Origin of the sequence: Derxia lacustris (assembly GCF_002105195.1) — a bacterium.
In the GTDB taxonomy this organism is placed as follows: domain Bacteria; phylum Pseudomonadota; class Gammaproteobacteria; order Burkholderiales; family Burkholderiaceae_E; genus Derxia; species Derxia lacustris.
The window spans coordinates 1-56,180 of record NZ_MUHU01000029.1; the positions used below are offsets into that span (position 1 = coordinate 1).

50 protein-coding genes (1 of these 50 running past the window's edge) are annotated in these 56,180 nt (G+C 70.2%); 22 read left to right on the forward strand and 28 right to left on the reverse strand.

The window, feature by feature from the left end:
- Positions 1–110 precede the first annotated feature (110 nt).
- From B9P64_RS19185 to B9P64_RS19230, 10 genes are all read right to left on the reverse strand, one after another.
- Positions 111–1,337 carry an MFS transporter gene (locus tag B9P64_RS19185; protein ID WP_085317786.1) on the reverse strand — a complete coding sequence of 409 codons (1,227 nt, stop codon included), beginning with the start codon at positions 1,335–1,337 and terminating at the stop codon, positions 111–113.
- Between the two features lie 53 nt (positions 1,338–1,390).
- Positions 1,391–1,780 (reverse strand): VOC family protein, encoded by a 390-nt coding sequence (locus tag B9P64_RS19190; protein ID WP_085317787.1) that lies wholly within the window; start codon positions 1,778–1,780, stop codon positions 1,391–1,393.
- 24 nt (positions 1,781–1,804) lie between these two features.
- Positions 1,805–4,966 (reverse strand): C40 family peptidase, encoded by a 3,162-nt coding sequence (locus B9P64_RS19195; protein ID WP_085317788.1) that lies wholly within the window; start codon positions 4,964–4,966, stop codon positions 1,805–1,807.
- Positions 4,967–4,972: 6 nt separating this feature from the next.
- Positions 4,973–6,439 (reverse strand): cell wall hydrolase, encoded by a 1,467-nt coding sequence (locus tag B9P64_RS27090; RefSeq protein WP_217808718.1) that lies wholly within the window; start codon positions 6,437–6,439, stop codon positions 4,973–4,975.
- Entirely contained in the window at positions 6,436–7,806 is a 1,371-nt protein-coding gene (locus tag B9P64_RS19205) for a hypothetical protein (protein WP_085317789.1), read from the reverse strand. Before B9P64_RS19205 ends, B9P64_RS27090 begins: the two co-directional genes overlap by 4 nt.
- 117 nt (positions 7,807–7,923) lie before the next feature.
- Positions 7,924–9,057, reverse strand: a complete 1,134-nt coding sequence (locus B9P64_RS19210) for an AbrB family transcriptional regulator (RefSeq protein WP_139826413.1) — start codon at positions 9,055–9,057, stop codon at positions 7,924–7,926.
- Positions 8,940–10,058: an ABC transporter ATP-binding protein gene (locus B9P64_RS19215; RefSeq protein ID WP_235840052.1), complete on the reverse strand. Its 1,119-nt coding sequence runs from the start codon at positions 10,056–10,058 to the stop codon at positions 8,940–8,942. The genes B9P64_RS19210 and B9P64_RS19215 overlap by 118 nt, the downstream gene beginning before the upstream one ends.
- Positions 10,059–10,065: 7 nt before the next feature.
- Positions 10,066–11,817, reverse strand: a complete 1,752-nt coding sequence (locus tag B9P64_RS19220; protein ID WP_085317791.1) for an ABC transporter permease — start codon at positions 11,815–11,817, stop codon at positions 10,066–10,068.
- A complete protein-coding gene (locus tag B9P64_RS19225) occupies positions 11,814–12,893 on the reverse strand; it encodes an ABC transporter substrate-binding protein (RefSeq protein WP_085317792.1) in 1,080 nt (359 codons plus the stop codon). The genes B9P64_RS19220 and B9P64_RS19225 overlap by 4 nt, the downstream gene beginning before the upstream one ends.
- A gap of 18 nt (positions 12,894–12,911) precedes the next feature.
- A complete protein-coding gene (locus B9P64_RS19230) occupies positions 12,912–14,000 on the reverse strand; it encodes a porin (RefSeq protein ID WP_139826411.1) in 1,089 nt (362 codons plus the stop codon).
- Positions 14,001–14,367: 367 nt separating this feature from the next.
- Between B9P64_RS19230 and modA the strand changes: the two genes are divergently transcribed.
- On the forward strand, positions 14,368–15,174 hold the full coding sequence (gene modA, locus B9P64_RS19235; protein ID WP_085317794.1) for a molybdate ABC transporter substrate-binding protein: 807 nt from the start codon (positions 14,368–14,370) through the stop codon (positions 15,172–15,174).
- A 10-nt stretch (positions 15,175–15,184) separates the two neighbouring features.
- On the opposite strand, the gene tcuC is transcribed toward modA, so the two are convergent.
- The 4 genes from tcuC to B9P64_RS19255 form a co-directional block, all read right to left on the reverse strand.
- On the reverse strand, positions 15,185–16,504 hold the full coding sequence (gene tcuC, locus B9P64_RS19240) for an MFS transporter (protein WP_085317795.1): 1,320 nt from the start codon (positions 16,502–16,504) through the stop codon (positions 15,185–15,187).
- Between the two features lie 174 nt (positions 16,505–16,678).
- Entirely contained in the window at positions 16,679–17,896 is a 1,218-nt protein-coding gene (gene tcuB, locus B9P64_RS19245; protein WP_085317796.1) for a tricarballylate utilization 4Fe-4S protein TcuB, read from the reverse strand.
- Positions 17,883–19,316: an FAD-dependent tricarballylate dehydrogenase TcuA gene (tcuA, locus tag B9P64_RS19250; RefSeq protein WP_085317797.1), complete on the reverse strand. Its 1,434-nt coding sequence runs from the start codon at positions 19,314–19,316 to the stop codon at positions 17,883–17,885. The genes tcuB and tcuA overlap by 14 nt, the downstream gene beginning before the upstream one ends.
- 75 nt (positions 19,317–19,391) lie before the next feature.
- On the reverse strand, positions 19,392–20,318 hold the full coding sequence (locus B9P64_RS19255) for a LysR family transcriptional regulator (protein WP_085317798.1): 927 nt from the start codon (positions 20,316–20,318) through the stop codon (positions 19,392–19,394).
- Between the two features lie 104 nt (positions 20,319–20,422).
- On the opposite strand from B9P64_RS19255, the gene B9P64_RS19260 reads away from it, so the two are divergent.
- The 6 genes from B9P64_RS19260 (at position 20,423) to B9P64_RS19285 (ending at position 26,909) form a co-directional block, all read left to right on the forward strand.
- Positions 20,423–21,088, forward strand: coding sequence for a response regulator (locus B9P64_RS19260; RefSeq protein ID WP_085317799.1), 666 nt, complete (start codon positions 20,423–20,425; stop codon positions 21,086–21,088).
- Entirely contained in the window at positions 21,085–22,608 is a 1,524-nt protein-coding gene (locus B9P64_RS19265; RefSeq protein WP_085317800.1) for a sensor histidine kinase, read from the forward strand. Before B9P64_RS19260 ends, B9P64_RS19265 begins: the two co-directional genes overlap by 4 nt.
- A gap of 94 nt (positions 22,609–22,702) precedes the next feature.
- On the forward strand, positions 22,703–23,791 hold the full coding sequence (locus B9P64_RS19270) for a S1C family serine protease (protein ID WP_085317801.1): 1,089 nt from the start codon (positions 22,703–22,705) through the stop codon (positions 23,789–23,791).
- A gap of 84 nt (positions 23,792–23,875) precedes the next feature.
- Positions 23,876–24,865, forward strand: a complete 990-nt coding sequence (locus B9P64_RS19275) for an AAA family ATPase (RefSeq protein WP_085317802.1) — start codon at positions 23,876–23,878, stop codon at positions 24,863–24,865.
- Positions 24,862–25,875 (forward strand): DUF58 domain-containing protein, encoded by a 1,014-nt coding sequence (locus B9P64_RS19280; RefSeq protein ID WP_085317803.1) that lies wholly within the window; start codon positions 24,862–24,864, stop codon positions 25,873–25,875. Before B9P64_RS19275 ends, B9P64_RS19280 begins: the two co-directional genes overlap by 4 nt.
- Positions 25,875–26,909 (forward strand): VWA domain-containing protein, encoded by a 1,035-nt coding sequence (locus tag B9P64_RS19285; protein WP_085317834.1) that lies wholly within the window; start codon positions 25,875–25,877, stop codon positions 26,907–26,909. The genes B9P64_RS19280 and B9P64_RS19285 overlap by 1 nt, the downstream gene beginning before the upstream one ends.
- A gap of 12 nt (positions 26,910–26,921) precedes the next feature.
- Here B9P64_RS19285 and B9P64_RS19290 read toward each other — a convergent pair whose 3' ends face one another.
- Complete coding sequence (locus tag B9P64_RS19290; protein WP_085317804.1) at positions 26,922–27,122, reverse strand: hypothetical protein; 201 nt, start codon at positions 27,120–27,122, stop codon at positions 26,922–26,924.
- Between the two features lie 206 nt (positions 27,123–27,328).
- Between B9P64_RS19290 and B9P64_RS19295 the strand changes: the two genes are divergently transcribed.
- Positions 27,329–30,697, forward strand: a complete 3,369-nt coding sequence (locus B9P64_RS19295) for a PAS domain-containing hybrid sensor histidine kinase/response regulator (protein WP_176256899.1) — start codon at positions 27,329–27,331, stop codon at positions 30,695–30,697.
- A gap of 15 nt (positions 30,698–30,712) precedes the next feature.
- Here the strand turns inward: B9P64_RS19295 and B9P64_RS19300 are convergent, their stop codons facing one another.
- Positions 30,713–31,045, reverse strand: a complete 333-nt coding sequence (locus tag B9P64_RS19300; RefSeq protein WP_085317806.1) for a hypothetical protein — start codon at positions 31,043–31,045, stop codon at positions 30,713–30,715.
- Between the two features lie 393 nt (positions 31,046–31,438).
- Here B9P64_RS19300 and B9P64_RS19305 point away from each other — a divergent pair, with 393 nt between their 5' ends.
- The gene (locus B9P64_RS19305; RefSeq protein ID WP_235840053.1) at positions 31,439–32,725 is read left to right on the forward strand and encodes an ATP-binding protein; all 1,287 of its coding nucleotides are present in this window, start codon (positions 31,439–31,441) and stop codon (positions 32,723–32,725) included.
- Between the two features lie 49 nt (positions 32,726–32,774).
- Here the strand turns inward: B9P64_RS19305 and B9P64_RS24635 are convergent, their stop codons facing one another.
- Entirely contained in the window at positions 32,775–33,623 is an 849-nt protein-coding gene (locus B9P64_RS24635) for a hypothetical protein (protein WP_139826412.1), read from the reverse strand.
- 48 nt (positions 33,624–33,671) lie between these two features.
- Positions 33,672–34,073 (reverse strand): acyl-CoA thioesterase, encoded by a 402-nt coding sequence (locus B9P64_RS19310; protein ID WP_085317808.1) that lies wholly within the window; start codon positions 34,071–34,073, stop codon positions 33,672–33,674.
- Between the two features lie 172 nt (positions 34,074–34,245).
- On the opposite strand from B9P64_RS19310, the gene B9P64_RS19315 reads away from it, so the two are divergent.
- Positions 34,246–36,087, forward strand: a complete 1,842-nt coding sequence (locus B9P64_RS19315) for an ABCB family ABC transporter ATP-binding protein/permease (protein WP_085317835.1) — start codon at positions 34,246–34,248, stop codon at positions 36,085–36,087.
- A 1-nt stretch (position 36,088) separates the two neighbouring features.
- On the opposite strand, the gene B9P64_RS19320 is transcribed toward B9P64_RS19315, so the two are convergent.
- The 4 genes from B9P64_RS19320 to B9P64_RS19335 all read right to left on the reverse strand — a co-directional run bounded on the left by B9P64_RS19320 (position 36,089) and on the right by B9P64_RS19335 (position 37,913).
- Positions 36,089–36,511, reverse strand: coding sequence for a type II toxin-antitoxin system VapC family toxin (locus B9P64_RS19320; RefSeq protein WP_217808720.1), 423 nt, complete (start codon positions 36,509–36,511; stop codon positions 36,089–36,091).
- Positions 36,508–36,762 carry a type II toxin-antitoxin system Phd/YefM family antitoxin gene (locus B9P64_RS19325; RefSeq protein ID WP_085317810.1) on the reverse strand — a complete coding sequence of 85 codons (255 nt, stop codon included), beginning with the start codon at positions 36,760–36,762 and terminating at the stop codon, positions 36,508–36,510. Before B9P64_RS19325 ends, B9P64_RS19320 begins: the two co-directional genes overlap by 4 nt.
- 123 nt (positions 36,763–36,885) lie before the next feature.
- Positions 36,886–37,482: a glutathione S-transferase family protein gene (locus tag B9P64_RS19330; RefSeq protein ID WP_085317811.1), complete on the reverse strand. Its 597-nt coding sequence runs from the start codon at positions 37,480–37,482 to the stop codon at positions 36,886–36,888.
- Positions 37,479–37,913, reverse strand: coding sequence for a VOC family protein (locus B9P64_RS19335; RefSeq protein WP_085317836.1), 435 nt, complete (start codon positions 37,911–37,913; stop codon positions 37,479–37,481). Before B9P64_RS19335 ends, B9P64_RS19330 begins: the two co-directional genes overlap by 4 nt.
- An 81-nt stretch (positions 37,914–37,994) precedes the next feature.
- On the opposite strand from B9P64_RS19335, the gene B9P64_RS19340 reads away from it, so the two are divergent.
- Both B9P64_RS19340 and B9P64_RS19345 read left to right on the forward strand, forming a co-directional pair.
- On the forward strand, positions 37,995–38,840 hold the full coding sequence (locus tag B9P64_RS19340) for a LysR family transcriptional regulator (RefSeq protein WP_176256900.1): 846 nt from the start codon (positions 37,995–37,997) through the stop codon (positions 38,838–38,840).
- A 54-nt stretch (positions 38,841–38,894) separates the two neighbouring features.
- Positions 38,895–39,962, forward strand: a complete 1,068-nt coding sequence (locus tag B9P64_RS19345) for an asparaginase (RefSeq protein ID WP_085317813.1) — start codon at positions 38,895–38,897, stop codon at positions 39,960–39,962.
- Between the two features lie 77 nt (positions 39,963–40,039).
- Here B9P64_RS19345 and B9P64_RS19350 read toward each other — a convergent pair whose 3' ends face one another.
- Complete coding sequence (locus B9P64_RS19350) at positions 40,040–40,786, reverse strand: PEP-CTERM sorting domain-containing protein (protein ID WP_235840054.1); 747 nt, start codon at positions 40,784–40,786, stop codon at positions 40,040–40,042.
- Between the two features lie 301 nt (positions 40,787–41,087).
- On the opposite strand from B9P64_RS19350, the gene B9P64_RS19355 reads away from it, so the two are divergent.
- On the forward strand, positions 41,088–43,826 hold the full coding sequence (locus B9P64_RS19355; protein WP_176256901.1) for a protein kinase domain-containing protein: 2,739 nt from the start codon (positions 41,088–41,090) through the stop codon (positions 43,824–43,826).
- A 13-nt stretch (positions 43,827–43,839) separates the two neighbouring features.
- Here B9P64_RS19355 and B9P64_RS19360 read toward each other — a convergent pair whose 3' ends face one another.
- From B9P64_RS19360 to B9P64_RS19370, 3 genes are all read right to left on the reverse strand, one after another.
- A complete protein-coding gene (locus B9P64_RS19360) occupies positions 43,840–45,102 on the reverse strand; it encodes an MFS transporter (RefSeq protein ID WP_085317816.1) in 1,263 nt (420 codons plus the stop codon).
- A gap of 80 nt (positions 45,103–45,182) precedes the next feature.
- Entirely contained in the window at positions 45,183–45,761 is a 579-nt protein-coding gene (locus tag B9P64_RS19365; RefSeq protein WP_176256902.1) for a glycine zipper family protein, read from the reverse strand.
- Complete coding sequence (locus tag B9P64_RS19370) at positions 45,758–46,327, reverse strand: hypothetical protein (protein WP_085317817.1); 570 nt, start codon at positions 46,325–46,327, stop codon at positions 45,758–45,760. The genes B9P64_RS19365 and B9P64_RS19370 overlap by 4 nt, the downstream gene beginning before the upstream one ends.
- A gap of 335 nt (positions 46,328–46,662) precedes the next feature.
- Between B9P64_RS19370 and B9P64_RS19375 the strand changes: the two genes are divergently transcribed.
- The 5 genes from B9P64_RS19375 (at position 46,663) to B9P64_RS25810 (ending at position 50,052) form a co-directional block, all read left to right on the forward strand.
- The gene (locus B9P64_RS19375; protein ID WP_085317818.1) at positions 46,663–47,583 is read left to right on the forward strand and encodes an amino acid ABC transporter substrate-binding protein; all 921 of its coding nucleotides are present in this window, start codon (positions 46,663–46,665) and stop codon (positions 47,581–47,583) included.
- Positions 47,584–47,684: 101 nt separating this feature from the next.
- Complete coding sequence (locus B9P64_RS19380) at positions 47,685–48,401, forward strand: amino acid ABC transporter permease (RefSeq protein WP_085317819.1); 717 nt, start codon at positions 47,685–47,687, stop codon at positions 48,399–48,401.
- Between the two features lies 1 nt (position 48,402).
- Positions 48,403–49,071: an amino acid ABC transporter permease gene (locus B9P64_RS19385; RefSeq protein WP_085317820.1), complete on the forward strand. Its 669-nt coding sequence runs from the start codon at positions 48,403–48,405 to the stop codon at positions 49,069–49,071.
- 44 nt (positions 49,072–49,115) lie between these two features.
- Positions 49,116–49,850, forward strand: a complete 735-nt coding sequence (locus B9P64_RS19390; RefSeq protein ID WP_085317838.1) for an amino acid ABC transporter ATP-binding protein — start codon at positions 49,116–49,118, stop codon at positions 49,848–49,850.
- A 31-nt stretch (positions 49,851–49,881) separates the two neighbouring features.
- Positions 49,882–50,052 (forward strand): hypothetical protein, encoded by a 171-nt coding sequence (locus tag B9P64_RS25810; RefSeq protein WP_176256903.1) that lies wholly within the window; start codon positions 49,882–49,884, stop codon positions 50,050–50,052.
- Between the two features lie 77 nt (positions 50,053–50,129).
- On the opposite strand, the gene B9P64_RS19395 is transcribed toward B9P64_RS25810, so the two are convergent.
- Positions 50,130–50,669, reverse strand: coding sequence for a hypothetical protein (locus B9P64_RS19395; protein ID WP_085317821.1), 540 nt, complete (start codon positions 50,667–50,669; stop codon positions 50,130–50,132).
- Positions 50,670–50,834: 165 nt separating this feature from the next.
- Between B9P64_RS19395 and B9P64_RS19400 the strand changes: the two genes are divergently transcribed.
- Together B9P64_RS19400 and B9P64_RS19405 are read left to right on the forward strand one after the other, a co-directional pair.
- Positions 50,835–52,163, forward strand: a complete 1,329-nt coding sequence (locus tag B9P64_RS19400; protein ID WP_235840055.1) for a carbohydrate porin — start codon at positions 50,835–50,837, stop codon at positions 52,161–52,163.
- A gap of 165 nt (positions 52,164–52,328) precedes the next feature.
- Positions 52,329–52,565 carry an FmdB family zinc ribbon protein gene (locus B9P64_RS19405; RefSeq protein WP_085317822.1) on the forward strand — a complete coding sequence of 79 codons (237 nt, stop codon included), beginning with the start codon at positions 52,329–52,331 and terminating at the stop codon, positions 52,563–52,565.
- 91 nt (positions 52,566–52,656) lie between these two features.
- Here B9P64_RS19405 and B9P64_RS19410 read toward each other — a convergent pair whose 3' ends face one another.
- Positions 52,657–54,063: a (Fe-S)-binding protein gene (locus B9P64_RS19410; protein WP_217808719.1), complete on the reverse strand. Its 1,407-nt coding sequence runs from the start codon at positions 54,061–54,063 to the stop codon at positions 52,657–52,659.
- A 165-nt stretch (positions 54,064–54,228) separates the two neighbouring features.
- Here B9P64_RS19410 and B9P64_RS19415 point away from each other — a divergent pair, with 165 nt between their 5' ends.
- Both B9P64_RS19415 and pyrC read left to right on the forward strand, forming a co-directional pair.
- A complete protein-coding gene (locus tag B9P64_RS19415; protein ID WP_085317824.1) occupies positions 54,229–55,218 on the forward strand; it encodes an LLM class flavin-dependent oxidoreductase in 990 nt (329 codons plus the stop codon).
- 58 nt (positions 55,219–55,276) lie between these two features.
- Positions 55,277–56,180, forward strand: partial view of a dihydroorotase gene (gene pyrC, locus B9P64_RS19420; RefSeq protein ID WP_085317825.1) — the 5' portion only. It continues 158 nt past the right edge of the window; 904 of the gene's 1,062 nt are visible here — the first part of the coding sequence; its start codon is at positions 55,277–55,279; the stop codon falls past the right edge of the window.

Sequence of the window (56,180 nt, forward strand, 5' to 3'; positions counted from 1 at the left end):
GGCGTGGGGTGCGTCGACGGCGGGGTCGAAGGTGGATAAGCGGCGGTCTGTGCAGGCTTCAGGTCGGGCATCGCTCGCTGGCAAGCGTGGCGACCGATGCAGGTCGGGCCTCATTGCCCGGCGCTGTGGCCGTCAACCCTGGCGCCTGCGCCCAAGCGCTTCACCGCCCGCATCGCCGCCAGCGAGAACACCGCCGCCAGCCCGCCGAACATCAGCATCAAGCCTTCCCCGCCGAGCCGCCCCACCGCCACCCCCCCCGCCCCCGGCCCCAGCAGATTCCCCGCGCCCCACAGCAACCCCAGCGCCGCATTCGCCGCGACCAGCCGCCCGCCGCCGTAATGGCTGCCGGTCAGCACCATCGCCAAGGTGTACGTGCCGCCGGCCGCCGCGCCCATCACGCAGAGCAGCGGCCAAAGCAGCCAGTCGGCGCCGCTGCCGGCGGCCAGCGGCAGCGCGAAGGCGGCGAGCGTCATCGCCGCGCCGCAGCCGGCATGCACGCGGGCGCGGCCGATGCGGTCGGACAGCCAGCCGAGCGGAATCTGCATCGCGGCGTCGCTCCAGAACACCGCGCTAATCATCAGCGCCGAGCGCGCCTCGCCAAAGCCGTGCGCGAGGCCGTAGACCGGCATCAGTGCCAGCACTGTGCCGTCGAACACGGCAAACAGCAGCACGCCGGCGGCGATGGACGGCGTGGCGCGCAGCAGCATGGCCAGCCCGGCGAGGCCGCCGCCGGCTTCCTCGGCGTCGTGCTCGAAGTCGCCGCGCGTGGCCAGCACGAAGCCGCAGGCGACCAGATGCAGCGCCGTCACCAGCCCGAGCGCGGCCCAGCCGTCGGCACCCAGCCCCGCGAGCAGCCCCGGTCCGGCGGCCTGGCACAGCGTGTAGATGGTCGCGTACAGCGCCACGAGGCGGCCGCGCCGGCGCTCGTCGGCCAGATGGTTGAGCCAGGCTTCGCCGAGCACCACGCCCACGCCGTCGCAGCAGCCCATGAGCAGGCGCGCGGCGATCCACACCGGCAGGCTGGCGCTGGCGCCGAGCGCAAAGGTGGCGAGCATCGAGCCGAGCGTGGCGAGCAGCATCAGCCGCTTGACCGTGCCGAGCCGCGTGAGCAGCGGCGACGCCAGCGCGCCGAGCGTCAGCCCCACGGCCGGCAGCGCCGCCATCAGGCCGATGGCTTCGGCGGAATGGCCGGCGGCGGTCATGCGCACGGTGACCAGCGGCGCGGTCAGGCCGGTGGCGATGCCGACGATGGCGATGCTGGAGATGACGGCGGCCAGATCGGCGTGGCGCGTGGCCGTGGCTGGCGCGGCGGGGAGGGCGTGTTGCTGGAGGGACATCGCGGGCGGTCACGGAAGCGGGGCGCGGATTGTGCCCGCGCGCCGCTGCCGTCCTAGCCCGGCGCGATCTCGTTCGAGACCTCGATGAGATTGCCGTCCGGGTCGCGGAAGTAGACCGACAGGATCGGCCCGCGCGCGCCGGTGCGCCGCACCGGTCCGTCTTCGATGGCGACGCCGGCGCGGCCGAGTTCGGCGATCACCGCGTCGAGCGGCGTGACGGCGATGAAGCACAGGTCGGCCGAGCCGCGCGTGGGCGCGGCGGCCTTGGGCTCGAACTCGCGGCCGGCCTGATGCAGGTTGATCTTCTGCCGGCCAAAGGCGAGCGCCTTGCGGCCGGCACCGAAGCTGACGACCTCGAAGCCCAGCACCCGGGCGTAGAAGTCGCAGCTCGCGTCGATGCTGGCGACGGTGAGCACGAGATGGTCGAGACGGTCGATCTGCATGGCGGGCTCCGGTGGCGGCGGCAGTCAGGACTGGCGCCAGAGCGGATTGTTCACGCACTCGATCGCGCCGGCCGGGAAGGCCGACAGCTTGACCCGGTCGTCGCCCTGATTGCCGCCGAGCAGCACCACGCGGCCACCGTTGTCGCCGACGTAAAAGCCGACGTGATGCCGGTTCTCGCCCACGCTCACCACGACGATGTCGCCGCGCTTGCGGTCGGTGGCGTTGGTGCGCCTGGCCAGTTCCGGCGGGCTTCCGGCGTCCTGCCATTGGGCCCAGCTGTTGGCCAGTCCGGGGCTGGCGGGCGGGGCCGGCAGGGCGGCAAATGCCCGGCTCGCACCGGCAAGCATCAGGCTGCCGCCGGCGGCGGCCACCTCGGCGTTGAAGCGCGTGAGCACCCAGGTGACGAAGGCGCCGCACCAGGCGGTGGCATCGCCGTGGTCGCCGAAACCGGGCGCCACCGCATCGAGGTATTCGCAGATGCGCGGATTGCTGGCGTCGCGGGTATGGCGGTTGCGCTCGACCTGTCCGAGCTCGCCATAGGCCCAGTCGAGCCAGGGCGCCTCGTCGCGCAGATGGCGCGCGGCGAGGGCGCTGGCCGGGGCGGCCGGCGGCGAGCCGACGGTCGTGGTCGGCAGCACCGATGTGCCCTGATAGCCGAGCAGCTCGCGGTTGAGTTCGTCGTCGATCTCGTCAAGGCTGGCCGGCGCATTTTCCGCCAGCCTGGGCAGCGCCAGATCGCAATCGCGCGGCGCCAAGCCGCTGGCGGCGGCGAGCGCCGCCGCGCGTTCCTTCTTGAGCCGGTAAAGCACGACCAGCGCGCGCAGATCGGCATCGAAGCGGCCGGCGCTGCCGGCGCCGCTGCGGAAGTCGAAATCGAGCAGCGTGGCGAGCGTGGCGCCGAGGCCGCTGGCGCCGCCGCCGAGCGTGCCGCCGGCGCGCAGCCGGGTGCCGGCACTGGCGGCCGAGCTGGCGCCGGCGATGGCCGGGCGCTGCATGATGGCTTCGTAGAGCGTGGGCGTGAGCTGGTCGAGCAGCGGCGTATAGCCGTTGTCGTTCTGCCACTTGTTAAGCGCGATGCGGGTTTCGCGGTCGAGCACGCTCGACGGCGCGACGCCGAGCCGGACCTGGAGCGCGGCGATCTCGCGCCGCGTGAGCTGGCTCTCGAAATCGTTGAGCCCGGCCGCCATGCCGGCCGGCGCATCGCTGCTTTTGGCTGCCGCTGCGCCGCCTCCGCCACTGCCATCCGCCGGCGGGGTGGCGATGGACGGCAGCGGCGCATTGCCGGTGCCCTTGGCGGCGGTTTCCTCATCGGCGCGCAGGCGGCCGGCGGCGCGCAGCTTGACCACGCGGCTCAGCACGTCGAACCAGAACGGCGCGCCAAGTGCGATGAAGGCGGTGGTCAGCACCAGGCCGGCGAGGACGCGCAGCCAGTTCAGGCTGCCGCTGCTCTGCATCGCCATCGAGCGTAGGCCGATCTCGGCGCGCTCGTCGACCTTGGCGGTGCAGAGCCAGCCGTCGGGCTGAGGCTTTGCCGGATCGAGGCTGACGGTCACGGGGCGGTAGGCCGTCCGGCTGCATTCGGTCACGCATTGCTGACAGCTTTGGCCGGAATCGGGCGTGTTGCCCTCGGCCTTGGCAAGTGCGACGGCGGCTGCGGGCGCCTCGCAGCTCTTGCGGCAGACCTGCTCGCAGCGGGTGATCTGGGTCAGACCGATTTCGGTGCCGCGCTCGGTCGCGCCGGGCAGCGGGCCGACCGCCACCTTGCAGAACTGCGCCGCCTTGTTGGTCGGCGTCCAGCCGATCGGCAGGCTGGCCAGCAGATTGCCCCGGTCGCCCATGCAGTCGCGGATCGCCGCGAGGCTGGATTCGCTCCGGGCGCATTCGGCGAACAGCTCCGGATTGCGCGCAAACAGCCGCGCGAGCCGCTGGTTCGGCCGCTCCTGGCCGATCAGCGTGATGAGCGCCGCCTTGGCTTCCTCCAGAAAGCCGGCGGCTTCGCCCATTGCGCGCCGCACGTCTTCGGACTTGCTCACGGTGCGCGCCGCGCGCACCCAGGCCGAGATGTGGGCGAGGCAGGCATGGGCATGGCGCAGGGTGGTGTAGGTCTCGCTCTCGTTGGCCGGCTTGTCGGTCGTCCGACCCGATACCGGCGACGGGTAATGGCCGAGCGCCACTTCCACCGCCGGCAGCACCGCGAAGGGGATGACTTCGAGCCAGCTTTTCGGCTCGGACAGATAGGCGCTGGCGAGCTTGTCGGCTTCCGTGGCGTTGGGGTCGCCGTCCTTCTTTGGCCCGTCGTTGGCCGAGCCGCCGCGTTCGCCCTTGGCGATGTAGCCCGGAATCGCGCAATAGGTCTTCACGTCGCCGAGCCGGTATTGCAGCTGGGCGATGTCCTTGTCCTGCATGAAGGCCGGGCGCAGCCGGTTGTAGGCATCGGTCAGGCTGGCCGACAGGCGCGCTTCGGGCGCCTGGGCCGAGCCGGTGGCGGGGCGCGGATCGGGCTTGCCTTCGCGCTCGGCGGCGACGCGCTCGCCCAGGTTGGCCAGCGCGGCACGGGCTTCGGGCTCGCTGGCCAGCCGCTCGACGATGTTGAGGCTGTCGAGGTTGAGGCTGGCCGCCACCGCAAAGCCGATCAGGAAGGTTGCCTTGGCGCTGCGGCGCCGGAACCAGCCGTTGGCGCGGTCGCCGATCAGGCTGAACCAGGCCGCGATGGCGTTCTCGAAGCCGGTCCAGTCGCCCTCGTGGCCGACCGCCAGCCCGCGCAGCGTCTTGCGGATGCGGGTGGCGTCGGAATCGTCCTGGTTGCCGTCGAGCGCATCGAGGAAGGCGCTCGGCGTGGCATGGCTGTCGGACGGCGGGCGGCCGCCGCTGGCCGGATCGAGTTCCATCAGCAGGGCGCGCGCGAACACGTCGGGCGGAATCTCGGACGGGCCGCGCGCCAACCAGCTGTCGGGATCGGCGGGCTTGTCGCCGGCCGACAGCGCGAACACCAGCGGATTGGCCAGCACCCGCTCGCGCAGGTCGCGACTGCGTCCGCAGGCTTCGAGCAGCATGCGGTAGAGCACGACCGAACGGCCCTTGAACAGCGTGCCGTCGATGGCTTCCTGCAGCGAGGTGACCAGCAGGGCCACCACGGCGTAGATCAGCACCAGGCCGATCACCAGGTCGAGGATGTCGTTGTCCATGGCGGATCAGGCGATGTCGTTGAAGAAGGCGTGGTTGCCGATGACGGCGCTCGGCGACTTGCCGCGCGCCCAGTAGGTGAGCTCGCGCGCGGCCCGGGTCACGTAATGGCGCGCGCCGCGGGTCGGGTCGGCGATGCCGCCGTCGAGCAGCCGCTCGGCGATGGCGCGGGCGCGCCGATAGTCGTCGTCGGGCCGGGCGTCGAGCGCTTCGAGCTTGCGGCGATTGGGATCGTCGAGGTTCCAGCAGCTGAACTGTTTCGGGTCGAGGCAGACCGCCGAATGCGTGGTGCGGCCGCGATAGCCGCTGCGCTTGCGGTTGTCGATCACGCAGGCGACGGCTTCCATGCCGGCCTGCGATTCGCCGCGCGCCTCGCCCCACAGCGTCTTGGCGACGATCTCGATCTCGCGTGCGCGGAAGGCGGCATCGGGCCGGGCCGGCGTCGGCTCGGGCGCGAAGGCGCTGGCCGGCGGCGTGGCGCTGCGCTGCGCGAGGCGCGGCCGGTCGGCCTCGGTGAGCGTGGCCGGATCGTTGCGCAGATAGGGCTTGACGCTGTACCAGTCGAGCACCGGCGCGATGCGGCCGAACACCGCATTGGCGCCCTGGCTGGCGAGCGGATCGATCTCGCCGATGTGCATGCCGAGCAGGGCATCGTCGGCGGTCCAGACGGCGCCGCCGCTGTCGCCGGGCCGGGTCGGCGCGCGGGTGGCGTAACCCACGGCGTCGAGCAGGAAGTAGTCGGGATAGTCGTCGCCATCGGGGATGCTGACCTTGCCCGACCAGTTGATGCGCAGCGCGCCGGCCAGCGGCCCGTCGGTGCGGCGCAGGCTTACTGCGCGGTCGGGCGCGAGCTGGTCGTCGATGCCGGTCGGCAGCGCATCGGGCCGGGCGGCGAGCAGTTCGCGCAGCTCGGCGAGTACCAGCGCATCGATCTCGATCAGGCCGGCGTCGATCGGGCTGCGCGGCAGCTCGGCGGCATCGAGGCCGACGGCGGGCTGCCATTCGCGCAGCTTGCCGGCGAGGTCGAGCGCGCGGTCGCCAAAGCTGAGCGCGAACCGGTCGTCCCAGCGCGCGCGGGCATCGGGTGCCAGCACATGGCCGGCGCTGAGCAGGTAGTTGCGGTTGGGCGCGAGCCGGTCGCGCACCAGACAGGTGGCGGTGCCGGTGCCGGTCGGCACGGCCAGGCGTTCGAGGCCGATGGCGTTCTGCGCCCGCGCCGGCGCGGCGCGCAGCCGGCGCAGCCGCAGCGGCGGCAGCCCGGGCGCCAGCTGCCAGCGGGCCGGCAGCGCCGCGAGCGGAATGCCGTCGGCGACGGCAAGGCTGAATTCCCAGCGCGCCGGATCGAGCGGCAGGGCAATGGCATGCACCGCGCCGGCATCGAGCCAGTCGGGCAGACCCCGGGCCAGCCCAGCCAGCTGGCGCCCGGCGTGGCGGAACGCGGCTTGCAGCGCGCGGCGTGCGCGGGCGGCGCTCATGGCGTGGCTCCGGCGGCGGGCTTGGCCGGCAGGCCGAGCGCGGCGGCGCTGCCGAACAGGTCGGCGCTGCAATTGGCGCGCAGGGCTTCGGCCGTGACGCTGGCGCGCCGGGCCTCGTGGTCGGTCTGCCATTGCCGGGCCACGCCGATGGCATCGAGCAGGGTGGCGCGGGTGTCGCCGAGCAGCTTCCGCAATTCCTTCATCGAGCAATCGTCGAAGGCCGACAGGTCGCTGGCGTTGAGCGGCTCGGCGGGCTTGCGCGCGCCCTGTCCGGTGGCTATGCCGTTCTGGACATTGGGCAGGCCTTGCTTGATCGCAGCCACTTCGGTGGCGAGCTCAGCCACGATCTTGGCGAACTGGTCAGGCTTGGCCAGCGCAGGTGCGCGATCGTTGAGCGCTTGCAGCAGCCGCCGGTTCACTTCCGAAACGCGCTGGCGCAGGTGCGGGCCGGCGTCGCGCAACTCGGCGTCGATGGCGCGCAGCTTGGCCAGCTCCCTGCGTCCGCTTTCCAGGTCTTCGCGTTCCAGCGCCTGGAGCTTGAGCAGGCTGTCCTTGTAGCTGGGGCCGCTTGAGCCGCTGGCGGTTGCCGCCCCGACTTCGTTGAGGCGCTTCTGTAGCGTGGTCGGTGCCGGGCCGCCCGCCTTGCGCACGCGCGGCCGAGCCGAGAGCTGCAGGCTGTTGAAGTTTCTTTCGTATTCGCGCAGGCCACGGTCGAGTTGGTCGATGGCCAGCGCCAGCCCGTAGCCGCTGGCCGAGTACCAGCCGGCTTCGTGCGCGCGACACACGCTCGACCCAGCCGAACAGTTGCGGTCACCGGCCGGATAGAGATCGACGCTCGCCAGCGTCATCGCGCACGAGGTCTGGCGCGCGGCTTCGAGATAGAGCTTGTCGCGGTCGGGGATGCCGGAGGACAGCAGGCCGTAGGTGCCGAGCGCGACGGCGGCGGCGTCGCGCGTGAGGCTGGCCGACGGATCGGCGAGCAGCGCGGCGCCGACCAGCGCGCCGAGCGGATAGAGCAGGGCGTTGTAGGCGCTGGCGATCTGCATGCGCTCGACGCCGAGCCGGGTCAGCTGGCGCCGGCGCAGGTCGGCATCCCACAGGTCGTGGCCGAGGCCGGCGGCGTAGTCGTCGAGCCGGGTTGGCGGTGGCTGGCAGGCGTCGCGCGTGTCGCCGGCGATGCAGTCGGTGGGCCGGCTGGCCGCCTGCCCGTCGTTGCGGCCGAAGAAGCGGTCGTCGTCCTGCGATGGCACCGGGTTGAGCACGCTGCATGCCGCCAGCGCGGCGACCGCGAGCCAGGTCATGCCGGCCCGCAGGCCATGCCGGCGCGCGCCGGGTGTGATGAATGCTGCCGTGTCGATCCGCGCCATGCGGCCCCCGATGACGGTACGGCGGCCTCGATGCGGGCTGCCGGATTGTTGTCACCGAAGCATTCGATGCGGTTCTGGCACGCACCAGTTGGACAAGCTTGGCCTACCCGAGCCGCCTCAGCTGTTGCGAGCGATCACCCGCGCGTGCATCGGCCCCGCCGACAGCACCACCAGCACCACTCGCATCACATGCGCCGCCACCACCACCGGCGTGCCCAGCCCCAGATTGCCCGCCGTCAGCGCCATCTCCGAGATGCCGCCCGGCGCGCCGGCCAGCACCAGCGTCGGCAGCGCCAGCCCCGATGCCGCCGCCACCGCCCAGGCGAGCAGCACGCACAGCGCCAGCGCGACCGCATTGCTCATCACCACCGCCGCGACGAAGCGTGGCGCGCCGGTCAGCATCGAGCGGTCGAAGCGCGCGCCGAGCGCGGCGCCGATCAGCACCTGCGCCGCATCCACCGCCGGCAGCGGCAGATGGCCGTCGAGCCCGCCCGCGCCGGCCGCCAGCGCCGCGCCGAACAGCGGCGCCAGCACCCACGCATTGGGAATGCCGGCGCGCGCCGCCAGCCAGCCGAGCGCCGCGTTGGCCGCCAGCAGCCCGGCCATCGCCGGCCACGCCAGCAGCGCGCCCGACACCTGCCAGCTGTCGCTGCCATGCACGCCCAGCAGCACGAACAGCGGCGGCAGCGTGACCACCACGATGAGCACGCGCAGGCTTTGCGCAATGGCAACCCGGTCCACGCGCGCGCCGGCGCGCTCGGCCAGCACCGACATTTCCATCGCGCCGCCCGGCATGCTGGCAAACCACGCCGTGCCCGCATCGAGCGCGCACCAGCGCCGCAGCAGCGCGCTGCCGACCCAGGCCAGCAGCGGCGCGCTCGCCGCGATGAGCAGCAGCCATCCGCCCACGCTGGCCACCGCGCCCAGCACCGGCGGGGTGAACTGCAAGCCGAGCGCAGTGCCGACGATCCACTGCCCGGCAAAGCGCCCGCGCCGGGGCGTGCTGCCGGTGCGCGGCCCCAGCCGCAGCGCCGCCATCACGAACAGCGAACCCAGCATCCACGGCAGCGGAATGTGCAGCGCGGCAAAGCCCGCGCCGCCGAGCGCGCAGGCCGCGAGCGTCAGCGCGTGCTTCAGGCAAACACCCAGAGCCGTTCCGGCGGAATCTCGACCCAGCGCCGGCCGGCCTCGATGGGCGCGTTGCCATGCGCGCGCACCAGCGTGCCGGCGCTGTCGAGCACGTATTCCCAGCGGTCGCCCAGGTACATCGACGTGACCAGATCCATCGGCAGGCAGTTGGGGCCGGGGCCGGCCGCGAGCTTCACGCCCTCGACCCGCACCACGCCGACCGCCTCGTCGCCGATGCCGCCCGGCGCGGCCTGGCCACGGCGCTTGCCCCAGAGCTTGTGCTCGCCGAGGTCGAGGCAGATGTCGTCGTCGGTGCGCGACCTGACGCGGCCCTTGAGCGTGTTGTTGGTGCCCATGAAGCCGGCGACGAACAGCGACGCCGGCTGGCTGTACATCTCGGTCGGCGTGCCTTGCTGCTCGATCTTGCCGCCGTTGAGCAGCAGGATGCGGTCGCTCATCGCCATCGCCTCGCCCTGGTCGTGCGTGACCACCAGCGCCGACAGTTGCAGTCGCACGATCAGCTCGCGCAGCCAGGCGCGGGCTTCCTCGCGCAGCTTGGCGTCGAGGTTGGACAGCGGCTCGTCGAGCAGGATGACCGGCGGGTTGTAGACCAGCGCCCGCGCGATGGCCACGCGCTGCTGCTGGCCGCCCGACAGCTGGTGCGGATAGCGCGCACCCAGATGACCGAGGCCGAGGTTCTCGAGCGCATCGCCGACGCGCTCCTTGATGGTCGCGGCATCGGTCTTGCGCAGCTTGAGGCCGTAGGCCACGTTGTCGAACACCGTCTTGTGCGGCCACAGCGCATAGCTCTGGAACACCAGGCCGAGGTTGCGCTGCTCGGCCGGAATCTCGATGCGGCCGGCGCCGTCGAACACCGTCTTGCCGGCGATGGCGATGCGGCCTTCATGCGGCTGCTCAAGCCCGGCCACGGCGCGCAGCAGCGTGGTCTTGCCGCTGCCCGACGGGCCCAGCAGCGAGATCACCTCGCCGCGATGCAGGTCCATCGACACGCCCTTGAGGATGGGGTTGTCGCCATAGCTGAGCCTCAGGTCGCTGACGCTCAGGACGGTGGTGGCAGCGTTCATCGTGCTTGCCTTGTGCGGTTGTGCGGTTGCAGTCGTCATGGCCGTCTCACTTGTGCAGGTTGATGCCGAAGCGCAGCGCAATCGCCAGCCCGGTGCCCACGAGGGCGATGTTGATGAGCGAAAGCGCGGCCACCACATCCACCGCGCCGGTGGACCACAGCGAGACCAGCACCGAGCCGATCACCTCGGTGCCCGGCGCCAGCAGATAGACGCCGGTCGAATACTCGCGCTCGAAGATCATGAAGATGAGCAGCCACGACGCGAGCAGCCCGTTGCGGATCAGCGGCAGCGTGATGTCGCGCAGCGTGCGGCCGGCGCTGGCGCCGGTGAGGCGCGCGGCTTCTTCCAGCTCGGGCGCCACTTGCAACAGCGCGCTCTGGATCAGCCGCATGCCGTAGGCCAGCCACACCACCGTGTACGCAATCCAGATGCTGATGACCGTGCTGCGCAGCGGATTGAGAAAGGGCACGAACAGGAAGACCCAGAAGATCGCCAAGCCAGCGAGCAGGCCCGGAATGGCGCGCGGCGTCATCACCAGATAGTCGACGATGCGCACCAGGCCGTCGTGCTTGCGGTGCGTGCTCAGGCCGATGGCGGCATAGCAGGCCACGGCAATCGCGCCGCCCACCGTGCCGATCAGGATGGAGTTGACGATGGCGCGCACCATCGTGCGGTCCTCGAACACCTGGCGGAAGTTGTCGAGCGTGAGCACGTCGAGCAGGTTCACGCCCTCGCCCCAGCTGGTCACGAAGGCGCGCAGCGTCACGCCGGCCAGCGGGATCAGCACCGTGAACAGCAGCCACAGACCCACGATGGCAAACGCCGCGAACTTCCACTTGCCCAGCATCAGCGGACGCTGGCGCGCGGCCTTGCCCTTGATGCTGGCGTAGCGGTTGGCGGTGCGCAGCAGCAGGCGTTGCAGCAGCACCAGCGGCAGCGTGACCGCGATGATGCAGACCGCCACCGCCGCCATCAGCTGGTAGCTGGGCGTGCCGAGCTTGCTGCTGAGCTTGTACAGATAGGTGGTCAGCACGAGATGGCCTTCGGGGTCGCCCAGCACCAGCGGCAGACCGAAGATCTCGAAGCCGAGGAAGAACATCAGCACGCCGGCATACAGCAGCGCCGGCGCGATCAGCGGCACGCTCACATGCAGCGCCACCTTGAACGGATTGGCACCGGCGATGCGCGCCGCCTCTTCCACATCGCTGCCCAGATTGCGCAGCGCCGACGACGAGTACAGGTAGACGTGCGGCACATGCGTCAGCCCCGCGACCAGCGCAATGCTGAACAGCGAGTAGATGTTCCACGGCACAAAGCCGAACAGCTTCTCGGCCCACACCGAGGCAAAGCCCACCGGCCCCATCGCCACCACATAGCCGAAGGCCAGCACCACCGGCGAGATGAACACCGGCACCAGCAGCAGCGGCTCCAGCAGGCGGCGGCCGGGCAGGTCGGTGCGCACCATCAGGAAGGCCAGCGCCGCGCCGAGCGGCAGCGAGATCGCCGCCATGCCGAGCGCGATCGCCACCGAGTTGCGGCCGGCGACCCAGAAGTCCTCATCCTCGAAGATGAAGCGGAAGGCGTCGAGCGTGGCCGAGCTGCCCTTCATGAAGAAGGCGCCCGACAGAAAGCTCTGGTACAGGATCAGCAGCAGCGGCGTGAGCACGCAGACGGCCAGCACGCCCACGACCGCCACCCGCGCGGTCGGGAAGGGCAGGCGGGCCGGGCGCGTGCGCCTGCCGTGGCCATCGTCGCCGGCATGCTTGCCGTGCGGAAGGGCGGTCGCGGGCGTGCTCATTTCGGGCTCTTCACGGCGTTCCACTGCTTGAGGAATTCAAGCCGCTTTGCCTGGTCGAGATAGGTGAGCAGCCCGGGCCCGATGACGATGGGCTTGAGCGCATTGCCGAGCTGGGCCTGCAGGCCGCTGATGGTGGTGTCGCCCTTCACGTCGGAGCGGATCGCGAACAGGTCGGCGTCGCTCGCGATCACGGTCTGGCCGCGCTGCGACAAGATGTATTCGAGAAACACCTTCGCCGCGGCCGGATGCTTGGCGCCCTTGGCGATGAACATCACCCGGCTCATCACCAGCGTGTAGTCGGTCGGAAAGCTCACGCCGATGCTCGGGTCCTTGGCGGCGCGGGTCAGCGCGTAGGAGCCGAGCAGGTTGTAGCCGATCAGGTTCTCGCCCGAGGCGATGCGTTCCATCATCGTGCCGGTGCTCGACTGCACGCGCACGCCGGTCTGGCCCATCGCTTTCGCCAGCTCCCAGAAGCCGGCCGGATTGGTCAGCGCGTCCTGGCTGTGGAAGCTGAAGCCGACGCCGCTCTTCTCGGGGTCGTAGGTGGTGACCTTGCCCTTGAACTTGTCGGCCTTGGCGGTGAGCAGTCTGGTGAAGTCGGCGTGGGTCTTGGGCACGTCGGCGGCATCGACCAGCCGCTTGTTGTAGACGAAGCCGACCGGCTCGTAGGTGGTGCCGAAGGCTTCGTTCTTCCAGATTGCCCAGTCGGGCAGCTTGCTGGCGTCGCTGAGCTTGTAGGCCAGCGCATAGCCGTCGTTGACCAGCTTGACCTGCAGGTCCATGGCCGACGACCACATCACGTCGGCCGAGGCGCCGGCGGCGCTTTCCGAGATGAAGCGGTTGTAGACCTCGGTCGAGTTCATGTCGTGGTACTCGACCTTGATGGCCGGGTAGAGCGCCTCGAAGTCGCGCAGCAGCGGCGCGATCTGCTTCTGGTCGGTGGCGCTGTAGATCACGACCTGGCCCTCGACCTTGGCCTGGGCGATGTCGGCGGCGCTCTGGGCGCGCGCCGCGCCGCAGGTGCCGAGGGCGGCGAGCGCGAGCGCGATGGCCCGGCGCCTGATGACGATGTTCATGCTGTCTCCTCGTGTTTTTCAGAAGCGGTGCTGCACGCCGACGCCGAAGCCGGACTGCTGGCTGCCGACAGGCGTCTGGTCGCGGAACACGCCGGTCGGCACGCGGCCGCTCGCGTCGTCCTTGCTGCTGCGCGCGCTGGCCGCCACCGCATAGAGCCAGGTGCGCTTCGACAGGTTGTAGGTGAGCTTGCCGGCGAGCATGGCCGGATTGGAATCGGTATCGCGCTTGTTCTCGTAGTACACGCCGCCGTAGAGCGTGACCGCCTGCGTGAGCGGCGCGCTGGCGCCGAGCCAGTAGAGGTCGCCCCGGTTGTGCGGCGTGGCGGCGCTCGGCACGGCCGGCGCGCGGGTGGTGGCGCGCACGCCGGCGTAGAGCTTGGCCGGGCCGAAGTCGTAACTGCCCGAGCCGACGACGCTGCGGTTGCGGGTGGAGGCGGGCAGCGCCTCGGTGCCGCCGCTGCGGCCTTCGTCGAAGCTCAGTTGCGCCGATACCGCGCCCTTGTTGTAACCGAGGCCGTAGCCGTAGGCGCTGTTCGAGCCGGTGGCGCCGGCGACCTCGCCAAAGCTGTAATGCGCGCCGAGCGTGAAGGCGTCGAACTTGCCGACGTACTTGACGGCGTTGCTCACGCGGCTGGTGTAGCCGGTGGCCGGCACGCTGGCGGTGGACGTGAGCCAGGAGTACTGCGGCGCATAGCCCATGAAGTCGTGCGGCAGCACGAAGTCGTACACGGTGGTCGAGTTGCGGCCGAGCATCACGGTGCCGAGGCCCTTGCGCTCCAGCCCCACGTAGGCGAGCCGGCCCCAGATCGCCGAGCCGCTCGCGCCGGTATCGAGGTTGACCTCGCCTTCCAGGTTGAACACGGCGCGGTTGCCGTCGCCCAGATCCTCGCTGCCGCGAAAGCCGAGCCGCGAGGTGTTGAGGCCGCCGGAATTGACGCGCCACATGCCGTCGCCGCCGCTGTTGTTGCGGGTGCGGTACTCGATGCCGGCGTCCATGATCCCGTAGATCGTCACCGAGGATGCGGCCGGCGCGGTCTGCGCGAACGCGGCTTGCGTCGCGCCCAGGCCGGCGACCAGGGCGCATGCGCCCATCGCTTGAAGCTTCATTTCGTCTCCCCCTTTGCGGGTCTTGTCGTTGTCGTCGCGTGCTGCGGCGAGGTGCAAGTTAGGGACGGAGGCTGTCGAAATTCTGGCGATGGCCGGCAGGTTGCGGCGGCCAAGGGGCGTTCCCCTGGGGAGACGGCGCGGCGCTCAGGGAAAGTCCCGTGTCGCGGCGGCCTTGCACAGGCTTGCACGGCGCTGCGTCGGCCTCGCGCTCCGGCGGGCAGGCGCCGCGCGCGAGGGCGCGTTCCTAGGGCGCAAAGCTGGCAATCCGCTGGCGATCGGGGCTGGGGAATGTCCCCGCGCTGCGCGGCTTGTCGCGGGCGGCGCGGCGCTCTTAACGTCGCGCCATTTCACGACCAAGGGAGAAGCCATGTCCGGCTTGTCATTCCGTCCCGATCCGATGGGCCGGTTGCGCCGCGTCGGCGCGGCCATCGCGGCGAGCGCCTTGCTCGCGGGTCCGGCGCTCGCGACCGAGATCGATGTCATGACCTCGGGTGCCTTCACCGCCGCCTACCGGGAGCTGGTGCCGGCCTTCGAGCACGACACCGGGCACACGATCAGATCGGCATTCGGTGCGTCGCAGGGCGGGGCGGCCGATTCGATCCCGAGCCGGCTCGATCGCGGCGAGCCGGCCGACGTGGTGATCCTGGCGCGCCCGGCGCTCGACGCCCTGGTGAAGGCGGGCAAGGTGGTGCCGGGCAGCGAGGTCGATCTCGTGCGCTCGTCGATCGGCATGGTGGTGCGCGCCGGTGCGCCCCGGCCCGACATCGCGACGGTCGAGGCGCTGAAGCAGACGCTGCTCGCGGCGAAGTCGGTTGCCTACTCGGCCAGCGCGAGCGGCACCTATCTCTCGACCGAACTGTTCCCGAAGCTCGGCGTGGCCGAGGCGATCGCGCCGAAGCTCCAGCGCATCGAGAGCGCGCGCGTCGCGGCGGTGGTGGCGCGCGGCGATGCGGAGATCGGCTTCCAGCAGGTGAGCGAGCTGCTGCCGGTGCCGGGCGTGGACTTCGTGGGCGTGCTGCCCGAGGGCGCCCAGCGCGCGACCTTCTTCTCGGCCGGCATCACCACGACGGCGCGCGCGCCCGAGGCGGCGCGGGCGCTGATCCGCTACTTCGGCTCGCCGGCCGCCGCGCCGGTCATCGAGCGCACCGGGCTGGAGGCCTTGCCGGCGCGCTGAAGCGAGGCGCTCAGGCGCCGTTGCGCACCGGATCGGCGCCGATGACCGGCGCCGAGCGGCGGTACAGGAACAGCGCCGCGCTCAGGCCGCACAGCGCCGCGACGCTGAGCCAGGCGCCCGGCGCGGCCTTGTCGCCCGTGGTCTCGATGAGCCAGGTCGAGATGGCCGGCGTGAAGCCGCCGAACACGGCGGTGGCCAGGCTGAATGCGAGCGAGAAGCCCACCACGCGCACCTGGGCCGGCATCACCTCGGTGAGCGCTGCGACCATCGCGCCGTTGTACAGGCCGAAGTAGCTCGACAGCAGCAGCAGCACCGCGAGCAGCCGGTCGAAGCTCGGTGCCTGCGCGAGCCAGTGCAGCGCCGGATAGGCGGTGAGCATCGCGACGAAGGCCACGCCCACCAGCAGCGGCTTGCGGCCGAAGCGGTCGGACAGCGTGCCGCCGACCGGCAGCCAGACGAAGTTCGACAGGCCGACGAACACCGTCACCAGCAGGCTCTCGGCGGTGCTCAGATGCAGCACGGTCTTGCCGAAGGTGGGCGTGTAGACGGTGATGAGATAGAAGGTCGAGGTCGTCATCGAGCTGAGCAGCATGCCGGCGATGACGAGGCGCCAGTTGGCGCGCATGGTGCGGAACACCTCGGCCGTGGTCGGGTGATGGCGCTGGGCCTGGAAGGCGGCGGTCTCGGTCAGGCTGCGGCGCAGGAAGAAGATGAAGGGCACGATCATGCAGCCGACGAAGAAGGGCACGCGCCAGCCCCAGGCCGCGACCTCGGCCGCGTCGAGCGACTGGTTGAGGCCGTAGCCGAGCAGCGCCGCGAGCACCACCGCCACCTGCTGGCTGCCCGACTGCCACGAGGTGTAGAAGCCCTTGCGGCCCGGCGTCGCGATCTCCGACAGGTATACCGACACGCCGCCCAGCTCGGCGCCCGCCGAGAAGCCCTGGAGCAGCCGGCCGATCAGCACGAGCGCCGGCGCGAGCAGGCCGATGCTGTCGTAGCCGGGCACGAAGGCGATCAGCAGCGTGCCGCTGGCCATGATCGCCAGCGTCACGATCAGCCCCTTGCGGCGGCCGACCTCGTCGATATAGGCGCCGAGCACGATGGCGCCGAGCGGGCGCATCAGGAAGCCGGCGCCGAACACTGCAAAGGTTTGCATCAGCGAGGCGAATTCGCTCGCGGCCGGGAAGAACACGCGCGCGATGTGGGTCGCGTAGAAGCCGAACAGGAAGAAGTCGAACTGTTCGAGAAAGTTGCCGCTGGTCACGCGCAGCACGGCGCCGAGGCGCGAGGCGCGGCGCCCGCCGTCGGCGGCGGTCGAAGGGGTGGTCATGGATGTCTCCTCGATGGGATGGTGGTCGGGCGACGCACCGCCGGAAAGGGCGGTGGAGGCTGTCGTTGTGGAGCGCCGCCGACCTGGCGCGGCGCATGGTCGAAGTCCTGCCTGTCGAATCGCTGGCAGGGGATCGCCGGTCGTGCCGGACGCAACGCGCCCGGCCGCGAGGCTTCAGTCGGCGCCGAGGCGCAGCCGGTCGGGCTGGCGCTTCTCGATCGCATGCTTGAGCAGGGCGGCGCAGCGGAACACGCCGTGCGCGAACTTGCCGTAGGGCAGGGTGAGGAAGAGCGCCATCACCACGCCCAGATGCAGCGCGAGCAGCAGCGCCATCGCCGGGCCGTCGCGGCCCGCGAGCAGGCCGAGGCCGGTGGCGCTGGTGAGCAGCAGCAGTGCGATGAAGCCGCGATCCATCGGCCGTTGCGCCGGGTCGCCGCGCTGCGGATCGCGCCTGAGGTTGAGCCACAGCAGGCCGGCCGGGCCGACCAGCAGGCCGACGCCGCCCGCCGTGCCGAGCAGCACCGGCAGGCTGGTGAGCGCATAGGGCGCGTGCAGGTCGAGCAGGTAGTGGTAGAGCGTCGCGACGCCGGTCGCCGCGAAGCAGGCCATGAAGCCGCCCGCCGTCAGGTGGTGGAAGCGCCGCCGCGCGAGGCTGAAGGCGTCGTCGGCCTCGTTGCAGCCGTCGCCGTGGCCGCCGCCGAGATAGCGCAGCGTGATCGCGGCGCTCGCCGCCTCGGCGCCGGCCGCCGCGCTGATGCCGCCCGGCGCCAGCTCGCGCCAGAAGCGCCGCACGCCCATGCCGAGTGCCAGCACCGCCCAGCCGAACACCGCGCCGAACAGCGCCGCGAGCAGGTTGTGCGGAAACACCGCGTAGAAATTGCCCGCGAGCGGCGCATGCACGAGTCCGCCGGTGGCGGCGAGCGCGAGCGCCAGGAACAGCGCCAGCCCGACCGACAGCGCCAGCGACAGCACGAGTCCGTTGGCGCGGTAGGCCGCGCCGAGCGGCGCCGGCCAGGCGAACTGCGCATAGCTGTCGAGCCGCACCTGCGCCATCGCGCGCGGCACGTTCACCGCGAACTCGTGCGGCGGCGCGTACTGGCAAGCGTGATAGCAGGCGCCGCAGTTGTGGCAGAGGTTGGCGAGATAGGCCACGTCGGCGGCGCCGAATTCGAGCCGCCGCGTCATCGCCGGGAACACGGCGCAGAAGCCTTCGCAATAGCGGCAGGCATTGCAGATCTGCATCTGCCGCGCGACCTCGGCGGTGTTGCTGTCGAGGGCGCGGATCGGGATCACGCGCGCGGCGGGGGCGGTCGCTGCGCCATTCGCTGACTTGGCGGAAGCGGCGCCGGCGGCGCGCGGCGCGGCGGCAGTCAGGGCATCAGGCGAACGCATGGCGGGCCTCCTTCGCGGTGTGGGTGCGCGCGGTGGCGAGGCGGCTCGCGGCGGCGGCACCGGCGCCGGCGATGCGGCCGAAGGCCGTGCCGATCGACATGCCGACGCCGGCCGTGTAGCCCTGGCCCAGCACGTTGCCGGCCATCATTTCGCCGGCGACGAACAGGTTGTCGCTCGGCTGGTCGGCGAAGCGCACGGCGGCGGTCGCGTCGGTGCGCAGGCCGAGGTAGGTGAAGGTGATGCCCGGCCGCAGCGCGTAGCCGTAGAACGGCGGGGTGTCGATCGGCAGCGCCCAGTGCGTCTTGGGCGGCGCGATGCCGTCGGTATGGCAGTCGTCGAGCGTCGTGTGGTCGAAGCGGCCGACGCGGCAGGCGGCGTTGTAGGCCGCGAGCGTCTCGACGAAGGGGCCGACCGGCAGGCCGAGCTGGCGCGCGAGGTCGTCGAGCGTGTCGGCGCGCGTGCCCGGAAACACCGGCGGCATAAAGCGGCCGACCGCCTTCGCGTCGATGATCGACCAGGCGATCTGCCCCGGCTGGCGCGCGACCAGCCGGCCCCAGATCGCATAGCGCTTGGGCCAGAAATCCTCGCCCTCGTCATGGAAGCGGCGCGCCTCGCGGTTCACCACCACGCCGAGCGACACGCAGTCGATGCGGGTGCAGATGCCGCCGTCGTAGAGCGGCGCGCGCGCGTCGATCGCCACGCAATGCGATTGCGACGGGTCGCCGATGCTGTCGGCGCCGGCGTCGATGAGCTGGCGCAGCAGCACGCCCTGGTTGAAGCGCGTGCCGCGGATGAGGAAGTTGTCGGCCGGCCATTCGCCGCGCTCGTCGCGACCCCAGGCCTCGCGCAGCCACTCGCGGTTGGACTCGAAGCCGCCGGCCGCGACCACGCAGCTGCGGGCCTCGAAGCGCTCGCCGTTGCGGCCGATGGCGGCGACGAAGCGGCCGTCGCGCAGCTCGATGCGCTCGACGGGCGTCTCGTAGCGCACCTGCACGCCGAGCTTTTCGGCGCTGCGGTAGTAGGCGTTGACGAGCGCCTTGCCGCCGCCCATGAAGAAGGCGTTGGTGCGCGCCACATGCAGCGCGCCCGACAGCGGCGGCTGGAAGCGCACGCCGTGCTTCACCATCCACGGCCGGCAGGTGGACGAGGCGCGGATCACGAGGCGCGCGAGCTGTTCGTCGGTGCGCCCGCCCGTCACCTTGAGCAGGTCCTGCCAGTACTCCTCTTCCGGGTAGGCATCGACCAGCACGTCCTGCGGCGCGTCGTGCATGCAGCGCAGGTTGCGCGTGTGCGCCGAATTGCCGCCGCGCAGCTCGCGCGGCGCCGATTCGAGCATCAGCACGCTCGCGCCGGCTTCGCGCGCGGTGAGCGCGGCGCACAGGGCGGCGTTGCCGCCGCCGATCACCAAAACATCCAGCATCCGGTTCTCCTCCAGGGTGGCCGGAATCTAGGAAGCGGTGATGGACGGCGCCAGACGCGGTCCGGCAAGGGGGCTTCAGCTTTCGTGAAGGGTGGCGCCGGGCCAGTCGCCGGCGCGCACCAGCTCGCGCACCACGTCGGCGAGCACGACGCGCGCCGCGAGCGCCGCCGGCGAGAGCTCGTCGTCGGACAGGCTGGCGAGCAGGTTGCGGCGCAGCAGCCCCGCGTCCGCGATCTCGGAGGCGACGATGCAGTCGCGCGGCAGCCGCACGCTGGCGGCGCCGGGCTGGATCGTCGCGCCGAGGCCGGCGCGCACCGCGTCCATGAGCACGGCGAGGCCGTCGATCTCGAAGGTCACGTCGGGCGTGAAGCCGGCGCGCGCGAAGCCGGCGTTGATGATCGAGCGCAGCCCGTGCTGGCCGGTCGGCATGATGAGCGGCACGCCGGCCAGCCTGCCGAGCGTGACCTGCGGTTCGCGCGGCAGGCCGGGCAGCTCGCGCGCGCCGAGCAGGAACAGCCGTTCGGTGAGCAGCGGCTGCACGCTCCAGCGCTGGGTGCCATCGGTGGCGAACAGCACGGCCAGATCGAGCTGGCGCGTCGCGAGCATCGACGCGAGATTGCCCGACAGACTCTCGACCAGCCGCAGCCGCACATCGGGATGGCGCTCGCGCATCGCCCGCAGCAGCGGCAGCGCCAGCACCGCCGACGTGGACGGCGCGAGCCCGACGCTGGCATGGCCCGACAGCCGCGCCAGCTGGGCCGCGCGCGCGGCATCGTCGGCATGGCGCAGGGCGAGCTGGGCCTGATGCAGGAAGGCGAGACCGGCCTCGGTCGGCCGGGTGCCGGTCGAGCTGCGTTGCAGAAGACGCACGGCAAGTTCACCTTCGAGCCGGCTGATCTGCTGGCTCAGCGCCGACACCACCACGCCAAGATCGTCGGCGGCGCGACCCATGCTCCCGAGGGCGACGACGCGGACGAAATAGCGCAGCTGACGGAGTTCCATGAATGTCGGGGAGGGCTTGCGGTTGGCGCCGGCGGACTGACCGGGCGGCGCTGCATCGTGTTGAAATCGCGGCCCGCCCGTCTGTCGCCGAGAAAGACCGAACCATGCGCCTGCTGCTTGTCGAAGACCAGCAAGAACTCGCCGAATGGCTGGCGCGCGCGTTGCGCCAGGGCGGCCATGCCATCGACCTGATGGCGCGCGGCGACCATGCCGACCATGCGCTGCTGACCCAGCCCTACGACCTGCTCATCCTCGACTTGTCGCTGCCGGGCCTCGACGGGCTGGAGGTGCTGCGCCGGCTGCGCGCACGCGGCAGCGCGATCCCGGTGCTGATCCTCACCGCGCGCGGCAGCACCGACGACCGCGTGCGCGGCCTCAACCTGGGCGCCGACGACTACCTGACCAAGCCCTTCGAGCTGGCCGAGCTGGAGGCGCGCATCAAGGCGCTGCTGCGGCGCGGCGGCGGCCGGGCGCCGGTGCAGCGCGTGGGCCGGCTCGACATCGACAGCAGCAGCCGGCTCGTCAGCCTGGACGGCAAGCCGGTCGCGCTCACGCCGCGCGAGCTGGCGGTGCTGGAGGCGCTGGTCGCGCGCCAGGGCAAGCCGGTGTCGCGCGAGCTGCTGTTCGAGAAGGTGTTCGACTTCGATGCCGACGCGCGGCCCGAGGCCATCGAGAGCTATGTGAGCCGGCTGCGCAAGAAGCTCGAAGGCTCGGGCGCGGTCATCACCACGCTGCGCGGCCTGGGCTACTTGCTGAGCGAGGGCGAATGAAGCGCGCGGCGCCATCGGCCGTGGAGCTGCCGCCGCGCCTGCCCGGCACCGAGCATCGGGCGCGCGGCTGGCGCTTTGGCGCGCTGATGGCCGGCATGGGCGGCGTGAGCCTGCGCGGCCGGGTCGCGCGCTGGCTGCTGCCGTCGATGCTGCTGCTGCTGCTGGTCAACGGCTGGACCGCCCAGCGCACCGCGCGCGAGACCGTCAACCGCGCCTACGACCGCAGCCTGCTGTCGTCGGCTCATCTCATCGCCGACCGCAGCTATTCGGTGCATGGCGAGGTGGTGGTCGATCTGCCCTATGCCGCGCTCGACATGCTGGGCGACGGCGCCAACGAGCGCGTGTTCTACGGCGTGTACTGGCCCGACGGCGAGGCCATCACCGGCTATGAAGACCTGCCGCGCCCCTCGCCCTCGACCGCGCCGACCGCCACGCTCGATGGCGACTATCGCGGCGAGCCGGTGCGCGTGGTGACGCTGCGCAAGCGCCTCTACGACCCCGAGCAGCGCAATGCCGACAGCGTGCTGGTGGTGGTGGCCGAAACCACCGAGCTGCGCGCCCGCGTCGCGCGCGAGCTGTTCATCGACAGCCTGCGCAGTCAGGCGCTGCTGGTCGGCGGCGGGCTGATCGTCATCTGGCTCACGCTGACCACCGCATTCCGGCCGCTCACGCGGCTGGGCGATGCGTTTGCCCAGCGCCGCGACGACGATCTGACGCCGGTCGCGACGCGCGGCATTCCGGCCGAGGTGGCGCCGCTGATCGTGGCGGTCAATCACCACATGGAGCGCATCGAGGCGATGGTGCAGGCGCGCAAGCGCTTTCTGGCCGATGCGGCGCACCAGCTGCGCACGCCGCTGGCGGTGCTGCGCACCCAGATCGACTACGGCCTGCGCCAGCACGACCCGGCCGAAATGCGCAGCGCGCTCGACGGCCTGGGCCACAGCCTGCGCCACACCCAGCGCCTGACCGACCAGCTGCTGGCGCTGTCGCGCGCCGAGGCGGTGAACGGGCTGGCCAGCGAGCGCGCGCCGCTCGATCTGGTGGCGCTGGCGCGCGAGGTGGCGGCCGAGCTGAGCCCGATCGCGGTCGCGCGCGGCATCGATCTCGGCTTCGATGCCGAGGCGCTGGCCGGCGCGCCGACCGCCGCGCGCAGCGTGCTCGGCAATGCGGCGCTGCTGCGCGAGATGGCGCTCAATCTGGTCGACAACGCGCTGCGCTACACGCCGCGCGGCGGCAGCGTGACGGTGGCGGTCGCGCCGGCCGACACGCCCGCCGACACGCCGGCCGCGCTGCTGTTCAGCGTGACCGACACCGGCCCCGGCATCGCGCCGGCCGAGCGCGAGCGGGTGTTCCACCGCTTCTATCGCATCCTGCGCGACGGCCAGGGCGACGGCAGCGGACTGGGACTGGCCATCGTCCGCGAGATCTGCCGCGCCCACGGCAGCGACGCCGTGCTCGACGCCGGCGACGGCGGGCTGGGCCTGCGCGTCAGCGTGGTCTTTCCGCGCCTCGACACGTAACACCGCGCCGGCGCTTTTGCCGGCCGGCGACAGTTGCCGCTGGCTTCCGCGCGGCGTTACCGTGCCCCCAGCCCCACGCAGCCGGAGCACGCCCATGAGTCGCAGGCCCATCCAGAGTCGTTCCCCGTCGCGCGCGGCGGCCGCTGCCGTGCTGGCGCCGGTCGGTGCCCAGGCAATCGCGCCGCCGGCCGAACCCGCCGAGCCGGCCGCGAGCGCCGTACCGGCCGCGCCCCGGCGCTGGCGCGCGCTGCTGCGGCGGCATGAGCGCTGGGTCTGGGCGGCGGCGCTGCTGGCGGTGGCCGCGCTGGCCGGCTGGGCCGCCTGGCTGCGGCCGCTGCCGGTCGTGCCCGAGATCGACGAGATCGATCAGGCGCTGCGCGCCTCCATCGGCAAGAAGCCGCTCGCCTCGGCGCTGGCGGCGGCGCAGGCGGCGATTGCGCCGTCGGTGGTGCGCATCAAGGTCGAGCATGACGAGGCGCCGGCAGCGGCGGCGCGGCCCCGGTCCGGCGGCGCCGGCGGACCCGGCAGCCGCAGCGAGCCGGCGCCGGCCCGGCGCGCGCCGGCGCTGCCGCCCGGCCATCCCGACATCGGCCGCAATCCGGCGCGCGCGCCCGACGGCGCCGGCCCGCCGCATGCGCCCGACAGCGGCATCAGCATCGGCAGCGGCGTGGTCGTGACCGAGGACGGCAGCATCCTCACCAATCTGCATGTGGTGTCGGGCAAGGGCCGCATCAGCGTGACCTTTGCCGACGGCAGCGAGTCGCCGGCCGACCTGATCGGCGCCGATCCGCGCATCGATCTGGCGGTGCTGCGCGCGCGCGTGCTGCCCGACGATCTGCATGCCGCCACGCTGCGCTCCAGCCACGACCTGCTGCCCGGGCAGGAGGTGCTGGCGGTCGGCTTTCCGTTCGGCATCGGGCCGTCCACCTCGGCCGGCGTGGTGTCGGGGCTGGACCGGCGCTTTGGCGCGCCCGGCAGCGATGCGCCGATGACCGGACTGATCCAGTTCGATGCCGCCGCCAATCCGGGCAACTCGGGCGGGCCGCTGGTCACGCTCGACGGCAATGTGGTCGGCATCGTCACCGCGATCATGAATCCGACCCCGCACGAGACCTTCATCGGCATCGGCTTCGCGGTGCCCATCGAGGCCGCGATGGGCGCGGTGGGCATGTCGCCGTTCTGAGTTGCCGGCGGGTGCGCGTCGCCCGTTTGCGTAGTCGTTCGCGGCCCGCCGGCCGCCGCTTCATCGTCCCCACGGAGCCTTGCCATGTCCTTCGACCCGACCGCCGCCGCCGCCCTCGCCGAACGCATCCTCTATGAAGTCAAGCGCGTGGTCGTCGGCCAGGACGCCTTCCTCGAACGCGTGCTGGTGGCGCTGCTGGCGCAAGGCCATCTGCTGGTCGAAGGCGTGCCCGGCCTCGCCAAGACGCTCACCGTGCGCACCCTGGCCGCGACGCTGCGCGGCAGCTATCGGCGCATCCAGTTCACGCCCGACCTGGTGCCGGCCGATCTGGTCGGCACGCGCATCTACAACCAGCGCAGCGGCGAGTTCGGCACCACGCTCGGGCCGGTGTTCGCCAATCTGCTGCTGGCCGACGAGATCAACCGCGCGCCGGCCAAGGTGCAGAGCGCGCTGCTGGAGGTGATGCAGGAGCGCCAGGTGACGATTGCCGGCGAGTCGCACCCGGTGCCGCGCCCCTTCGTGGTGATGGCCACGCAGAACCCGATCGAGAGCGAAGGCACCTATGCGCTGCCCGAGGCGCAGGTCGACCGCTTTCTGATGAAGGTGCTGGTCGACTATCCGCAGCCCGAGGAGGAATTCGTGATCGTCGCGCGCGCCATCGCCGAGCCGGTGCAGGTGCAGGCGGTGGCCAGCATGGAGCAGCTGGCGCAGTTGCAGCACGCGCGGCGCGAGGTCTATGCCGATCCGGGGCTGATCCAGTATGCGGTGCGGCTGGTCGATGCCACGCGGCGGCCGGCGCGCCACGGGCTGGCCGAGCTGGCGCCGCTGCTCGACTTTGGCGCCAGCCCGCGCGCCAGCATTGCGCTGGTCGAGTCGGCCCAGGCGCTGGCGCTGCTGCGCGGCCGCGACTATGTGCTGGCGCAAGACCTGGCCGAGCTGGCGCCCGACGTGCTGCGGCACCGGCTGGTGCTGAGCTACGAGGCGCTGGCCGACGGCGCCAGCGCCGACCAGCTCATCGCCGAGGTGCTGGCGCGCGTGCCGGCGCCCGAAGCCGCCGCGCGGGAGGCGCGGTGAGCACGGCCGCCGCGGCCACCGGCAGCGCAGGCAACACGCCGCCCCCGCCCGCCACCGCCGAGCGCCCCGACGCGCTGCTGCGCCGGCTCGAATGGACCGTGCTGCGCCGGCTCGACGGCCTGCTCCAGGGTGAGCACCGCACGCTCTGGCGCGGCCACGGGCTGGAGCTGGCCGATCTGCGCCTGTATCAGCCCGGCGACGATCCGCGCCACATCGACTGGAACCTGACCGCGCGCCTCGACGAGCCGCATGTGCGGCTGTTTGCCGAGGAGCGCGACGCGACCGCCTGGCTGCTGCTCGACCTGTCGGCCAGCATGGATCGCGCCGCCGCCGGTCTGGTGCTGGAGCTGGTGGCGCTGCTGGCGCGGGTGCTGGTGCGCCAGGGCTGCCGCGTCGGCGCGCTGCTGTACCGACCGCAGGCCGCCCGCGCGGTCGAACTGCTGGCGCCCGGCGCCGGCCGGCGTCAGGTGCTGCGCCTGCTCGACCGGCTGCAACGCGCGCCGGCCGGCCGCGCGCCGCATGCCACCGCGCTGGCCGATCTGCTCGGCGCCGCCGACGCCGTCGCGCGCCGGCGCAGCATCGTCTTCGTGCTGTCCGACTTTCTGAGCGCGCCGGGCTGGCAGGCGCCGCTCGGCCGGCTGGCGCGGCGCCATGACCTCACCGCGCTGCGCCTCGCCGACGGCATCGAGCCGCTGCTGCCGGGTCTGGGCCAGCTGCGCTTCGAGGATGCCGAGACCGGCGAGCTGTTCACCGCCGATACCGACGCGCCCGGCTTTGCCGCGCGGCTGCAGGCGCTGACCGAGGCGCGCGATGCCGAGCTGTGGGCCGCGCTCGCCGGCGCCGGTGCCGACACGCTCGAATTCACGCCGGCCGACGATCTGCTCGACATCCTGCTGCGCTGCGTCGATCTGCGCCGGCGCCGTCCGCCCGGCGTGGCGGCGCGGCGCTGGCACAAGCCCGCGCCGCCGGCCGGCCGCGCCCATCCCCCGTCCTCCGGAGCCTCGCGATGATCGGATTCCTCTGGCCCGAGCTGCTCTGGGGCCTGCTGCTGCTGGTGCCGGTACTGGCCGGCTATGTGCTGCTGCTGCGCCGGCGCCGGCCGAGCACGCTCAAGGTGGCCCAGCTGGCGCTGATCCGGCAGGCCGCCGGGCGCCATCCGGCCTGGCGCCGGCATCTGCCGCCGGCACTGCTGTGGCTGGCGCTGGCGCTGCTGCTGCTGGCCGGCGCGCGGCCCACGGCACGCATCAAGCTGCCGATGCAGCAGCAGACCATCGTGCTGGCGATGGATGTGTCGGGCAGCATGCGCGCCACCGACGTCAAGCCCGACCGCATCACCGCCGCGCAGGAGGCCGCGCGCACCTTCGTGCATCAGCTGCCGCGCGACATCCGGATCGGCGTGGTGTCGTTCGCCGGCACCGCCTCGGTGGTGCAGGCGCCGACGGTCAGCCGCGACGATGTGCTGGCCGCGATCGACCGCTTCCAGCTGCAACGCGGCACCGCCATCGGCTCGGGGCTGGTGCTGTCGCTGGCGACGCTGTTTCCGGAGGCCGGCATCGATCTGGACGAGGCCACCGGCCGCAGCGCCGACCGGGCCCGGCGCAAGCCCGATGCCAAGCAGCCGCCGCCGTTCACGCCGGTGCCGCCCGGCTCCTACAACTCGGCCGCCGTGGTGCTGCTGACCGACGGCCAGACCACCACCGGCGTCGATCCGGTCGCCGCGACCAAGATGGCCGCCGAGCGCGGCATCAAGGTCTACACGGTCGGCGTCGGCACGCGCGACGGCGGCACGGTGGAGTTCGACGGCTGGAGCCTGCGCGCCCGGCTCGACGAGGACTCGCTGCGCCGCATCGCCGAGGCCACGCATGCCAGCTACTTCTACGCCGGCAGCGCCGAGGACTTGCGCCAGGTGTATGCCGGCCTGTCGAGCCGCATCGCCTTCGAGGTGAAGGAGACCGAGGTGACCGCGCTGCTGGCGCTGGCCGGCGGGCTGCTGGCGCTGCTGGCCGGCGGGCTCAGCCTGTGGTGGTTCGGCCGCGTGGTCTGAGCCGGACCGGCCTCAGCTGGCGCTGGCGGCGCCCGACAGGTACTTGGCGCGCACTTCGTCCTGGGTCAGGCCGACGCAGGCGTCGTTGATGTCGTCGGCGAATTCCTGCGCCGCGAGCTGGTCGTTGCCCTTGTTGGCGAAGTCTTCGCCGAGCAGCGTGATGACCCAGCCCTTGGCGGTGAAGCGCAGCTTTGCGTATTGACGTTTGATCATGGGTCGCGCCTTTCAGTGCGGAAATGGTCTGGCGGGAAGGCGCGGCGCTGTCGCGTTTGAAGGGCTTGGCACGCGCCGCGCGGTGGCGCAGCCGGCCGAGCAAGGATCAGTCCCGAGAGGCGCGGGCCGCGCCCCGGGGCAGAATCGGTACCCGGTCGAAACAACAGCTAGTCAGCCGGTGGCGGACCCGAGGGCGCGCCGCCGTCGTGTCGGGAGCCAAGGTGCCGCAGTGGGTCTGGTTGATGGTCACGGTCGCGCTGGCCTGCGCCCTGGTCCTGTCGCGCCATCGAGCCCGGCGTGCCGCCGTGCAGGCCGCCGTCCACGATGCGGCGCGGGTCGCGGACATCGAGGCGCGCAAATGGCTGGAGCATGAGCGGCTGCTGTTCGCCGACGCCTTCCGCCAGGCGTCGCAGCCGCTGGCGCTCACCGACCGGCAGTTCCGTCTCGTGTTCGCCAATCCCGCCTTCTGCCGGCTGATGGGCTATGCCGAGGTCGAGCTGATCGGCCTGCCTGTCGACGACCTGATCCCCGACACCGAGGCCGCGCGCGAGCAGTTCGCCGAGGCCCGGCGCCAGCTGGCCGAGCACGGCAGCTATGTGGGCCAGGGCCATCGGCGCGCGCGCGACGGCAGCGCGATTCCGGTGGCGATCAGCTCGGGCGTGCTGCGCGATGCCGGCGGCGAACCGGCCGGCTGGGTCAGCAGCTATGTCGACCTGCGACCGATCCGCGCGCAGGACGCGCTGATGCGCAAGCTGGCGCTGGCGGTCGAGCAGAGCCCGATCGAGGTCTACATCTTCAGCCTCGACTTCGGCATCGAGTTCGCCAACCACACCGCCGCGCGCAACACCGGCTACAGCCGCGACGAGCTGCTGGCCATGACCGCGTTCCAGCTGCACAGCCCCGATCTGCCGCCCGAGCTGCATGCCGAGGTGGCGGCGCGGCTGAGCCAGCGCCAGCCCTGGAGCGGCGGGCTGGAAATCTGCCGCAAGGACGCGAGCCGCTATCGGCTCGCGGTCACGCTGCTGCCGCTGGTCGAGCCCGACGGGCAGGTCACGCATCTGGTCTGTCTGGGCGAGGACATCACCGAGCGGCTGCGCGCCGAGGCCGAGGTGGCGCGCTACCGCGACCGGCTGGAGGCGCTGGTGACCGAGCGCGCCGGCCAGCTCGCCGCCGCCAATGCCGCGCTCGAAGCCTCGATGCGGCTCGGCCAGTCGATCACCGACGCCATCCCCGGCAACGTGGGCTACTGGGATACCGGGCTGCGCTGCCGCTTCGTCAACCGGGGCGCGCTGACGCTGTTCGGCGTGGAGCATGAGCAGGCGCTGGGCAGCGACATGCGCACGCTGCTCGGCCCGGCCATGTACGAGGAAGTGCGGCCGCAGATGGAATGCGCGCTGCGCGGCGAGCGGCGCGAGTTCGAGCGCAACGGCATCGACCGCGACGGCAGCGCCTATGTGCATCAGGTGCATTGCGTGCCGCATCGCGGCGCCGACGGCGCGGTGCGCGGCGTGGCGGTGCTGGCGCTCGACGTGACCGCCATGAAGCGCACCCAGGCCCAGCTCGAAGCCGCCAATGCCGAGCTGCGCAGCGCGCGCGAGCAGGCCGAGGCCGCCACCCGCGCCAAGAGCGCCTTCCTGGCCAACATGAGCCATGAGATCCGCACGCCGATGAACGCCATCCTCGGCCTCACCCACCTGATGGCGCGCGACACCCGCGATGCGCTCCAGCGCGAGCGGCTCGCCAATGTGGACGTGGCGGCGCGCCATCTGCTGCAAGTCATCAACGACATCCTCGACCTGTCCAAGATCGAGGCCGGCAAGATGGTGCTGGAGGAAGCCGAGTTCTCGCTCGACGCGCTGCTGTCGAGCAGCTTCGAGCTGGTCGGCCAGCGCGCGCGCGAGAAGGGCATCGAGCTGGTGCTCGACACCGATCATCTGCCCGACCGGCTGCGCGGCGATGCCACCCGGCTGCGCCAGGCGCTGGTCAATCTGCTGGCCAACGCGGTCAAGTTCACCGAGCGCGGCTGGGTGCGGCTGCGCGGCGAGCTGCTGCGCGAGGACGGCCGGCGGCTGCAAGTGCGCTTCGAGGTGCAGGACACCGGCGAAGGCATCGCGCCGCAGGCGCTGCCGCTGCTGTTCAGCGCCTTCGAGCAGGCCGACAGCTCGACCACCCGGCGCCATGGCGGCACCGGCCTGGGCCTCGCGCTCACGCGCCATCTGGTGCATCTGATGCACGGCGAGATCGGCGTCGACAGCGCGCCCGGCATCGGCAGCCGGTTCTGGTTCACCGCCTGGCTGGCGCGCGGCGCCGAGGCCGGCGAGCGCGCCGCGCCGCTCGATGTGCACGGCCTGCGCGCGCTGGTGGTCGACGACCTGCCCGAAGCGCTCTCCAGCCTCACCGACCGGCTCGCGCAGCTGGGCCTCGACGTGGACACCGCGCCCGGCGGCCATGAAGCCATCGCGCAGGTGCAGCAGGCGATGCGCGCCGGCCAGCCCTACGACCTCATGCTCATCGACTGGCGCATGGCGCCGCTCGACGGCGTCGACACCCTGCGCGAGCTGCGCGCGCGGCTCCAGGGCGGCATGCCGCCGAGCATTTTGGTGTCGGCCTTCGACGAGCCGGCGATGTGGCAGCAGGCGCGCGGCGCGGCCTTCGACGCGGTGCTGGTCAAGCCGATCACGCCGTCGGCGCTGCATGACGGCCTGATGCGCGTGCTGCGCCGCGAGGGCCGGCTGCCGGCGCTGGCAGCCGGCGAGCCGGGCCGCGCCGAGGCCTTGCTGTGCCGCCAGCACGCCGGCCAGCGCGTGCTGCTGGTCGAGGACAACCCGATCAACCAGGAGGTCGCCGACGAGTTGCTGCGGCTGGCCGGTCTGGTGGTGGACGTGGCCGAGGACGGCGCGCGTGCCGTCGAGCTGGCCTGCACCCGGCCCTATGACGCGGTGCTGATGGACATGCAGATGCCGGTCATGGACGGGCTGGAGGCGGCGCGCGCCATCCGAACCCGGCTCGGTGCCAGCCTGCCGATCATCGCGATGACCGCCAATGCGTTTGGCGAGGACCGCGCCGCCTGTCTGGCCGCCGGCATGAACGACCACATCGGCAAGCCGGTCGATCCCGAGCGGCTCTACGGCACCTTGCTGCGCTGGCTGCCGATGCCGGCCCGCGGCGCGGACGGCGGCGCGCCGGGCGCGGCGGCGACCATCGCCGGGCCGCCGCTCGGCGAGCGGCTGGCCGGCGTGGCCGGGCTGGATTTGGCTGCCGCGCTGCGTGCGGTGAACGGCCAGTGGCCGTTGCTGGAGCGGGTGCTGGGCAAGTTCGCCGCCAGCTACGCCAGCGGCGCGCCCGAGCTGCTGCGCGCGGTGGCCGACGACCAGACCGAGGAAACCCGGCGCCTGTGCCATTCGCTGCGCGGCGCCTGCGCCACCGTGGGCGCGGTCGGGCTGGTGGTGCAGATCGAAGCCATGGAGCTGGACCCGGCCGCGACCGATGTCGACCGCCGGCTGGCCCGCGCCGCTGAACTGAATGCCGCGCTGACCGGACTGGTGCAGGCGCTTCAGGCGGCACTGCGCGGCTGATTCAGCCGGCGGCGTTCATGGAAATTCCTGGTAGACCACGCTGCGGAAGGTGCTGACCTGCTCCTTCAGGCTGTCGATCAGACCAAAGCTGCGCACCGGATCGGCCTCGGCCAGCGGCGCGGCCGGCGCGCCATCCACCACTTCGAGCAGCCCGGTCGTCACCAGCCGATGCAGCGCAGCGTGATCCTCGGCGCCGATCAGCCCGAACAGCTCGGCCGCGCGGCGCTGGCCATCGGCGACCACTAGCAGCGTGCGTTCGCGCCGCGACAGCCCCTCGCCACGCCGGCCGATCTCGGCCCGGCCCAGCTCGGTCTTGCGCAGCACTGCCGTACCGATTGCCATGTCCATGTCGATGCTCCCTGTTCACTGTGAGGAAAAAGTCCGCGAATGCTAGGCAGGGCGGCGCGCCGCTTCAGTGCCGGAATTGGCGCCGGGGCGGCTGGCTAGGGGCAAACCTTAGGTCGGCAGCGCGCGTTTTCGGAGGAGAGGAAGGCGCCGCAACGGATCGGAATTCATTTGGTTGCGATTAAAAAACTTCATTTAGTACAAATGTACTGATACTAATATCGAGTCACAGTCTGAAAATGCCGAATGCAGATCTCAAGAGACGAACTCATCGCCGTCCTCTCGCAGTTCAACCCCTGGTGGCGCGGCGAATCCATCGCCGACCTGCCGGACTGGCGCCGCGCAGCCTTCCGCGAACTGCACAGCTGGATGACCGAGCCGCCCGCGCCGCGCGCCGTGCTGCTCGCCGGCGCGCGGCAGATCGGCAAGACCACGCTCATGCTTCAGTCGATCGACGCCTTGCTGAAGGCGGGCGTGCCGCCGGCCAACATCCTCTACGTCACCTTCGACCATCCGCTGCTCAAGCTCGCCGGCATCGACGCCGTGCTGGCTGCCTGGCGCGAGCGCGAGCCCAAGGCTGCCGGGCTCGATTACCTGTTTCTCGACGAAGCCCAATTCATTCGCGACTGGGGCACCTGGGTCAAGCATCAGGTCGATTTCCAGAAAGGCCGGCGCATTGCCTTTACCGGCTCGGCCATGCCGCTGGTGGAAGCCGCGCAGGAATCGGGCGTGGGGCGCTGGCACACCATTCGCCTCACCACGCTTTCGTTCTACGAATATCTGCAAATCAAGCGGGTGGAATTGCCGCCGCTGCCTACCTTGCGTTCATTGCGTGAATTGTTCGACTGGACGCCGCCCGATTTTTTGCGTGCCGGCGAAATTGCCGCGCCTTATGCCGGGCATTTTCATGAATACCTTGTGCGCGGCGGCTTTCCGCAAACCGCCCAGGTAGAAAGCATTACCCAGGCGCAGCGCCTATTGCGCGAAGACATCATCGACAAGGTGCTCAAGCGCGACATGACGGCGTTGTTTGGCGTGCGTCGCGTACTCGATCTGGAGCACACCTTTCTGTATCTGTGCCTGCATGACGGTGGTCTGCTCGACATGACCGACCTGTGCGCCAATCTGGAGGTGAAACGCGCCACCGCGCAAAGTTTCATCGAATTGCTGGAGGCGGTGCATCTCATCTATCGGCTGCCGCCCTATGGCTACGGCAAGGAGGTGCTGAGGGCCAGATTCAAGGTCTATCTCGCCGATGCCGCGATCGCTCCGGCGGTGATGCTGAAAGGCAAGGCAATTCTTGAAGACCCGGCGGCGCTGGGTGTGGCGACCGAAACGGCGGTGTTCAAGCATCTGTTTGCGCGCTATTACGCGCAGAGCGTGCGATTCAGCTATTGGCGTGGCAAGAAGGATCGCGAAGTCGATCTGGTGGCCGAAACCGAAAGCGGGCTGATTCCGTTCGAAGTGAAATACCGGGCCCAGCACACCGGTCCGCGCGAATTGAAAGGTCTGATTGAATTGTGCGAACAGAAGAAGCTTGCGCGTGGCTATGTGGTGACGAAGACGCTGGCCGACTTCGGGCCGCTTGGCGGCCTGGGCGAAAGTGCGCCGGGGGTGGAAATCATGCGGATTCCGGCGGCGCTGCTTTGCTATTGGATGGGGGCGACGGAGGTGGGCAAGTAATCCTCGCTGCAATGGCGATGGATGTTATCGATCGAGGGGTGTGAAGGCATCATTTTGGATATTTTGGCAATTCAATTCCCGCATTCTTCAACAATTGTACGGCGTTGTTCCATGTGGTTTTGTGCGTTTCGTTGCTGAGGTTGTTTGCGTGATATCGCAGCGGTACCCACTCAGCATTCAAGGCGAATCTATGCTTTGCTTGTTTTATTGCATCGCTGAGAAAAATACTACCGTTGGCTGCCGATTCAAGTTGAGCGATTGTCACTTCATGGGTCATGCTGGGGATGCCAAGTGTTTCGCAAAGTGCCAATAAAGCCAGTGCGGTTTCAGCGCAGGGGGGATGCTCCAAATCCCAAATATCCGAAAGTAAATGGTATCTGCTTATGTTGAGTTGATGGAGCGGTTCTAGGGCCTCCTCATGGACTAGCAATATTGGGCCGGTTTCATGGGGTAGGGTATCGTCTGCTTGAACAATAAAAATATGCAATGTTGAACATGCATTGAAAACGGTTCTTCTTTCTTTGAGCCAATGAGTTGCCCAATCGATGCGTTTGTAGATGTGAATGCTCTTGTGTCGATGTTCATCAACTCCATCGAGCCATTCTCTGCGTAGATCCAGTATCTCGGCGGTAAATTGAATCAGTCTGGGGTTGATTTTCTCTGTCAGCAGGTCGGCTGAGGAAAAGAATTTCATATCGATATCTTGATCGTTTGGCAGTAGGTAGGGTATCTGTTGGCGTGGGATGTCGTGCGCTTCGAAAGCATCGATGACTCTTTGTGCTTGCGTCCTTATCGGATCCGCCAGTTTTCGTTCTTTTAAAATTCTATTCTTAATCAATATGGCGAACTTCTCAATCAAGTCCAAGAGAAATTTTCCGGCGGGAAGTAGTTCGAGCATGGTGTTGTAATCGATAGGTGAATATTGAATTGCGCGCCTCCCCAGTTGCTATTGCGCCGGCAACTCCCGCGACTTGCCAGCGGCATCCACCGCCACATAAGTCAGCACCGCATCCGTCACCTTCACCAGCTCCAGCTCGCCGCGTCGGCGCTGCGACCACACCTCGACTTCCACCGTGATGGAGGTGCGACCGGTCTTGACGATGCGTGCAAAGAAGCTGACCAGGTCGCCGATGTTGACCGGCGCGGTAAAGCTGAAGGCGTTGACCGCCACCGTCGCGACCCGCCCGCGCGCCCGCAGCACCGCCGGCACGCTGCCGGCCAAGTCCACCTGCGACATGATCCAGCCGCCGAACACGTCGCCCGACGGGTTGGAATCGGCCGGCATCGGGATGAGCCGCAGCACGGGCATTTCGTTGAGCAGATGGGGCGGGTTGGCGGGCTGGTTCATGGCGGTTCCGGTCGGGCATTCATAATCGCCGGCCCCTTTCCCGGGCCGGCGGGCGCCGATGATGTCATGCAGCAATCGCGCTTCGCAGACCGAAACGCAGGCTGAAACGCAAGCGCCGCCGCCCGGGTCGAATCCCGCTTCATCAGCCAGCGAGCGTCAGCCAATGCGCGGCATGCGTCGTCCCACCACGGCCGGTCCGGCCCCCGAAACCGCGCGCCAGAAGACCGACTGGCAGGTGCTGCGCCGGCTGCTGCCCTATCTGTTCGAGCACAAGGCGCGCGTGATCGTGGCGCTGCTGCTGCTGGCCGGCGCCAAGGGCGCCAACGTGGCCGTGCCGCTGGTGATGAAGGCCATCGTCGACCGGCTCGCGCCCGGCGCGGCCAATGCGCAGAGCGCGGCGACGGTCGCCATCGTGGTGCCGGCGGCGCTGCTGGTCGGCTATGGCACGCTGCGGCTGGCGACTACCGCCTTCACCGAGCTGCGCGAGTTTGTCTTTGCGCGCGTCACCCAGGGCGCGGTGCGCAAGGCGGCGATCGAGGTGTTCCGGCATCTGCATGCGCTGTCGCTGCGGTTTCATCTTGAGCGGCAGACCGGCGGCGTCACGCGCGACATCGAGCGCGGCACGCGCGGCATCCAGAGCCTGGTGAGCTACACGCTCTATTCCATCCTGCCGACCATCGTCGAGTTCGCGCTCATCATCGGGATTCTGGTGGCGCGCTACGACCCGTGGTTCGCGGGCATCACGGTGATTGCGCTGCTGCTCTACATCGCGTGGACCATCGTCGTGACCGAGTGGCGCACCCATCTGCGCCGCACCATGAACGAGCTGGATTCGTCGGCCAGCACCAAGGCCATCGACTCGCTGCTGAATTACGAGACGGTGAAGTACTTCGGCAACGAGGACTGGGAGGCGCGCCGCTACGACCAAAGCATGCTGGCCTGGCAGCGCGCGGCGATCCGCTCGCAAAGCTCGCTGTCGCTGCTCAACACCGGGCAGAGCGCGATCATCGCGATGGCGGTCACCGCGATCATGTGGCGCGCGACGCTCGGCGTGGTCGATGGCCGCATGTCGCTCGGCGATCTGGTGCTGGTCAACGCCTTCATGATCCAGCTCTATGTGCCGCTCAACTTCCTGGGCGTGATCTACCGCGAGATCAAGCAGGGCATCGCCGACATCGACCGGCTGTTCGGCCTGCTGGAGGCGCACCGCGAGATCGCCGATGCGCCGGGTGCCGCCGTGCTCGACGTGACGCGGCCGGAAGTGCGCTTCGAGCACGTTGAATTCGGCTACGACAAGACGGCCGACGGCGGGCACAAGCGGCAGATCCTGTTCGACGTGAGCTTCACCATCGCGCCGGGCGCCAAGCTGGCGGTCGTGGGCCACAGCGGTTCGGGCAAGAGCACGCTGGCGCGGCTGCTGTTCCGCTTCTACGACGTTGACGGCGGGCGCATCGCCATCGGCGGGCAGGACATCCGCGCGGTGACGCAGCACAGCCTGCGCGCGGCCATCGGCATCGTTCCGCAGGACACGGTGCTGTTCAACGACAGCATCGAATACAACATCGGCTACGGCCGGCCCGGCGCCACGCACGAGGAAATCGTGGCGGCGGCGCGGGCGGCGCACATCCACGACTTCATCGCCGGGCTGCCGGATGGCTATGCCACGACGGTCGGCGAGCGCGGGCTCAAGCTGTCCGGCGGCGAGAAGCAGCGCGTGGCCATCGCGCGGACCATCCTCAAGAACCCGGCGATCCTGGTGTTCGACGAGGCCACGTCGGCGCTCGACACGCGCAGCGAGCAGGCGATCCAGCGCGAGTTGAAGGCGATTGCGCGCGACCGCACGACGCTGGTGATCGCGCACCGGCTGTCGACCGTGGTGGATGCGGATGAAATCCTGGTGCTCGACAAGGGGCGCGTGGCCGAGCGCGGCAATCATGTGGCGCTGCTGATGCAGGGCGGGTTGTATGCGCAGATGTGGGCGTTGCAGGGGGTGGAGCGGGTCGAGGCGGCGTGAGTCAGCCCTGCCAGGGATCGAGCAGCGCCACGCCGGTCGGCGCGAAGTCGGCGCTGTTGCGGGTGACGACCGTCATGCCGTGCACCAGCGCGGTCGCGGCAATCAGCGCATCGCGCTCGGCGCGCGGTTGCGGCACATGCAGCCCGGCGCAACGCAGCGCCACGGCGCCGTCGACCGGCAGCACGCGGTCGGCAAAGGCGGGCAGCACCTGATCGTCGAGCCAGCGGCGCAGCAGCGCGCCCTGCGCCGGATCGCGCCGCTCGATGAGCAGCACGCCGGTTTCGAGTTCGAGCACCGTGATCGCCGACAGATAGAGGCTGGCGGTCGCCACCTGCGCGGCCCAGGCGATCACGCGCGGATCGGCCTTGCCGCTGCGGGCCTTGCGCAACTCCGAGACGACGTTGGTGTCGAGCACGAACATCAGGCGAGGTCCGCCGGCCGGAACAGCTCGCCGGCGCGCGGCGGCTCGAACTCGACCGCGTCGGCGTCGGCCATGGCGAGCAGATCGACGATGCTGGCCTGCACGCCGGCAAGGCGCTGATAGTCCTCGATGGTGAGCAGCACATGCGCCGGCCGGCCCCGGTCGGTGATGAAGACCGGGCCGGCGGCGGCGGCCTTCTTGGCCTTGCTGGCGTCCTGATTGAATTCGCGGCTGGACAGGGTGGTGATGGTCATGGCGGCGCCTCCGGAGTTTGTAGGTATGTTGCTACATGGCCGGAGGCGGCGGCAAGCCGTAGCGCGCGCGGATTTGCCCGGCTCCCGGGCGTGGCGCGGGTCGAGGTGGCCTGAGCCGCCCGCTCACTCCGTGCCCGGCATCGCGACATAGCCCGGCAACGCCTTGATCCGCGCAATCCAGCGGTTGATGTGCGCATAGCCGTCGAGGCTCACGCCGCCCTCGGGCGCCAGCGCCACGTAGGGAAACACGGCGATGTCGGCAATCGTCGGCCGGCCCAGTTCCAGCCAGTCGCGCGTGGCGAGATGGCGGTCGAGCAGCGGCAGGATGAAATCGCTCGTCCGCAGCGTGCTTGGCTTGTCGAGCGGCAGGCCGAACTTGTCGACCAGCCGCGCATCGGCCGGCCCGTGCTGCACCTCGTTGGCGGCGGTCGAGAGCCATTGCATCACGCGCGCAAGCGGCTCGGGCTCGGTCGGCAGCCAGGCTTCGCCACCGTGCTTGCGCGCCAGATAGACGAGGATGGCCTGCGAGTCGCGCAGCACCACCGCGCCGTCTTCCAGCGCCGGCAGCTGGCCGAGCGGATTCAGCTCGATGACTGGCGCGCGCTTGTGATCGCCGGCCAGGAAATCCACCGGCACCAGTTCGAGCGGCAACCCGATCAGCGCCGCCAGCAGGCGCACCTTGTAGCAGTTGCCGGACAGGGTCAGGTCGTAGAGCTTCATGGCTTGTCTCCTTCGATGAGCTGGTTGAATTCGAGGACGTTGCCGTCGGGGTCGCGGATGAACAGCGCGATGCGGCGCGGTCCGATGGGATGCGGCCCTTCGGTGATGGCAATGCCGTGCCGCGCCAGCAGCGCCTGCAGGCCGTCGAGGTCGTCGACGACGAAGGCCGCATGCGTGATGCCCGGCAGCTTGACCGGCGCATCGAGCAGCACATTGGCGCGGCCGGGCTGGCGCACGCCGTTGAAGATGAGGTTGATGCGCGCACCGTCGGCGCTTTCCAGCTCGCAGGCCCGGTGCGCGGGCAGATCGAGCGTGAGCCGGAAGCCGAGCCGGGCGTAGAAGTCGAGCGCCTCGGCGCGGTCCGACACGCGGATGCCCGCGTGGTCGAAACCGAGCAGGCGGACGGGCGGCGGAAGGCGGTCTGGGTTCATGGCGGCCAGCATAGGCACGCCGGTCGCCGTTGATAATCGCCGCCAGCCGCATTGGATTGATGCGTTCAACGGAGCAATCGCATGGATCGACTCGCCGCGATGGAACTGTTCGTGAGCATCGTCGAAGCCGGTTCGCTGTCGGCGGCGGCGCGCCAGACCGGCCGCTCGCTGACCAGCACGGTGCGCACGCTGGCGGCGCTCGAAGCCCATCTCGACGCGCGCCTGCTCCAGCGCACGACGCGCCGGCTGTGCCTGACCGAGGAGGGCGCCGACTACCTGGAGCGCGCGCGCCAGGTGCTGCGGCTGGTCGACGAGGCCGAGCAGACCGCGCGCCGCGCGCGGGTGCAGCCGAAGGGCCGGCTGGTGATCAGCGCGCCGCGGCTGTTCGGCCGCATGCATGTGGCGCCGGCGCTGCTCGATCTGCTGGCGCGCGAGCCGGCGCTGTCGGCCAGCCTGATGCTCAACGACCGCCAGATCGATCTGCTCGACGAGGGCGTGGACGTGGCGGTGCGCATCGGGCGGCTGGCCGATTCATCGCTGCGCGCGGTGCAGATCGGCCACACGCGCTGGGTGCGCTGCGCCAGCCCCGACTACCTCGCGCGACACGGCGAGCCGGCCGAGCTGGCGGCGCTGGCCGATCACGTCTGCCTCCAGTTCACGGGCGGCGCGCCGTTCGAAGGGCGGTTTGCCTGCAACAGCGCCGATGCGCTGGTCGAGGCGGCGGTGCAGGGCCACGGGCTGGTGCGGCTGCTGAGCTATCAGGTGATGCCGCAACTGCGCGCCGGCCGTCTGCGCGAGGTGCTGGCCGCCGACAGCGGCGCGCCGATGCCGATCAGCGTGGTCTATCCGCAGGCGCGGCTGCTGTCGGCGCGGGTGCGCGTGTTTCGCGATCATCTGGCCGCGCTGCGGCCGGCCTTCGATTTCTGAGGCGCAAGCCGGGCCGCGCGCAGAATCGCCCGCCTGCCCACTCCAGCGCGCGCCATGACTCTCCCCCGCATCGCCATCGTCGCCACCGGCGGCACCATCGCCGGGCTCAGCTCCTCGGCCGGCACCCGCACCGATTACCGCGCCGGCGTGCTCGGCGCCGACGATCTGGTCGCCTGCGTGCCGGGCCTGGCGGCGCTGGCGCGCATCGAGGCCGAATCGCTGGCCCAGCTCGACAGCAAGGACATGAACCATGCGCTGTGGCTGGCGCTGTCGGCGCGCCTGACGGCCTTGCTGGCGCGCGCCGACATCGACGGCGTGGTCGTGACCCACGGCACCGACACGCTGGAGGAGACCGCCTGGTGGCTCGCGCTCACGCTGGCCTCGGACAAGCCGGTGGTGCTCACCGGTGCGATGCTGCCGGCCGATGCGCTGTCGGCCGACGGGCCGCTCAATCTGTTCGAGGCGGTGGCGGTCGCGGCCAGCCCGGCGGCGCGGCTGCGCGGCGTGCTGGTGAGCTTTGCCGGGCGCATCCACACGGCGGCGCGGGTGATGAAGGTCAGCGCGAGTGCCCTCGACGCCTTTGATTCGGGCGAGGCGGGCGTCGAGGGTTGGGCGCGTGGCGCGACGGTGGAGTTTGCGCGCGCGGAGCGCGGCGGAGGCGCGGCGGAGGCGGCCGACGCACCGCTGTACGAGCCGGACGCGGCCGACGGTGACGACTGGCCGCCCGCGATCGCGGGCGACGAACTGATGTGCCGCGCGCCGGTGTCGGCCCCGGCGCAGCGGCCGCGCCACGACGTGTCGGCGCTGACGCCCGACGGCCTGCCGCGCGTCGCGATCCTGACCAGCCACGCGGGCAGCGACGCGGTGGTGGTGCGCGCGCTGCTGTCGGCCGGGCTCGACGGGCTCGTCGTCGCGGGCACGGGCAACGGCTCGGTGCACCGCGAGATCGAGGCCGCGCTCGCGGCGCCGGTCGCGGCGGGACTGCGCGTGATGCTCGCGAGCCGCATCCACGGTGCCGCCGTGCTGCGCGAGGCGCTGCCGCCCGGCTGGACCTCGGCCGGGCGGCTGTCGGCGGTCAAGGCACGCGTGTCGCTGATGCTGGAGATCGCGGCGCGACGGTGAAGGCGCGGGATGGGCTTGCCGGCCCCGCGCCGTCTGTGCACCGCCGGCCGCAGGCGGGCAGGTGACAGGCAGATCGGTTACGCGGCGCCCAGGTGACGAGGCATGGAACGCCGGCCGGTCTGCCGCCGCAACGCCAGCCCCAGCGCGCCCAGTCCCATGAGTGCCCAGGACGAAGGCTCCGGCACGGCCGCCGTGGTCGAGGTCACCGAGGCGAGCGTCAGGCCGGTGATGGTGGCTTCGTAGCCGTCGGCGCCGGCTGCGGCCGACCACGAGCCATAAGCCACCCTGCTGCCGGCGGTAAACGTGCTGAATGACGGCAGCGCGCCATTGATCCAATTGCTCCGATCTGCCGCGGCAATATCGGACATGGAATTGAAAGAAATAGTTGCCCACGCCCATCCGGTGCTGGCCGGTTCGCTCACCGTGTTGAAGTGGGAATCGAAAACGAGCGCGGTTTTCCAGCCGGTGCTGCCGTACCAATTCCAGCCACCTGGCACATTGCCCGATGACGCACTTGCTCCGCTCCATGCATCGCCGGGATTCATTTCGGTCGGGAGCGTGATTGCTCCCGTGCCCGAATCCGGCGTAAAGCCGGTGAATGTGTATTGCGGGGCATATGATAAATCACCCCACGTCGTCATTGGCGCTGCCACATAAGAGAACGTGCCATGCACGATTTCTCCTTGCGTATAAACGGAGGAGCAGCAATATTCCGCGCCATCCACCGTGGCCGTGAAGTTGTAGGTATAGATCGTCTCGGCCTGGGCCGAAGCACTGCCGAGCAGCATGAATGCCGCGCACACCACCAGCTTGTGCGTTTCCATCGCAATATCCTTCCAGAGAAGTTTCAATGAACCGGCCGACCAGAAACTCCTCCGGCCCCATTTCATCGCCCGCAGCCCATCGCCGCGATCAAATGCAATGTATTGATTCGCGCCCCGAAAGGCTTCACCTGGCGATCACCAATCGATCACCTCGATGGCCGTGGCGCTGATTCCCCCGGCGTGAAAGCGATGGCACGGCGGCGTGTCGCATGTCCGGTCCCGGGCGCGGCGCCCGGCCGGAACGGTTGTGGGTTGCGCCGGCCGTCTTGAAAATGCATTTCCATCCGCGCATGGAGGGAATGTGACCAATCTCTATCGATATCGATTCGGCTCGGTCGTGTTCGACCAAGGCAGTTTCGAACTCAGTGTCGATGGCGGCGCGGTGGAAATCCAGCGCAAGCCGTTGCAAGTATTGAATCTGCTGTTGCAGAACGCCGGCAAGGCGGTGCCGCGCGAGGAATTCATTCGCGAAGTCTGGCGCGGGCAGCCGACGGTCGACAATGTATTGGCGAATGCGATCGCCAAATTGCGCAATGCGATCGGTCCCGCGCATGCGCAGCATATCGAGAGCATTCCGCGCGTCGGTTATCGGCTGTCGGTGGCGATCGAGCGCACGGCGATTTCGGGCTCGGATGCGGGCATGCCGAAATTCCGCCCCGGCGATCATGTGCCACAGCGCGAGCATTTCCGGCTGGAGCGACGTTTCGGCGCTTCCGAAGCGAATGACGTCTGGCTCGCGCGACATATCAAAACCGGCGAGGAGCGGGTTTTCAAATTCGCGAGCGCCGAGCAGCATATGTCGTCGCTCAAGCGCGAGGTGACGCTCGCGCGGCTGTTGCGCAATGCGCTCGGCGACCGGCCCGATTTCGTCCGCATCATCGACTGGAATTTCAGCGAACCGCCCTATTTCGTCGAAAGCGAATATGGCGGCGTCAATCTCGCCGAATGGGCAGGGGCCGACGGCCGCCTGGCCGCACTGGCATTGCAGGATCGGCTGGCGCTGTTCCTGCAGATCGCGCAGGCGGTGGCGTCGGCGCATTCGCTCGCGGTGCTGCACAAGGATCTGAAGCCGACCAATGTGCTGGTCGAGCCGGCGGGCGCGGGCTGGCAGTGCCGGCTGGTCGATTTCGGCAGTGGCCGATTGCTCGACATGGCGCGGCTCGGCGTGCTCGGCATCACGCCGCTGGGGCTGACGGTCGTCAACGGCATCGCCTTCGATGCCGCGCGCGGCACCCTGCTCTACACCGCGCCCGAACTGCTGGCCGACGAGCCGGCCACCGTGCGCAGCGACATCTATGCGCTCGGCGTGCTGCTGTACCAGATCGTCGTCGGCGATCTGCAGCGCGGCCTCGCCGTCGGCTGGGAGCGCGACATCGACGACGAACTGCTGCGCGCCGACATCGCGCGTGCAACCGACGGCGATCCGGTCCGGCGCTTCGGCAGCGCGAGCGAGCTGGCCGAGGCGCTGGCCGCGCTGCCGAAGCGGCACGAGGCGCGGCGCGCGGCGATGGCCGAAGCGCGGCAGCGACAGATCGAAGGCGAACAGCTGCTCGCGCTGCGGCGGCGCCGGCCCTGGCTGTACGCGGTGATCGGCGTGCTGCTCGCGGGGCTGCTGACCGCGCTCGAGCTCTACGCGCAACTGCGCACCGCGCGCGAGCAGACCGCGCACGAGCTGGCCACCAAATCCGCGCTGAACAAGTTCCTGATCGACGATTTCATCGAGGCCGCGAACCCGGCGCTGGCCGGTCGGCGCGATGTCACCGTGGCCGAGGCGGCGAGGACCGCTGCCGGCAAGGTGGACGGCACGCTCGTACAGACCTCGCCGGAGGTGCGGGCGGGCATCCATGCGGCGCTGCATGGCGTCTTCAACAAGTTGTCGGATTTCCCGAGCGCGCTCGCGGAGGGGCGCAAGGCGGTCGCGGAATGGGCGCGCTCGACCGCGCCGGACGTAGAGCAGCGCGGTTTCGTCATGCTGACCGATGTCTATCTGCTCGCGGTCTCGGGCCATCTGGACGAAGCCGAGAAGCTGCTGGCCGACGCCGAAGCCTTGCTCAAGCCCTTGAAGCCGGTGCCGCCCGAGTTGCAGGCCGAGCTGCTGTTCCAGCATGGCTCCATTCATGTGGAGCGACGGCAGTTTGAAGATGCGTTCCGCGACTACGCTCAGGCTTGGGCGATCGCCCGGCAACCCGGCTTCGCCGACCCGGTCATCGCCGGCCATGTCGAGGGCGCGCTGTCGAACATGAACACGATGCTCGGCCACCATGCGCAGGCCGAGCAACTGGCGCGCGATCTGATGGAGCGGCAGGTCGCGATCTGGGGCGCCGATCATGTGCGGACCTGCTTCACCGCCTTCATCCTCGCCAACACGCTGGGCTATCAGAACCGCGCCGACGAAGGGCTGGCGCTGGCGGACAAGTCGATCGCCTGCCTGACCGCGCGTCTCGGTGCGCAAAGCACCGGAGTCGCCGACGCCAGGGTGACGCGCGCGACCCTGCTGGCGCAGGCCCGGCGCTACCGCGAAGCCGCCGTGGCCTTCGGCGAAGTCGCCGATCTCTATGGCGCCGTGCTCGGGCCGAACTCCGAGGGCCGGATCAATGCGATCGCGAACCAGGCCGCTGCCCTGCGCAACGCCGGCCAGTTGACCGCCGCCGACGTTGTCTTCGGCGCGGGCCTGAAGCTGGGCGCTGACGCGCTCGGTCAGGACCATCCCACGATGCAGGCGCTGAAGTTCGGCGCGGCGCGCACCCGCCTCGACATGGGAAGGACGGCCGGCGTCGCCGTCCTGCTTCAAGGGCTGGATGCCGACGCGCTGAATGAATCCGAGCAGGCGCCCGACTGGCCCGCCCGGCTCGCGCTGCAACGCGGCCGTCTGGCCCTGCTGTCGGGCGACCGGGCGCGGGCCGCAGAGCTGCTTGGCACGGCCCGCGCGCTGGAGGCCGGGCGCAATGACGCAGCCGACGCGATCCGGGAGATCGACGACTGGCTCGTCAAGGCGGGCGCCGCGCCCCGGCTTGCGGCGGCGGTCGGCACGCGGTCCTGAAGGCAGGCGCTGGTCAGCCCCGGGCTTCGGCGGCGAGCGCGTCCGGCACGGCCGCCGGCGTCGCCTTCAGCCGCGCCAGCCACAGCGCGCAGCCGAGCAGCGACAGCAGAAGCAGCGCGACGAAACCGCAGACTCCCGGCCACTCCGCACGCATCCAGAACCATCCGCCAGCCGAGCCCATCACGCTCGCGCCCAGGTAATAGGCCAGCAGATAGAGCGCCGACGCATGGCCCTTGTTGCCGCGCGCCAGCCGCCCGACCCAGCCGCTGGCCAGCGCATGCACCGCGAAAAAGCCAAAGGTGAACACGCCGATTCCGGCGATCAGCAGCGCCAGCGGCAGGGCCAGCGTGAGCGCCAGCCCGGTCAGCGCGATCAGCACCGAGCCGATCAGCACCGGCCCGCGCCCGAGCCGGTCGGCCAGCCAGCCGGCGCTCGACGACGCCAGCGTGCCCATCAGGTACAGCAGAAAGATCAGCCCGATGTGCGCCTGCGTCAGCGAGTAGGGCGGCGCCATCAGCCGGAAGCCGGCGTAGTTGTAGACCGTCATGAAGCCGCCCATCGCCAGCAGCCCCACGCCATACAGCGGCAGCAGCCCCGGCGTGGCCAGATGCGCGGCCCAGGCGCGCAGATGAAAGCCCGCGCCGGTGGCCGCGCGCGGCCGGAAATTGCGCGACGCCGGCAGCAGCGCCACGAAGCCGGCCGCCGCCAGCAGCCCGAGCGCGCCGGTCAGCCCGAGCGCCGCGCGCCAGCCCCAGGCCTCGGCGGCGAGCCCGGTCACCACCCGCCCGGTCATGCCGCCGATGGAGGTGCCGCTCACGTAAAGCCCCATCGCAAAGCCCAGGCCGCGCGGATGGATCTCCTCGGCCAGATAGGCCATGGCCACCGCCGGCACGCCGCCCAGCACGATGCCGACCGCCATCCGCGCCGCGAGCAGGCCGTGCCAGCCCGGCATCGCGGCGGCCAGCAGATCGAGCGCGGCAGCGCCGAACATCGACACCGTCATGGTCCGCTTGCGGCTCCAGCGTTCCGAGGCCGCGCCGACCAGCAGGATCGACAGCGCCAGCGGCCCGGTCGCCAGCGACAGCGCGAGCGAAGCCTCGGCCGGGCTCACGCCAAACGTGCTGGCGAAGGCCGGCAGCAGCGGTTGCACGCAGTGCAGCAGCGAGAAGGTGGAATAACCGGCGAGGAAGAGCGCCGCGACGATCTGGCGATAGCCGGCGCTGCCGGGTTCGGTCCAGTGCGGCGCGGCGGTGGCGGATGCGGCGGAGGAAGTCATCCGCGCGATTGTCCGCGCCGGCTGCGGGCGGCGAAAGCGCCGACCGGACGCGCGCCGAAGGGGCCAGTGCGCCGCAGCAGCTACCAGCGCCGCGGCGGCGGCATCACGATCACCTCGGGCTCCGGTTCGTAGTAGCGATAGCGATAGCTGCGCGTGCCGTAGGCCGACGCGGCCGGCAGCTGGTTGCCCTTGGCGTACATGCATTGCAGATAGGCCGTGTCGTAGCGCCGTTGCGCCTCGCCGCCGGTGGCCTGCGACTGGTTGGCGCCGACCGCCGCGCCGGTGACCATGCCCACCGCCGCGCCCACGCCGGCGGCCTGGCCGCTGCCACCGGCCAGCGCGCCGGCCGCCGCCCCGAGCGCGGTGCCGACGGTGGCGCTGGTGGCCAGGCTGGCGTTGGCGCTGTCGGCCACCGGAGCGCCGATGGCGCGCTGGGCCCAGCCACGGCATTGCTCATCCTCGGCCATGAAGACCTCGAAGGGCTTGTTGGCGGCCGGCATGACCATCACGCTCGGGCCGGTCGGCAGCTGGGCGCAGGCGCCGAGGACAAGGGCGGCGGCGCCGAGCGCGAGCCCGGCCAGCGGGCGGTTCGGGCGGTGGGTGACGGGCGCGACGGTCATGGCGTTCATCGCGGCGGCCGGCGTCGGGCGGCGGCTCATTGCGCGGCTCCCGGCGTGCTGCCGGCGGCGGGCGCCGGCGTGCTGGGCGGCACGGCGCTGCCGTCGCCGGGCGCGGGCGGCACGGCCGGCACCTGCTTCCAGCCGCCGGTACAGCTCGCCACATAGGGGTAGTAGGCGCGGCTCGCCTCGCACCAGTACCAGCTGGGCTGCACGGCGGCCGGGGCCGGAGCGGTGGCGACGCTGGCGGCCGGCGGTGCGGTTTCGACGATGACGGTGGTGACCGGCGGCTCGGGCCGGGCCGGCGGCAGCGACCACAGATACCAGACCGGCCCGGCCACCCACCACCAGCCGAAATAGCCGTCATGCCCGCCGTGCAGCCAGCGGCCGCCGCCGGGGCCGCCACCGCCCGGCGCGCCGCCAAAGCCGCCGCCCGGGCCGCCGGGTCCGCGCGGCTGGGCCAGCGCGGCGCCGCTGCCCGTGACGAGCGCGAGTGCCACCAGCGCCAGCGCCCCCGCGCGCCGAGCGCGCCCCGTGTGCGCTCGCGCCGGCCCGCGCGCGCCGCCCGCCTGATCCGTCCGCGCGCAAGCGCGCTTGCCGCTGTCCATGCCGTTCTCCGTGTCGCCGGCCCTGCGTGGCCGAGGCCCGCAGTTCAGCGCGCGCGTGCTGCCGCTTTCTTGCGCGGCGTCCCGGGATTGCGAGCGCGCGTAACCGCGTCCGGCGGCGCCGGCTTGCCGCGCATCGGCCGGGGCGCGCGCTGCGCGGCGCCGGCATGCCGATTGCTGTCCGTCGCAGTCAAGCCGTGAAATGCCTGCGCTTGCAGTGCCACGTTTCGACCGAACGGCGGCAAGGCCGCATGCCATGATCGGCGCGCCGTGGCGCCGCCTGCCGACCTGGCAGCGCTGCCGTCACGCACCCGTTTCCACTCGTCATCGGAGTCGTCATGACCAAATCCGTGTTGCTGGCCGCGCTCATCGCCGTCGGCGCGTCCGTCGCTGCCAGCGGCGCCGGCGCCCAGGAACTCACCGGCACGCTCAAGAAGATCAAGGACACCGGCAAGGTGACCGTGGGCGTGCGCGATTCCTCGGGCGTGCTGTCGTACACGCTCGGCAACGGGCAGTACGCCGGCTTCCACGTCAACCTGTGCCAGAACCTGCTGGCCGACCTGCAAAAGCAGCTCAAGCTGCCCAAGCTGGCCGTCGAGTACATGTCGGTCACCTCGTCGAACCGCATTCCGCTGGTGGAAAACGGCACGGTCGACATCGAATGCGGCTCGACCACCAACAACGCTGCGCGCCAGAAGCAGGTGAGCTTTGCGCTCACCACCTATGTGACCGAGGTGCGCATGGCGGTCAAGGCCGGCAGCCGGCTGCACTCCGTGGCCCAGCTCGACGGCAAGACCGTGGCCACCACCACCGGCACCACCTCCGTGCAAACGCTGCGCAAGAGCGAGCGTGGCCAGAACGTCAACTTCAACGAGGTCTACGGCAAGGACCACGCCGAGAGCTTTCTGCTGCTGGAGTCGGGCCGCGCCGACGCCTTCGTGATGGACGACTACATCCTCGCCGGCAACATCGCCAACGCGAAGGATCCGAAGCAGTTCGACATCGTCGGCGAGCCGCTGTCGGTCGAGCCGATCGCGATCATGTTCCGCAAGGACGATCCGGCCTTCAAGGCAGCGGTGGACGGCTACATCCGCAAGGTGATGAAGAGCGGCGAGTTCGAGAAGCTCTACGTCAAGTGGTTCCAGTCGCCGATCCCGCCCAAGGGCAACAACCCCGACGTGCCGATGAGCCAGCGGCTCAAGGACGCCATCGCCAATCCCAACGACAAGCCGATGGAGGACTACACAAAGAAGTCGTGATCGGCTGAACGCCCGCGCGGGTCTGCCTCTGCACCCAGCCGGCGCAGGCCCGTTCCGGTCGGGCGCGCGTCAATTCCAACCCTTTACCGACGAGGGATCGCATGGCCCTGAACTGGGAATTCTTCACCGAGGACATCGGCGACGGCACGACCTATCTCGACTGGATGCTGACTGCCTGGGGCTGGACGGCGGCGGTGTCGGGGCTGTCGCTGCTGGTGGCGCTGGCTATCGGCGCGCTGGTCGGCACGCTGCGCACGCTGCCGTCCAAACCGGCGCAATGGGTGGGCACGGCCTGGACCGAGCTGTTCCGCAACATCCCGCTGCTGGTGCAGATCTTCGTCTGGTACCACGTCATTCCGGCGCTCATCCCGGCCATGCGGGCGCTGCCCGGCTTTGTGCTGGTGGTGTTCGGGCTCGGCTTCTTCACCTCGGCGCGCATTTCCGAGCAGGTGCGCTCGGGCATCCAGGCGCTGCCGCGCGGCCAGGGCATGGCGGGCAAGGCGCTCGGCCTGACCACGGCGCAGACCTATCGCTACGTGATCCTGCCGATGGCCTTCCGCATCATCCTGCCGCCGCTCACCAGCGAGTCGATGGGCATCGTCAAGAACTCGGCCGCGGCGTTTGCCGTGAGCATCTCGGAGCTGACGATGTTCTCGATGCAGGCCACCGAGGAAACCTCGCGCCCGATCGAGGTCTATCTGGCCGTCACCGGGCTCTACGTGGTGACCGCCGGCGCGATCTATTTCGTCATGAGCTTCATCGAGCGCCGGGTGCGCATTCCGGGCTTCGTCGGCCCCGCCATGAGCGGAGGCCACTGACATGCTGAATCTCGACTGGGATTTCTTCAGCTGGTCGCTGGTCAGCGACTTTCTGCTGAAGGGGCTGCTGTTCAGCCTGCAACTCACCGTGGTGGCGATGCTGGGCGGCATCTTCTTTGGCACCGTGCTGGCGCTGATGCGGCTGTCGGGCCGCAAATGGCTCGACTGGCCGGCGGCGTTCTATGTCAACGCCATGCGCGCGATTCCGCTGGTGATGGTGATCCTTTGGTTCTTCCTGCTCATGCCCTATCTGGTGGGCAAGCCCATCGGCGCGGAGCTGTCGGCGGTCATCACCTTCATCGCCTTCGAGGCGGCGTACTACGCCGAGATCATGCGCGCCGGCATCCAGAGCATTCCGCGCGGTCAGGTGTTTGCGGGCCAGGCGCTGGGCCTGACCTATGGCCAGAACATGCGGCTGGTGATCCTGCCGCAGGCCTTCCGCAACATGCTGCCGGTGCTGCTGACGCAGACCATCATCCTGTTCCAGGACACCTCGCTGGTGTACGCGATTGGCGCCTATGACCTGTTCAAGGGCTTCAACGTGGCGGGGCGCAATTTCGGCCGGCCGATCGAGAGCACGCTGCTCGCGGTGGTCGTGTACTTCGCGATCAGCTTCAGCCTGTCGACGCTCGTGAAGCGGCTTCAGGCCCGCATCGCCATCGTGCGCTGAGCGCGCATCCCAACCGACCAAGAAAGCGAGAGGCGCTCATGCCGATGATCGAACTCAAGGGCGTGTCCAAGTGGTACGGCAGCTTCCAGGTGCTGACCGACTGCACGACCAGCGTGGAGAAGAAGGATGTGGTGGTCGTGTGCGGGCCGAGCGGCTCGGGCAAGTCGACGCTCATCAAGACCGTCAACGGGCTTGAGCCGTTCCAGCAGGGCGACATCAGCGTCAACGGCACCAGCCTCACGGCGCCGGGCACCGATCTGCCCAAGCTGCGCAGCAAGGTCGGCATGGTGTTCCAGCACTTCGAGCTGTTCCCGCATCTGAGCATCACCGAGAACCTGACGCTGGCGCAGATCAAGGTGCTGGGCCGCAGCAAGGACGAGGCGACCGAGCGCGGTCTCAAGCTGCTCGACCGCGTGGGCCTGAAGGCGCAGGCGGCCAAGTTTCCGGGCCAGCTCTCGGGCGGTCAGCAGCAGCGGGTGGCGATCGCCCGGGCGCTCGCGATGGACCCGATCGTCATGCTGTTCGACGAACCCACGTCGGCGCTCGACCCCGAGATGGTCAACGAGGTGCTCGACGTGATGGTGCAGCTGGCGCAGGAGGGCATGACGATGATGGTCGTCACGCATGAGATGGGCTTTGCGCGCAAGGTCGCCAACCGCGTGATCTTCATGGACGCCGGCAAGGTGGTCGAGGACGTGAGCAAGGAGGCCTTCTTCGGCGATCCGGCGGCGCGCTGCGACCGGGCACAACAATTTCTTTCGAAGATCCTCAGCCACTGAGGCGCGACAACTTCGACAAGGAAAGCCCCGCATGAACGTCAGACAGATGATCGAGCTGCTCGGCGCATTTCCGCCCGACGCGGTGGTGATGTTCGAGGGCGAGACCGGCTACGACGCCATTTCCGGCATCACGCTCGAACCCGGCATCCAGCCCGGCATGCCGGACGAGGTGATTCTTCATCCCGACATGACGCCCGACTGAGGCCGTCCGACTGCCCTCCACGGCCTTCGCGTTTTCCGGCGCGGAGGCCGTTTTCACAAGGGCAGCCGGCGCGGGACTTACAGGGTGCGCAGCGTTTCGCCCACATGGCCGTGGCGATGCAGGCTCAGGCTGGCCGCTTCGGCCTGACGCTCGTCGACCGGATGGCCGACGACGGCCCAGCGGCCGGTTTCCACTGCCTTGCGCGTGGCGGCGATCAGCGGCGCATGGTCGGGCCGCATGCTCACGACGCCGCCGACCATCAGGCCGAAGATCATTCCCACGCCGCTCATCGCCAGCGCCGCCAGCAGCGGCGAGGTGACCACGGCGGCCTGCCCGACCGCATGGAGCACGCCGAAAAGCGCCAGCCCGAGCGCCAGGCCGATGGCGCCGCAGGTGGCGTGGGCGCGCAGCACCGTGTGCCAGATGCCGTCGTCCTCGGGTTCGGTCTTGGCGCCGACATCGGCTTCGCCCGGCCGCAGGATGCGGACCTGCCAGGGCTCCATGCCGCTGTCGCGGCGCATGGCCTCGGCGGCCAGCCCGGCGGCCTCGGCGTTGTCGTACACGGCGGCCACCTTGGTGACCGAGCGTTCGCCAAAAAACAGTGCGCGGATGTTCATGTGTTGTCCTTCGCGACAATCCAACTTAGGGCTTCAGCATCCGCGCCGACGGCGCGCGCCGGTGTGGGGCCGGACCGCGTCCAGCTGTAGGAAAGCGCTGCGTGCGATGCCGATTTGAAATTCAGCTGTGGCAGCCTGCGCGGCTCTTCTTTGGCAGGCGATGGCATGAGCAGGACTTTTCTCGCAGCGGCGGCCGCCGCGATGTGCATGACGGCCGGCGGCGCACAGGCCGGGCAATGGGACAGCGGCGACCTTGGCCTGGGCGAATTCGCCGCCAATGCCCAGGTCACGCTGATCGGCCAGACCAAGCCGCGCTTCAACGCGGCCTACAGCGGGCCGCTCAGTCTCAAGTCGGAGTACGAGCGCAGCTATTCGATGTCGGCGACGGCCTTTCTGGGCTGGAAGCCGTTCGCCAACACCGAGCTGTTCGCCAATCCGGAAGTGGTGCAGGGCCTGCCGCTGTCCAGGCTCGCGGGCCTGGGCGGCCTCACCAACGGCGAGATGCAGAAGGTGGGCGGCACCAAGCCCACGCTGCACCGCGCGCGGCTGTTCATGCGCCAGACCTTCAACCTCGGTGGCGAGCAGGAGCAGCTGGAGCAGGGCCAGAACCAGTTCGCGCACAGCGTGGACCGGCGCCGGGTGGTGGTCACGCTCGGCAATTTCGCGGCCAACGACGTGTTCGACGACAACGACATCGCGCACGACCCGCGCACCGGCTTTCTCAACTGGAGCTTTCTCACCTACGGCGCCTGGGACTTTCCGGCCGATGCGCGCGGCTATTCGGTCGGCGGCACGGTGGAATGGATTCATGACGACTGGACCGCGCGCATCGGCCGCTTCCGCCTGCCCAAGGAGGCGAACGGACTGCCGCTCGCGCCCAATCTGGCGCAGAACCACGGCGACGCGGTCGAGATCGAGCATCGGCATGAACTGGCCGGCCGGCCGGGCGCGCTGCGCGTGCTCGGCTTTCGCAACACCACGGCGATGGGCAGCTTCAGCGATGCGCTCGCCGCCGCCGCGCCCGGCACCGTGCCCGACCTGACCACCGTGCGCCGGCGCCAGGACAAGCGCGGCTTCGGCGTCACCGCCGAGCAGGAGCTGGCCGACGACGTCGCGGCGCAATTGCGCGCCAGCCGCAGCGACGGCCGCAGCGAGGTGTACGCGTTTGCCGAGATCGATGCGTCGGTCGCGGCGGCGCTGCGCATCGGTGGCGCGCGCTGGGGCCGGGGCGAGGACAGCGCGGGCCTGGGCGTGGCGCGCAACTCGCTGTCGTCGGCGCATGTGGCTTATCTGCGCGCCGGCGGGCTGGGCTATTTCGTCGGCGATGGCGGGCTCGATCCGGGCGCGGAGCGCATCTTCGAGGCCTACTACAGCCTCGCGCTCGGCGGCGGCTTCGTGCTCACGCTCGATGGCCAGCACATCGTCGATCCGGCCTACAACCGGGCGCGCGGGCCGGTGCAGGCGATTGCGCTGCGGCTGCACGGCGAATGGTGATGCCGCTTGCGCCAGCGCCGGGCGCCGCCGGCCGGCGCGCTGCGAGACTGGCGCCGTCGCGCCGCGCGCGCGGCATTGTTTTTGCCTAAGCCCGACTGAACCCGCCGCTTGTCGCAAAGCCGACAAGGCAACCGCGACGGCCGCGCCGATCCCCCGAGGAAAGTCATGCCGATCTACGAATTCCACTGCAAGGCCTGCGACGAGCAATACGAAGTGCTCGTGCGGTCGTCCACCGTCGTGACCTGCCCCAAGTGCGGTTCGCAGGATGCCGAGCGTCTCGTCTCGCGCATCGCGCCGCACGGCAAGATCCCCGAGATGCGCCGCAAGATGCGCGCGATGGCGGCGGCCGGTGGCGACACCAGCAACTTCAGCAAGAAGGAACACGCCACCTTCAAGAGCTGATCGCGCGCAGCGCGGTTAGCGCGGCCCGTCGTCACGGCGGGCCGCTTTCCGGGGCCGGGTTTGCGTCGAGCGAACCCGGCCCCGTTTGCGTTCAGGCCAGCGCGTCCTTCAGCGTGTGCACGAAGTGGCGCGAGCTGCGCTGGGCGCCGTCGGCGATCTGGCTGCGGCAGCTGGTGCCGTTGGCGATCACCTCGGTCTCGGCCGGCGTGGCGCGCACCGCCGGCAGCAGCGCCAGCTCGCCCATCTTCATCGAGATGTCGTAGTGCTCGGCCTCGTAGCCGAAGCTGCCGGCCATGCCGCAGCAGCTCGATTCGATGAACTCGACTTCGAGGTTGGGCACCAGGCCCAGCACCTTGCGCATCGCCTTGAGCGCGCCGAAGGCCTTCTGGTGGCAATGGCCGTGCACCACCGCCTTGCGCGGCGCGGCGTCGGTCTTGAACGGGATCTTGAGCCGCTTGCCGTCGTGCTCGCGGGCCAGGAATTCCTCCAGCAGCCAGGTGTTCTTGGCGACCTTCTGCGAACGCGCGCCGAGGCCGAGCTGGTGGTACTCGTCGCGCAGCATGAGCAGGCAGGACGGCTCCAGCCCGAGCACCGGCAGGCCGCGATCGACCATCGGCTCCAGCGCGTCGAGCATGCGGCTCGCGTGCTCGCGGGCGCGCTCGACAAAGCCGCCCGACAGCGCGGTGCGGCCACAGCACAGCGGCGCCGCGCCGTCGAGCGCGCGCGCGATGTGCACCACATAGCCGGCGGCGGTCAGCACCGCGACGGCGGCGTCGGCGGTGGCCGGGTCGAGCTGGTTGGTGAAGCTGTCGACCAGCAGCACCACTTCGCGCAGCGCCGGCGCGGCGGGCGCATCGGCGGCGGCGGGCAGGGCGGCCGGCGCATACACCGACGGCGAGCGGTCGAGGAAGGCGCTCGGCGCGAGCCGCGGCAGCGGCCGTTGCGCGGCGATGCCGAAGCGCTGCTCCACGAGCCTGGCCACGAACGGCAGCTTCTCGCGCAGCGTGAGCGCGAAGCCGTGCAGCGGGCCGAACTTGCGCGCCTGCGCGGCCATTTCCGGGAAGTTGGCGAACCACTTGTCGCGCGTGGAGGCGGGCTCGCGCTCGCGGCGCTGGGCCAGCGCCTCGGTGCGCAGCGCGGCCATGTCGACGCCGTTGGGGCATTCGCGCTTGCAGCCCTTGCAGCCGACGCACAGGTCCATCGCCTCGGCCAGCTGCGGCGCGAGGAAGGGTTCGGCGCCGTATTCGCCGTCGAGCGCGGCGCGCAGGGCGGCGGCGCGGGCCTGGGTGGAATGCGCCACGTCGGCGGTGGCGCGGAAGCTCGGGCACATCAGGCCCTTGGGCGAGGTGCCCTGGCATTGCCGGGCGCCGATGCACACGGCCGTGGCCTTGGCGTAATCGCCGCCGGTGGCGGGGATGTGGGCATAGGCGTCGCCGGCGCCATAGCTTTCGTAGGCTGACCAGTCGAGATGGGTGCGCACTTTTTGTATGTGACTCAAGGAGGAAGACCCGGCTCGCGATGCAAGACGGGTGCCGAAGGCTTTTTGTCGGCTTTGTCGTGTGGCAAAGGACTTGCACAAAGCCCATTGTTCCGGCGCCCGTGGCGTGCTTGTCGCGCCCGCCGGCGTCGCGCTTTTGTCCACAACCACTGTTCGACACGCGCCATGACGCCACCAAGAATCGGCTACCTCTGTCTCTGCGAAAACCCGACGGCCGAGGCCAGCCGGGCGCTGATCCGCCAGTTCGTCCTCGTGCGCGAGGCCGACCGCATGGGCTTCGACGACATCTGGATCGGCGAGCAGCATTTCGACGATGTCTGGCCCACCGGCGCCGCCATCGCGCTGCTCGGCCATCTGTCGGGCGTGACCACCAAGGCGCGCATCGGCTCGGCCGCGCTGCTCGCCGGCCTGCGCGATCCGGTCGGTCTGGCCGAGGACATCGCCACGCTCGATCTGCTCAGCAAGGGCCGGCTCAATCTCGGTATCGGCCGCGGCTCGCCGTTCACGTCCATCGGCAAGCATTTCCGCATGGACGAGGCGATGGTCGAGTCGCGGATGTTCGAGGCGATGGAACTCATCGCCAAGCTGTTCGCCGAGACCGACGTGAGCTTTGAAGGCAAGCACTTCAAGACCGAAAACCTCACGCTGGTGCCGCGCCCGTCGCAGCCGGTGCCGACCTGGATGGCCGCCAGCACCGAGGCCAACATCCGCACCGCCGCGCGCCTGGGCCACGGCCTGATGGGCGGCGCCACGTGGACGGTGGCGCGCCTGCAAGCCGCCGCCGCGCTCTACCGCGAAGCCTCGGGCGGCGCGGACCCCAAGTTCGTCGTGCCGCGCTTCTGCATGACGGCCGCCACGCGCGAGGAAGCCGTCGCCATCGCCGAGCCCTATTTCGCCAGCCTCGCCACTCGGCTCGCCAAGCTCGGCGTCAACGAGGACCTGTCGCAGTCGGTCGCGCTCGACCCGGCCGCGCTGCTGGAGATGTCGATCGTCGGCAGCTACGAGGAAGTGGCCACCAAGATCAAGGCGCTGAGCGAATCGCTCGGCGGCGCCTACAGCGTGCCGCTCATCCCCACCAGCGGCCAGTTCGACACGGTCAAGCACTGCCTCGCCGATCTGGTCGACGAAGTGCGCAAGCTGCTGATGGACGACTGAGCAGGCAGGGCGGGGCGCGCGGCCGGCTGCACCGCCGGCCGCGCCTAAAATCGGCCGCATGACCGACACCACCGCCCCCGCCGCCACGCCCTCGTCCCTCACGCTCCGCCGCCCGGACGACTGGCATCTCCACCTGCGCGACGGCGCCGCCCTGGCCGCCGTGCTGCCCGACACGGCGCGCCAGTTCGCGCGCGCCATCGTCATGCCCAATCTCAAGCCGCCGGTCACCACCACCGCGCTGGCCGCCGAATACCGCGCGCGCATCCTTGCCGCGCTGCCTGCCGGCATGAGCTTCGATCCGCTCATGACGCTCTACCTCACCGACAACACGCCGCCCGACGAGATCCGGCGCGCCCGCGAGTCGGGCTTCGTGCACGCCGTCAAGCTCTATCCGGCCGGCGCCACCACCAATTCCGACGCCGGCGTCACCAGCCTCGCCAGGTGCGCGAAGACACTCGAAGCCATGCAGGAAGCTGGCATGCCGCTCTGCGTGCATGGCGAAGTCACCGATCCGGGCATCGACGTGTTCGACCGCGAGGCGGTGTTCATCGAGCGCGAGCTGATTCCGCTGCGCCGCGACTTCCCCGAATTGCGCATCGTGTTCGAGCACATCACCACGCGCGACGCAGCCCAGTTCGTGGCCGAGGCCGACGAGCGCATCGGCGCCACCATCACCGCGCATCACCTGCTCTACAACCGCAATGCCATCTTCACGGGCGGCGTGCGGCCGCACTGGTATTGCCTGCCCATCCTCAAGCGCGAGCTGCATCGCGAGGCGCTGCTGGCCGCCGCGACCTCGGGCAGCAACAAATTCTTTCTCGGCACCGACTCCGCGCCGCATGCCAAAGGCGCCAAGGAAACGGCCTGCGGCTGCGCCGGTTGCTACACCGCGCTACATGCGATGGAGCTTTATGCAACGGCCTTCGAGCAGGCCGGCGCGCTGGCAAAACTTGAGGCCTTTG

Coding starts and splice junctions, on each gene's coding strand:
- tcuC (WP_085317795.1), bottom strand. CDS start 16,504: ATGACCACCCCTTCGACCGCCGCCGACGGCGGGCGCCGCGCCTCGCGC.
- B9P64_RS19385 (WP_085317820.1), top strand. CDS start 48,403: ATGCTGAATCTCGACTGGGATTTCTTCAGCTGGTCGCTGGTCAGCGAC.
- B9P64_RS19390 (WP_085317838.1), top strand. CDS start 49,116: ATGATCGAACTCAAGGGCGTGTCCAAGTGGTACGGCAGCTTCCAGGTG.
- B9P64_RS19335 (WP_085317836.1), bottom strand. CDS start 37,913: ATGAACCCAGACCGCCTTCCGCCGCCCGTCCGCCTGCTCGGTTTCGAC.
- B9P64_RS27090 (WP_217808718.1), bottom strand. CDS start 6,439: ATGAGCGCCGCCCGCGCACGCCGCGCGCTGCAAGCCGCGTTCCGCCAC.
- B9P64_RS19360 (WP_085317816.1), bottom strand. CDS start 45,102: ATGACTTCCTCCGCCGCATCCGCCACCGCCGCGCCGCACTGGACCGAA.
- B9P64_RS19345 (WP_085317813.1), top strand. CDS start 38,895: ATGACTCTCCCCCGCATCGCCATCGTCGCCACCGGCGGCACCATCGCC.
- B9P64_RS19315 (WP_085317835.1), top strand. CDS start 34,246: ATGCGTCGTCCCACCACGGCCGGTCCGGCCCCCGAAACCGCGCGCCAG.
- B9P64_RS19340 (WP_176256900.1), top strand. CDS start 37,995: ATGGATCGACTCGCCGCGATGGAACTGTTCGTGAGCATCGTCGAAGCC.
- B9P64_RS19310 (WP_085317808.1), bottom strand. CDS start 34,073: ATGAACCAGCCCGCCAACCCGCCCCATCTGCTCAACGAAATGCCCGTG.
- tcuA (WP_085317797.1), bottom strand. CDS start 19,316: ATGCTGGATGTTTTGGTGATCGGCGGCGGCAACGCCGCCCTGTGCGCC.
- B9P64_RS25810 (WP_176256903.1), top strand. CDS start 49,882: ATGAACGTCAGACAGATGATCGAGCTGCTCGGCGCATTTCCGCCCGAC.
- B9P64_RS19370 (WP_085317817.1), bottom strand. CDS start 46,327: ATGGACAGCGGCAAGCGCGCTTGCGCGCGGACGGATCAGGCGGGCGGC.
- B9P64_RS19185 (WP_085317786.1), bottom strand. CDS start 1,337: ATGTCCCTCCAGCAACACGCCCTCCCCGCCGCGCCAGCCACGGCCACG.
- B9P64_RS19350 (WP_235840054.1), bottom strand. CDS start 40,786: ATGGAAACGCACAAGCTGGTGGTGTGCGCGGCATTCATGCTGCTCGGC.
- B9P64_RS19405 (WP_085317822.1), top strand. CDS start 52,329: ATGCCGATCTACGAATTCCACTGCAAGGCCTGCGACGAGCAATACGAA.
- B9P64_RS19395 (WP_085317821.1), bottom strand. CDS start 50,669: ATGAACATCCGCGCACTGTTTTTTGGCGAACGCTCGGTCACCAAGGTG.
- B9P64_RS19195 (WP_085317788.1), bottom strand. CDS start 4,966: ATGGACAACGACATCCTCGACCTGGTGATCGGCCTGGTGCTGATCTAC.
- B9P64_RS19225 (WP_085317792.1), bottom strand. CDS start 12,893: ATGAACATCGTCATCAGGCGCCGGGCCATCGCGCTCGCGCTCGCCGCC.
- B9P64_RS19260 (WP_085317799.1), top strand. CDS start 20,423: ATGCGCCTGCTGCTTGTCGAAGACCAGCAAGAACTCGCCGAATGGCTG.
- B9P64_RS19270 (WP_085317801.1), top strand. CDS start 22,703: ATGAGTCGCAGGCCCATCCAGAGTCGTTCCCCGTCGCGCGCGGCGGCC.
- B9P64_RS19205 (WP_085317789.1), bottom strand. CDS start 7,806: ATGGCGCGGATCGACACGGCAGCATTCATCACACCCGGCGCGCGCCGG.
- B9P64_RS19415 (WP_085317824.1), top strand. CDS start 54,229: ATGACGCCACCAAGAATCGGCTACCTCTGTCTCTGCGAAAACCCGACG.
- B9P64_RS19265 (WP_085317800.1), top strand. CDS start 21,085: ATGAAGCGCGCGGCGCCATCGGCCGTGGAGCTGCCGCCGCGCCTGCCC.
- B9P64_RS19300 (WP_085317806.1), bottom strand. CDS start 31,045: ATGGACATGGCAATCGGTACGGCAGTGCTGCGCAAGACCGAGCTGGGC.
- B9P64_RS24635 (WP_139826412.1), bottom strand. CDS start 33,623: ATGCTCGAACTACTTCCCGCCGGAAAATTTCTCTTGGACTTGATTGAG.
- B9P64_RS19220 (WP_085317791.1), bottom strand. CDS start 11,817: ATGAGCACGCCCGCGACCGCCCTTCCGCACGGCAAGCATGCCGGCGAC.
- B9P64_RS19190 (WP_085317787.1), bottom strand. CDS start 1,780: ATGCAGATCGACCGTCTCGACCATCTCGTGCTCACCGTCGCCAGCATC.
- B9P64_RS19255 (WP_085317798.1), bottom strand. CDS start 20,318: ATGGAACTCCGTCAGCTGCGCTATTTCGTCCGCGTCGTCGCCCTCGGG.
- B9P64_RS19290 (WP_085317804.1), bottom strand. CDS start 27,122: ATGATCAAACGTCAATACGCAAAGCTGCGCTTCACCGCCAAGGGCTGG.
- B9P64_RS19325 (WP_085317810.1), bottom strand. CDS start 36,762: ATGACCATCACCACCCTGTCCAGCCGCGAATTCAATCAGGACGCCAGC.
- B9P64_RS19365 (WP_176256902.1), bottom strand. CDS start 45,761: ATGAGCCGCCGCCCGACGCCGGCCGCCGCGATGAACGCCATGACCGTC.
- B9P64_RS19215 (WP_235840052.1), bottom strand. CDS start 10,058: ATGACGACTGCAACCGCACAACCGCACAAGGCAAGCACGATGAACGCT.
- B9P64_RS19375 (WP_085317818.1), top strand. CDS start 46,663: ATGACCAAATCCGTGTTGCTGGCCGCGCTCATCGCCGTCGGCGCGTCC.
- B9P64_RS19400 (WP_235840055.1), top strand. CDS start 50,835: ATGAGCAGGACTTTTCTCGCAGCGGCGGCCGCCGCGATGTGCATGACG.
- B9P64_RS19330 (WP_085317811.1), bottom strand. CDS start 37,482: ATGAAGCTCTACGACCTGACCCTGTCCGGCAACTGCTACAAGGTGCGC.
- B9P64_RS19275 (WP_085317802.1), top strand. CDS start 23,876: ATGTCCTTCGACCCGACCGCCGCCGCCGCCCTCGCCGAACGCATCCTC.
- B9P64_RS19230 (WP_139826411.1), bottom strand. CDS start 14,000: ATGAAGCTTCAAGCGATGGGCGCATGCGCCCTGGTCGCCGGCCTGGGC.
- B9P64_RS19380 (WP_085317819.1), top strand. CDS start 47,685: ATGGCCCTGAACTGGGAATTCTTCACCGAGGACATCGGCGACGGCACG.
- tcuB (WP_085317796.1), bottom strand. CDS start 17,896: ATGCGTTCGCCTGATGCCCTGACTGCCGCCGCGCCGCGCGCCGCCGGC.
- modA (WP_085317794.1), top strand. CDS start 14,368: ATGTCCGGCTTGTCATTCCGTCCCGATCCGATGGGCCGGTTGCGCCGC.